Source organism: Mycobacterium sp. Marseille-P9652 (assembly GCF_902652685.1).
Taxonomy (GTDB): domain Bacteria; phylum Actinomycetota; class Actinomycetes; order Mycobacteriales; family Mycobacteriaceae; genus Mycobacterium.
In genome coordinates this window covers 1-57,003 of the sequence record NZ_CACRUY010000035.1, presented here as the reverse complement: position 1 = coordinate 57,003, position 57,003 = coordinate 1, and the positions used below count along the sequence as shown (strand labels likewise).

At 68.1% G+C, this 57,003-nt stretch carries 54 protein-coding genes, 1 other RNA gene and 2 pseudogenes (1 of these 57 only partly in view); 27 read left to right on the top strand and 30 right to left on the bottom strand.

Going from position 1 to position 57,003, the window contains the following annotated elements; all coding sequences use genetic code 11:
• The 11 genes from GPY60_RS17915 to GPY60_RS17865 form a co-directional block, all read right to left on the bottom strand.
• Positions 1–442 carry the 5' portion of a hypothetical protein gene (locus tag GPY60_RS17915; RefSeq protein WP_197283721.1) on the bottom strand. The gene continues 293 nt to the left of window position 1, outside the view, so the window shows 442 of its 735 coding nt (coding positions 1–442); its start codon is at positions 440–442; its stop codon lies off the left edge, out of view.
• A 43-nt stretch (positions 443–485) separates the two neighbouring features.
• Positions 486–1,190 (bottom strand): hypothetical protein, encoded by a 705-nt coding sequence (locus GPY60_RS17910; protein WP_156689033.1) that lies wholly within the window; start codon positions 1,188–1,190, stop codon positions 486–488.
• Between the two features lie 25 nt (positions 1,191–1,215).
• Positions 1,216–2,181, bottom strand: coding sequence for an MlaD family protein (locus GPY60_RS17905; protein WP_156689032.1), 966 nt, complete (start codon positions 2,179–2,181; stop codon positions 1,216–1,218).
• Positions 2,178–3,230 (bottom strand): MlaD family protein, encoded by a 1,053-nt coding sequence (locus GPY60_RS17900; RefSeq protein WP_156689031.1) that lies wholly within the window; start codon positions 3,228–3,230, stop codon positions 2,178–2,180. Before GPY60_RS17900 ends, GPY60_RS17905 begins: the two co-directional genes overlap by 4 nt.
• Complete coding sequence (locus GPY60_RS17895) at positions 3,227–4,393, bottom strand: MlaD family protein (RefSeq protein WP_156689030.1); 1,167 nt, start codon at positions 4,391–4,393, stop codon at positions 3,227–3,229. The genes GPY60_RS17900 and GPY60_RS17895 overlap by 4 nt, the downstream gene beginning before the upstream one ends.
• A gap of 1 nt (position 4,394) precedes the next feature.
• The gene (locus tag GPY60_RS17890) at positions 4,395–5,408 is read right to left on the bottom strand and encodes an MlaD family protein (RefSeq protein WP_156689040.1); all 1,014 of its coding nucleotides are present in this window, start codon (positions 5,406–5,408) and stop codon (positions 4,395–4,397) included.
• Between the two features lie 23 nt (positions 5,409–5,431).
• Positions 5,432–6,442 (bottom strand): MlaD family protein, encoded by a 1,011-nt coding sequence (locus tag GPY60_RS17885; protein WP_156689029.1) that lies wholly within the window; start codon positions 6,440–6,442, stop codon positions 5,432–5,434.
• Positions 6,439–7,509, bottom strand: a complete 1,071-nt coding sequence (locus tag GPY60_RS17880) for an MlaD family protein (protein ID WP_156689028.1) — start codon at positions 7,507–7,509, stop codon at positions 6,439–6,441. Before GPY60_RS17880 ends, GPY60_RS17885 begins: the two co-directional genes overlap by 4 nt.
• A gap of 3 nt (positions 7,510–7,512) precedes the next feature.
• Positions 7,513–8,385 carry an MlaE family ABC transporter permease gene (locus GPY60_RS17875; RefSeq protein WP_156689027.1) on the bottom strand — a complete coding sequence of 291 codons (873 nt, stop codon included), beginning with the start codon at positions 8,383–8,385 and terminating at the stop codon, positions 7,513–7,515.
• Positions 8,385–9,179, bottom strand: coding sequence for an MlaE family ABC transporter permease (locus GPY60_RS17870; protein WP_370462750.1), 795 nt, complete (start codon positions 9,177–9,179; stop codon positions 8,385–8,387). The genes GPY60_RS17875 and GPY60_RS17870 overlap by 1 nt, the downstream gene beginning before the upstream one ends.
• 381 nt (positions 9,180–9,560) lie before the next feature.
• Positions 9,561–11,591, bottom strand: a complete 2,031-nt coding sequence (locus tag GPY60_RS17865) for a M13 family metallopeptidase (RefSeq protein ID WP_156689025.1) — start codon at positions 11,589–11,591, stop codon at positions 9,561–9,563.
• A 212-nt stretch (positions 11,592–11,803) separates the two neighbouring features.
• Between GPY60_RS17865 and GPY60_RS17860 the strand changes: the two genes are divergently transcribed.
• The 6 genes from GPY60_RS17860 to GPY60_RS17840 all read left to right on the top strand — a co-directional run bounded on the left by GPY60_RS17860 (position 11,804) and on the right by GPY60_RS17840 (position 18,885).
• Entirely contained in the window at positions 11,804–12,034 is a 231-nt protein-coding gene (locus GPY60_RS17860) for a hypothetical protein (RefSeq protein WP_156689024.1), read from the top strand.
• A gap of 141 nt (positions 12,035–12,175) precedes the next feature.
• On the top strand, positions 12,176–13,075 hold the full coding sequence (locus tag GPY60_RS17855; protein ID WP_156689023.1) for a universal stress protein: 900 nt from the start codon (positions 12,176–12,178) through the stop codon (positions 13,073–13,075).
• 109 nt (positions 13,076–13,184) lie between these two features.
• Positions 13,185–14,978 (top strand): serine/threonine-protein kinase, encoded by a 1,794-nt coding sequence (locus GPY60_RS17850; protein WP_156689022.1) that lies wholly within the window; start codon positions 13,185–13,187, stop codon positions 14,976–14,978.
• A gap of 66 nt (positions 14,979–15,044) precedes the next feature.
• Entirely contained in the window at positions 15,045–15,203 is a 159-nt protein-coding gene (locus tag GPY60_RS26675) for a hypothetical protein (RefSeq protein ID WP_197283719.1), read from the top strand.
• Between the two features lie 197 nt (positions 15,204–15,400).
• Complete coding sequence (locus GPY60_RS17845; RefSeq protein ID WP_156689021.1) at positions 15,401–15,958, top strand: MmpS family transport accessory protein; 558 nt, start codon at positions 15,401–15,403, stop codon at positions 15,956–15,958.
• The gene (locus GPY60_RS17840; protein ID WP_156689020.1) at positions 15,955–18,885 is read left to right on the top strand and encodes an MMPL/RND family transporter; all 2,931 of its coding nucleotides are present in this window, start codon (positions 15,955–15,957) and stop codon (positions 18,883–18,885) included. The genes GPY60_RS17845 and GPY60_RS17840 overlap by 4 nt, the downstream gene beginning before the upstream one ends.
• Positions 18,886–19,513: 628 nt before the next feature.
• Here the strand turns inward: GPY60_RS17840 and GPY60_RS17835 are convergent.
• From GPY60_RS17835 to GPY60_RS17830, 3 genes and pseudogenes are all read right to left on the bottom strand, one after another.
• Entirely contained in the window at positions 19,514–20,398 is an 885-nt protein-coding gene (locus GPY60_RS17835; protein ID WP_370462749.1) for an alpha/beta hydrolase, read from the bottom strand.
• A 42-nt stretch (positions 20,399–20,440) separates the two neighbouring features.
• Positions 20,441–20,710: pseudogene (locus GPY60_RS27755) on the bottom strand (PE family protein); the annotation flags it as partial.
• 142 nt (positions 20,711–20,852) lie between these two features.
• Positions 20,853–21,656 carry a crotonase/enoyl-CoA hydratase family protein gene (locus GPY60_RS17830; RefSeq protein WP_156689018.1) on the bottom strand — a complete coding sequence of 268 codons (804 nt, stop codon included), beginning with the start codon at positions 21,654–21,656 and terminating at the stop codon, positions 20,853–20,855.
• Between the two features lie 160 nt (positions 21,657–21,816).
• Here GPY60_RS17830 and GPY60_RS17825 point away from each other — a divergent pair, with 160 nt between their 5' ends.
• The gene (locus GPY60_RS17825) at positions 21,817–22,902 is read left to right on the top strand and encodes an SDR family oxidoreductase (RefSeq protein WP_197283718.1); all 1,086 of its coding nucleotides are present in this window, start codon (positions 21,817–21,819) and stop codon (positions 22,900–22,902) included.
• A 106-nt stretch (positions 22,903–23,008) separates the two neighbouring features.
• On the opposite strand, the gene GPY60_RS17820 is transcribed toward GPY60_RS17825, so the two are convergent.
• Complete coding sequence (locus tag GPY60_RS17820) at positions 23,009–24,208, bottom strand: cytochrome P450 (RefSeq protein ID WP_156689017.1); 1,200 nt, start codon at positions 24,206–24,208, stop codon at positions 23,009–23,011.
• A 301-nt stretch (positions 24,209–24,509) separates the two neighbouring features.
• Between GPY60_RS17820 and GPY60_RS17815 the strand changes: the two genes are divergently transcribed.
• Complete coding sequence (locus GPY60_RS17815; RefSeq protein WP_156689016.1) at positions 24,510–25,193, top strand: TetR family transcriptional regulator; 684 nt, start codon at positions 24,510–24,512, stop codon at positions 25,191–25,193.
• A gap of 113 nt (positions 25,194–25,306) precedes the next feature.
• On the opposite strand, the gene ssrA is transcribed toward GPY60_RS17815, so the two are convergent.
• The 11 genes and pseudogenes from ssrA to prfB all read right to left on the bottom strand — a co-directional run bounded on the left by ssrA (position 25,307) and on the right by prfB (position 34,180).
• Positions 25,307–25,674: a transfer-messenger RNA gene (gene ssrA, locus GPY60_RS17810) on the bottom strand.
• 178 nt (positions 25,675–25,852) lie between these two features.
• Positions 25,853–26,815 (bottom strand): ferritin-like domain-containing protein, encoded by a 963-nt coding sequence (locus GPY60_RS17805; protein ID WP_156689015.1) that lies wholly within the window; start codon positions 26,813–26,815, stop codon positions 25,853–25,855.
• Between the two features lie 146 nt (positions 26,816–26,961).
• The gene (locus GPY60_RS17800) at positions 26,962–27,999 is read right to left on the bottom strand and encodes a tetratricopeptide repeat protein (RefSeq protein ID WP_156689014.1); all 1,038 of its coding nucleotides are present in this window, start codon (positions 27,997–27,999) and stop codon (positions 26,962–26,964) included.
• A gap of 6 nt (positions 28,000–28,005) precedes the next feature.
• Positions 28,006–29,235 carry an AAA family ATPase gene (locus GPY60_RS17795; RefSeq protein ID WP_156689013.1) on the bottom strand — a complete coding sequence of 410 codons (1,230 nt, stop codon included), beginning with the start codon at positions 29,233–29,235 and terminating at the stop codon, positions 28,006–28,008.
• Between the two features lie 57 nt (positions 29,236–29,292).
• Positions 29,293–29,406 (bottom strand): annotated as a pseudogene (locus tag GPY60_RS17790) (EamA family transporter); the annotation flags it as partial.
• 67 nt (positions 29,407–29,473) lie between these two features.
• Complete coding sequence (gene smpB / locus GPY60_RS17785) at positions 29,474–29,983, bottom strand: SsrA-binding protein SmpB (RefSeq protein ID WP_156689012.1); 510 nt, start codon at positions 29,981–29,983, stop codon at positions 29,474–29,476.
• A 2-nt stretch (positions 29,984–29,985) separates the two neighbouring features.
• A complete protein-coding gene (gene ftsX / locus GPY60_RS17780; protein WP_156689011.1) occupies positions 29,986–30,879 on the bottom strand; it encodes a permease-like cell division protein FtsX in 894 nt (297 codons plus the stop codon).
• A complete protein-coding gene (gene ftsE, locus GPY60_RS17775) occupies positions 30,880–31,569 on the bottom strand; it encodes a cell division ATP-binding protein FtsE (protein WP_156689038.1) in 690 nt (229 codons plus the stop codon). It lies immediately after the preceding gene.
• 43 nt (positions 31,570–31,612) lie between these two features.
• The gene (locus tag GPY60_RS17770) at positions 31,613–32,095 is read right to left on the bottom strand and encodes a hypothetical protein (RefSeq protein WP_156689010.1); all 483 of its coding nucleotides are present in this window, start codon (positions 32,093–32,095) and stop codon (positions 31,613–31,615) included.
• Positions 32,092–33,084: a mechanosensitive ion channel family protein gene (locus GPY60_RS17765; RefSeq protein WP_156689009.1), complete on the bottom strand. Its 993-nt coding sequence runs from the start codon at positions 33,082–33,084 to the stop codon at positions 32,092–32,094. Before GPY60_RS17765 ends, GPY60_RS17770 begins: the two co-directional genes overlap by 4 nt.
• Entirely contained in the window at positions 33,071–34,180 is a 1,110-nt protein-coding gene (gene prfB, locus GPY60_RS17760; RefSeq protein ID WP_156689037.1) for a peptide chain release factor 2, read from the bottom strand. Before prfB ends, GPY60_RS17765 begins: the two co-directional genes overlap by 14 nt.
• Before the next feature lie 161 nt (positions 34,181–34,341).
• Between prfB and GPY60_RS17755 the strand changes: the two genes are divergently transcribed.
• Entirely contained in the window at positions 34,342–35,706 is a 1,365-nt protein-coding gene (locus tag GPY60_RS17755) for an FAD-dependent oxidoreductase (protein ID WP_156689008.1), read from the top strand.
• A gap of 14 nt (positions 35,707–35,720) precedes the next feature.
• Here GPY60_RS17755 and GPY60_RS17750 read toward each other — a convergent pair whose 3' ends face one another.
• Together GPY60_RS17750 and GPY60_RS17745 are read right to left on the bottom strand one after the other, a co-directional pair.
• A complete protein-coding gene (locus GPY60_RS17750) occupies positions 35,721–35,924 on the bottom strand; it encodes a hypothetical protein (protein ID WP_156689007.1) in 204 nt (67 codons plus the stop codon).
• Positions 35,925–35,955: 31 nt separating this feature from the next.
• Positions 35,956–37,662 (bottom strand): sensor histidine kinase, encoded by a 1,707-nt coding sequence (locus GPY60_RS17745; protein WP_156689006.1) that lies wholly within the window; start codon positions 37,660–37,662, stop codon positions 35,956–35,958.
• A 631-nt stretch (positions 37,663–38,293) separates the two neighbouring features.
• Here GPY60_RS17745 and GPY60_RS17740 point away from each other — a divergent pair.
• Positions 38,294–39,451, top strand: a complete 1,158-nt coding sequence (locus GPY60_RS17740; RefSeq protein ID WP_156689005.1) for a PPE family protein — start codon at positions 38,294–38,296, stop codon at positions 39,449–39,451.
• A 6-nt stretch (positions 39,452–39,457) separates the two neighbouring features.
• Here the strand turns inward: GPY60_RS17740 and GPY60_RS17735 are convergent, their stop codons facing one another.
• Positions 39,458–39,787 (bottom strand): hypothetical protein, encoded by a 330-nt coding sequence (locus tag GPY60_RS17735; protein WP_156689004.1) that lies wholly within the window; start codon positions 39,785–39,787, stop codon positions 39,458–39,460.
• A gap of 92 nt (positions 39,788–39,879) precedes the next feature.
• Between GPY60_RS17735 and hisN the strand changes: the two genes are divergently transcribed.
• The 3 genes from hisN (at position 39,880) to GPY60_RS17720 (ending at position 43,392) form a co-directional block, all read left to right on the top strand.
• Positions 39,880–40,659, top strand: a complete 780-nt coding sequence (gene hisN, locus GPY60_RS17730; protein ID WP_156689003.1) for a histidinol-phosphatase — start codon at positions 39,880–39,882, stop codon at positions 40,657–40,659.
• Positions 40,660–40,741: 82 nt separating this feature from the next.
• Entirely contained in the window at positions 40,742–42,145 is a 1,404-nt protein-coding gene (locus GPY60_RS17725) for an acyl-CoA dehydrogenase family protein (RefSeq protein WP_156689002.1), read from the top strand.
• A gap of 41 nt (positions 42,146–42,186) precedes the next feature.
• Positions 42,187–43,392: an acyl-CoA dehydrogenase family protein gene (locus GPY60_RS17720; RefSeq protein WP_156689001.1), complete on the top strand. Its 1,206-nt coding sequence runs from the start codon at positions 42,187–42,189 to the stop codon at positions 43,390–43,392.
• Between the two features lie 82 nt (positions 43,393–43,474).
• Here GPY60_RS17720 and GPY60_RS17715 read toward each other — a convergent pair whose 3' ends face one another.
• Positions 43,475–44,332 carry an oxidoreductase gene (locus GPY60_RS17715; RefSeq protein WP_156689000.1) on the bottom strand — a complete coding sequence of 286 codons (858 nt, stop codon included), beginning with the start codon at positions 44,330–44,332 and terminating at the stop codon, positions 43,475–43,477.
• 22 nt (positions 44,333–44,354) lie between these two features.
• On the opposite strand from GPY60_RS17715, the gene GPY60_RS17710 reads away from it, so the two are divergent.
• From GPY60_RS17710 to GPY60_RS26670, 14 genes are all read left to right on the top strand, one after another.
• On the top strand, positions 44,355–45,353 hold the full coding sequence (locus tag GPY60_RS17710; protein WP_156688999.1) for an acrylyl-CoA reductase family protein: 999 nt from the start codon (positions 44,355–44,357) through the stop codon (positions 45,351–45,353).
• Between the two features lie 22 nt (positions 45,354–45,375).
• Positions 45,376–46,347, top strand: coding sequence for an NADPH:quinone oxidoreductase family protein (locus tag GPY60_RS17705; protein ID WP_156688998.1), 972 nt, complete (start codon positions 45,376–45,378; stop codon positions 46,345–46,347).
• 191 nt (positions 46,348–46,538) lie between these two features.
• On the top strand, positions 46,539–47,633 hold the full coding sequence (locus GPY60_RS17700) for a homogentisate 1,2-dioxygenase (protein WP_156688997.1): 1,095 nt from the start codon (positions 46,539–46,541) through the stop codon (positions 47,631–47,633).
• A complete protein-coding gene (locus GPY60_RS17695; RefSeq protein ID WP_156688996.1) occupies positions 47,630–48,799 on the top strand; it encodes an alpha/beta fold hydrolase in 1,170 nt (389 codons plus the stop codon). Before GPY60_RS17700 ends, GPY60_RS17695 begins: the two co-directional genes overlap by 4 nt.
• Entirely contained in the window at positions 48,799–49,998 is a 1,200-nt protein-coding gene (locus GPY60_RS17690) for a CaiB/BaiF CoA transferase family protein (RefSeq protein ID WP_156688995.1), read from the top strand. Before GPY60_RS17695 ends, GPY60_RS17690 begins: the two co-directional genes overlap by 1 nt.
• The gene (locus GPY60_RS17685; RefSeq protein ID WP_156688994.1) at positions 49,995–50,888 is read left to right on the top strand and encodes a hydroxymethylglutaryl-CoA lyase; all 894 of its coding nucleotides are present in this window, start codon (positions 49,995–49,997) and stop codon (positions 50,886–50,888) included. The genes GPY60_RS17690 and GPY60_RS17685 overlap by 4 nt, the downstream gene beginning before the upstream one ends.
• Positions 50,888–51,499 carry a TetR/AcrR family transcriptional regulator gene (locus GPY60_RS17680; RefSeq protein WP_156688993.1) on the top strand — a complete coding sequence of 204 codons (612 nt, stop codon included), beginning with the start codon at positions 50,888–50,890 and terminating at the stop codon, positions 51,497–51,499. Before GPY60_RS17685 ends, GPY60_RS17680 begins: the two co-directional genes overlap by 1 nt.
• A 19-nt stretch (positions 51,500–51,518) precedes the next feature.
• Positions 51,519–52,757: an acyl-CoA dehydrogenase family protein gene (locus GPY60_RS17675; RefSeq protein WP_156688992.1), complete on the top strand. Its 1,239-nt coding sequence runs from the start codon at positions 51,519–51,521 to the stop codon at positions 52,755–52,757.
• Entirely contained in the window at positions 52,754–53,746 is a 993-nt protein-coding gene (locus GPY60_RS17670) for a phosphotransferase family protein (protein ID WP_156688991.1), read from the top strand. The genes GPY60_RS17675 and GPY60_RS17670 overlap by 4 nt, the downstream gene beginning before the upstream one ends.
• Positions 53,743–54,090, top strand: a complete 348-nt coding sequence (locus tag GPY60_RS17665; protein WP_156688990.1) for a DUF6285 domain-containing protein — start codon at positions 53,743–53,745, stop codon at positions 54,088–54,090. Before GPY60_RS17670 ends, GPY60_RS17665 begins: the two co-directional genes overlap by 4 nt.
• A gap of 12 nt (positions 54,091–54,102) precedes the next feature.
• Positions 54,103–54,492: a nuclear transport factor 2 family protein gene (locus GPY60_RS17660; RefSeq protein WP_156688989.1), complete on the top strand. Its 390-nt coding sequence runs from the start codon at positions 54,103–54,105 to the stop codon at positions 54,490–54,492.
• A gap of 33 nt (positions 54,493–54,525) precedes the next feature.
• Positions 54,526–55,062 (top strand): YceI family protein, encoded by a 537-nt coding sequence (locus GPY60_RS17655; RefSeq protein ID WP_197283717.1) that lies wholly within the window; start codon positions 54,526–54,528, stop codon positions 55,060–55,062.
• Positions 55,063–55,092: 30 nt separating this feature from the next.
• Complete coding sequence (locus GPY60_RS17650; RefSeq protein ID WP_156688988.1) at positions 55,093–55,506, top strand: Rv3143 family two-component system response regulator; 414 nt, start codon at positions 55,093–55,095, stop codon at positions 55,504–55,506.
• A 318-nt stretch (positions 55,507–55,824) separates the two neighbouring features.
• On the top strand, positions 55,825–57,003 hold a 1,179-nt coding region (locus GPY60_RS26670), incomplete at its 3' end, for a PE family protein (protein ID WP_197283716.1).

Below are 57,003 nucleotides of genomic sequence, written 5' to 3'. Positions count from 1 at the left end.
CGTCGCCGCTGGGGTACACGGCCTGCCCGACCATCTGGGTGCGTTCGTAGTGGAGGCGGTCACCCGGCGCGCGCCACACCGAGAACCGCGTGTTGGGGCTGCCGTTGAACAGGTTCTGCGCGATCGGGATGATCAGCTCCTCGCGGCCGTCGCCGTCGACGTCCTCCAAACCCACGCCCCCAGGGCTGGACGGCTCCAACAGCTCGTCGATGGTTTGCACCACCGCGCCCGACGCATCGGTGACGGTCACCTTCACCGCCCTGGGCCGGGGCAGCTCGGGAACGCTCCAATACGTGACGGCGAAGTCGAGGCCGCCGGAGTGCAGGCGGCAATCCACCTGGGGCGACGTGGTTTTCGGGCTGATCAGTGCGCCCCGCTGCGGGCACGGCGGCAACGCCGTGTCGGCGGCCGCGACGGGGCACCCCAGGGTCGCGGCCCCCATGGCCAGGACGGTCAGCAGGGCGAGCCGCTTCACGGCGGAGCGGCTAACGCTTGGGTGCCGGCTTGCCGGGCGCGGGCAGGGGCTCTGGCGGCGGGAGTTGCTCCTCGACGGGAGGATGCGCACCGGCCTTCGGGCCGATGTCGGAAACCTGCCAGGCGTTGCCGGCCCGGTTCACGGTGATCTGCAGCAGGATGATCGACACCTTGGGCGTCGGGTTCTGCAGGTTGCGGGTGGTCTGATGGGCCGACACCACCACCTGGTAGGCCCCGCCGGGCTGGGCGACCGGATCGGTTGCCAGCACCTCCCCGCTCGAGGTGACCTGTGCCTGCAGCATGATGCTCTTGAGCACGTCGGTGGCGTTGACGTACTTGTCCTTGAGTTGTTGCGACACACCGTCTTCCACCGACCTGAAGAAGGCGTCCGGGTCTTCGAAGGTGTACGTCAGCGACTTCAGCGCGTAGTCCCTGGCGAGCTGCGCCACGGCCTCCCGGTCGGCGCGGTCCTGCCGCAGCGCGGCGAGCTGGGTGGTCACCTGGTGGTACTTGATGTACCCGAACGCGCCGGCGCCGAGCACCGCCGCCGCGACAGCGGCCGCAACCCAGCGCATCGGGTTCTGGGGCTTCCTGAATCGCCGCTTGGCGGACTCGCCGGGACGCGCCCCGTCGTCATCGTCGTCCGGGGCCGCTTCGGCGGCTTCTGGCTCTGCGTCGCTTACTTTTTCGTCATCGGTGATCGCCGAGTTCGTCATGTTCTTTCCCTTTTCTCGTTGCCGGTCACTGGTGCCACTCGGGCACGTTGAGCTGCACCCGCACGCCGCCGGTGTCGTTGAAGGTCGATTCCCAGAAGTCGAGCCAATGCCCCGCGTCCACCTTGATGGGGCGCAGCGGTGCGGTCGCGGGTTGCAGGACGGTCGCGAACGTGCTCAACGGGCCGGCGAGTTCATCCACGTATTCGCTCAGCTTGTCCATCAGGACCCCGGCAGGGTCGCCGGGCCCCACGACGCCGACGCCGCTGTGCGACAGGATCTCGATCTCGTGGATCAACTTGAGGAACGCGGGCACCGTGCGCGGCAGCTCCCTTCCGGTGTCGCTGATGATGTCGGCGGCGTGGAGATCGCCCAGGTTGGTGGTCAGCGTGGCGACGTTGCCGAACAGGGTGGCCATCAGCTGCTTGTCGTCGCGGATCACCTTGGCGGTCAACGCAGCCGTCGTGGCCAGGGAGTCCAGGGTGCCGTCGTTGCCGGCGAGCGCCCCCGAGATGTTGGTGACGACGGTGTGTGCGTAGTCGGGGTTGAGCGCCGAGATCAGAGCATTGGCCTTGGTGAACAGCTCGGCGCCGGTCACCATCGGTGCGACCCGATCCGCGGGAATCACCGCACCGTCGGTAAGATACGGCGGCGCAATGAGTTTCGGCTTGAAGTCGATGTATTGTTCGCCGGCCGCCGAGAGGTTCTCCACGCTGATCGGACTGTTCGCGGGGATCGGGTGCGCGCGGTCGACATCGATCGAGACCGCCAGTCCCGTTGTGGTGGTGTGTATTCCGGTCACCCGGCCGATCTTGATCCCGCGCATCGTCACCTCGGACGTGGGCAGCAGGCCACCGGAAGTGTTGAGCAGCAGGGTGAGCCGGGTGACCTGTCTGGTCGGGCTCATGTCGAGCACACCGACCGCCATGTAGACCGCGCCGAGCAGCGTCAACACCGTCAGGATGACCAGGGTGATGCGGGCGTTGAACTTCATGGCAGCAGTCCCATCGACCGCATCGCCGACACCGCCTGGTCGGCCTTGTCGGCGGGGTCGACACCTTCGTGGTCGGTCGGCAGATGGAGTTCGGAGACCGAGTATTTCGGTCCTCCCTTGCGGAAGAACGGGATGAGCTTCGTGCGGATCAACGCGTTGAGCTTGTCGGCGACCACCGGGATGGTGGTGTCCACCGTTGACAGGGTTCCTACCCACGGCGTCATGTAGGAGATCATCTGCATCCAGTCGCCGGCGACCGGGAGTATGGCCTTGGCGCTGAGGTCGTTCAGCTCTTTAGAGTCCGCGACGACCGTGACGATGGAAAGCGTGACCACCGAGAGCCCTTCGAGCTTTTCCGGCCCCTCACTGACCAGCCGGTTGAACACCTCGGTGTTGCCAGCCAGGTTGGTGCTGATGTTCTGCATGCTGGCCAAGATGCCGTTGATGGTCTGCTGATTGGCCGCCAGGTCGTTGAGGACACCGGCGATGGTCTGCTGCGTCCTGGTCAGTTCGGCGGGGTCTTTCGGAAACGCCTTGTTGGCGTTGACGACTGTGTCGCGCAGCGTGCCGATCGCGCCGCCGGCCATCAGGTTGGACACCGATCGCAGGACGTCTTCAACGTTGGCGGCGGGAACGGTGTTGCGCAACGGGATGGTGTCGCCGTCGCGCAATGCCGGGGCATCGCCCGACGACGTGTCCGGCGGGAGCAGCGCGATGTAGATGTCGCCCAGGGGCGTGGCCTGGCGTAGTTCGGCGCGCGTGTTATCGGGCAGGGCGGCGTCGCCGGACATGTCGACGTAGGCGACGGCGGTGGCGCCGTCGAGTGCGACGTGGTCGAGCACGCCGACCTGGATTCCGCCGGAGTCGACCTTGGCCCGCGCGGGCAGGTTGAGCACGCTGGAGAACTCGATTTTGATGCGGTACGGGTGGTGCGGGGCGTAGGCACCCGGAACCGGGAGCCGCGTCGGATCCAGCGAGCAAGCCGCCGTCAGGCCGACCGCGAACGCGCACAGCAGAATTCGTCTGAGGCGTAGGAAGATTCGGGTCATGACAGCGCGGCCCCCAGAATCAGGTCGGTCAGCCCGAGGGTGACCGGGTCCGACGCGGTCTCGGACGCGCACGCCGCCGCGGCGCCCGGGGTGTGGCGCTTGCGCAGCACCTCGCAGATGGCGCCGGCCTGTGTCGGGGAGATGGCCACCTGCGGTGGGATGTAGGTGACGTTGTGGGTGCCCCACGCCGGCTCGTAGATGTCGGACAGCCAATGGCTGAACTGCGGCCACGAGTTGATCATGGCGAGGATGGCCGGGGTGTGGCGGTTCAGGAAGTCGCGTATCCCCGGGATCAATTTGTCGCCGATGTTGTGATAAATCCGCGGCGCGAACCGGTCCAGGGCCTCGATCAGGATCGGCAGCAGGTGCGACAGATGGCTCAGTCCGTCCGCGAAGTTGTCCGACAGGCCTTCGATCACCTGAGTGGTCTGCGGAAGCGTCCCGATCACCGAGGCGAAGGTGTCCCAGTGCTTGAGGAAGCCCGAGGTGAACAGTTCACCGTTTTCGAACACCTGCCGGTACTCGGCGTCGGCCTGATACGGGTCGGCGAGCATGGTGACCAGGTTGCGCAGGGTTTGGTTGAGTCCGGGTCCGGTGCCGTCCAGCGAGCGGCTGGCCGCGCGCAGGCTGTCGTTGATGGCCTGCACGCCCGGGGCCCGGGACGGGTCCTGGCCGGGCTGGGGCCCGAGGATCGCGTCGGCGAGTCTGCCGATGGCCGAGAAGGTTTCGCTGACGCTGATCGGAGTCTTGGTGGACGCCAGCTTGATGCAGCCCGGCCCCGTGAATTTCGGGCCGGACGTGTAGGGCTTCGTGAGCTCGAGATGGCGGTCGGTGACGATCGACTGCGAGTAGGTGACCGCACCGACGTCGGCCGGCAGGTCGAGGTCGGAGGGAACGGTGAAGTCGACCTCGACGTGGTCGGGCTTGTTGACGATCGCGGTCGTGGAGCCGATTTCGACGCCCATCAGCGCCACCTTGTTCCCCGGGTACAGTCCGACCGCGTCCGTCAGTTCGGCGCACATCGCGCGCGTGTGGCTGATCCTGGGCAGCAGGATTCTGGCGCCGAACACGGCCGCGGCCGCCACCGCGGCGACGACGGCCACCACCGTCGCCACCCCCAGCGGGGAGCGCAGCCTGGTGGCGAAGCCCGGAATCGTCGCCATGTCAACAGTTCTTCATGATGTTCGGCAGGCACAGGTCCTGTCCCGGCACGAGCCGGTTGTGTTCGTCGAAGACCACGCCGTTGCCACTGAGCATGGGGCCCACGATTCGGAGGGTCTGTCCGAGTTCCTCGGCCGCCTTGCCCAGACGGTCGGGATGGGCGACCAGCGTGTCGATGATGTCGTCGATGCCGTTGACGATCGGTTCGACCTCCCGGCCGTAGAACGTCACGGCCCGGTCCATGATGCGAGCCAACTCCTTGAGCAGGGTGAAGTACTCGACGATGTCGACCGTCTTCGACGTGTACGCCTTACCCAGGACGTCGGCCTGCTCGAACAGCGTGACGAGCTGCCTTCGCCCGGAGACCATGGCCCGCAACCCGTTGCCGACGAACTCCAGGCTGCGGTGGAACTCGGCGGTGGTCGTCCCCAGCGACGCCGTCAGCGCGTCGGCCGACCGGAGCAGGTCGCGCACCGCGTTCGGATAATGGTCGGCGGCGTTGGCGACCTCGGTGAAGGTGTCGTGGATGACCTGGCCGTCGACCTCCTTGATCACCGGGGTGGCGGCCTGGATCATGTCGTTGACCTCGAACGGCAGGGTGACGCGTTGCGGCGGAATCACGTTGTGCCCCAACGGCAGCGCGCCCTTGGGGTCGAGCGCGACGTAGTGGCCGCCCAGGGGCGTGAGCAGCTTGATGTCCAACGTGGACTCCGAACCGACCACCACGGACTGCTTGACGTCGAACGTCATCTCGACGACGGCGCCCGCGAGCCGGATGCCGGTGACCTTCCCGACCGGGATGCCGGCGATGCGGACCTGGTCACCCGCGCGCACACCCGCGGCGCTGGGCAGGTGCGCGGTGTAACCCGCCTGGCCGGAGGGGTTCAGGTACGCCAGTCCCGTGGCCGCCAGCGCCGCAACGATGACGAGGAGACCGATGATCCCGTGGCGGCGACTGCGGACGGCGGCGGCGCGCTCGTCGAGCACGGCGCGCCCGGACTGCCTGCTGCCCAACATGGCGAGTCGGTTGCCGAAGGTCTTCACCGGCACACCACCAGGTTCTGCTCCGCGAAGGACACCTCGCCGATTCCCGGCAGGGTGACCTGGCCGTGGGAGCAGGAAAACGTTGGCGTAGCGGGCTTGTCGTCGACCAGCGAGTCGCGGATCCCCTGGATCAACGACGGCACGAGCGAGAGGCCGGCGATGATCGTCGGCGTCTGTGGCCACATCCTGCTGCTCAGGTCGTAGAGCGGAACGGTGCTCCCGTCGAAGCTGTGCTCGATGTACTGCAGGAGGTGGGTGCTGGTGCGCAGCACGGGCAGCCCGGTGTCCAGCGAGTGACGGAAATCCTCGGCGCTCGCGTTGAATCCGGTCAGCACGTCGTTGAGCGTGGCGATGAGATGGAACAGCTGCTGCGACCTGCCGCCCAGGTCCTGCGAGATCGCACTGAGATTGCGGATCACCGCGGTGATGACGGCCTGGCGGTCCACGGCCAGCTTGGAGATGACGTCGAGGTCGTGCAGGAAGGGGCCGATGCCGGATTCGTCCCCCTGGATCAGGCGCAGCAGGTTCTCCCCCAGCAGGTTGAACTGGGCCGGGTCGAGGGTCTGGAAGATCGGCCGAAACCCGTTGAACAGCTTGGCCACATCGAACGAGGGGATCGTCTGTCCCAGCCCGAGAACGCCCCCGGGCGCCAGCCGCGCACCCGGTTTGGCCGGCTGCACGAGCTCCACGTAGCGCTGGCCGAGCAGGGTCTGATAGCGCACCGCGGCGACGGTGTTCGCGAACACCGGGTGATCGTCCTGCGCAGTGAAATCCACCTTGGCGATGCGGCCGTCGAGCCGGATCGCTTGCACCTTGCCGACACCCACACCGGAGATGCGAACGTCGTCACCGGCGTAGAGCCCCGAGACGTCGGAGAACGCCGCGGTGTAGCGGGACACCGCACCGGTCACCGGGCTGCGCAGGGCGGTGAGGACCACGAGCGCGCAGACCACCGCGATCGCGGTGAAGATCGTCAGCCACACAACGGATCTGGTGACGCTCCTCATCGGGGGCCCCCCTGCGGTGGCGGCGCGCCCGGGGCCGGCGGTGGCTTGGGTGGCTGCGGTGTCAGGGCCGCCGGCAGCCCCGGCATCGCCTCGAGCGCCACCTCGACGTTCATGCGCACCTTGCCGTCGATCACCGGGAAGGCGGCGCTGGTGCGGTCCAGCAGGCCCGAGAGCCGGTCGTAGGCGGGCGCCAGGCTGCCCAGGGTGAACATCTGCGGCAGCATGAAGTCGGTCAGCGAGGAGATGATCGGGACGACCCACGACATGTTCCTGGTGAACACGTCCTCGCTCTTGAACAGCAGCTTGGCGGTCTGATCCAGGATCAGGTTGGTGCGCTCCACCCCGTCGCGCTGCGCCAGGAACGCCATCCCGTTGAGCAGGTCGTAGGCCAGCTTGATCAGCGGAATGGCGTCGCTGGACCCGTTCACCACGGAGGCGAACACGGACAGCGACTGGGAGAACGGGGTCTTCTGCGAGTCGACGAGCATCTTGGCCAGGTCGAAATACGCCCGGGTCACCGGCTCGGTCAGGTCGGCGTGGCGCCGCATCACCTCGATGATGTGGCCGACGTCGGGAGAGTCCACGATCTTGCCGAGCTTCTCGCCCTGCCGCAGCAGTCCGGTGATGGACGTCGACTGCACGCCGCCGCCGATCAACAGTGTCTGGTTGGGTCTCAACCGCGGACCGGCACCGCTGCTGATCAGTTCGACCGCCGCGAGCCCGAAGGTGTTCGACGACATGAACCTGGCGGTGGTGTCGGCGGCCAGGGCTTTCGCCTGCCCCGGGTCGAGTTCGACCGTCATCTTCTGCTTGTTGTAGCCGAACGAGTCGAGCGTCTTGACCGTGCCGATCGTGAGGCCGCGGAACTTCACCTCCGCGCCCGGCGTCAGCCCCTCGCCGATCGTGTCGGCCACCACGGTCAGCTTGTAGGTGTCGGCGTAGCCGCCGGTGCCCAACTGGTACAGCACGACTCCCGCGCTGCCGAGCGCCACCGCTGCGATGAGGCCGCGGATCCGCAGCGAACGCGAACTCGGCGCCCGCACCCCCTGGTCGGCGAAGACGGGCATCGCCTACCCCGAGATCCGAACGCCGGGACCGTTGCCCCAGAACAGCAGCGTCAGCACCATGTCGGCGGCGACCACGGTGACGATGCTGGCCCGGATGGCCCGGCCGGATGCGCGTCCGACACCTTCGGGACCGCCGCTCGCGTAGTAGCCCTGATAGCCGTGAATCGCGATGATCAGCGTCACGAAGACCGCCGCCTTGAGCACGGAGAGCACCACGTCGGAGGGCTGGATGAACGAGTCGAAGTAGTGGTAGTAGGTGCCGGACGACTGCCCGTGCAGCACGTTGACCACCAGCACGCACGACACATAGCTCAACGCCAGCGTCACCACGTACAGCGGGACGATGGTGATCAACCCGGCGATCACCCGCGTCGTGACGACGAACGGAATGGATTGAATGCCAAGGGCTTCCAGCGCGTCGATCTCCTCGGAGATCCGCATGGCGCCGAGCTCGGCGGTCATTCGGCACCCGGCCTGGGCCGCGAAGCCGATCCCGGCGATCATCGGCGCCATCTCCCGGGTGTTGGCGTAGGCGGAGACGAACCCGGTCAGCGGGCCCATGCCGACCATGTCCAGGGCGCCGTACCCCTCGATTCCCACCGAGCCGCCCACCGCCGCGCCCATGAACACCAGCACGCCGATGGTGCCGCCGCCGACGATCAAAGACCCGTTGCCCCAGATCATGTCGACCAGCAGCACCCCGGTCTGGTGCCGGTAGCGCTTGAGGGTGTGGGGAATGGCCGCGAGCACCTGGTACCCGAAGGTGATCTGGTGCCCCAGCCGCTGGATGAGCGAGTCGCCCCGCTGCGCCACCCACCAGGGACCCCGCAGGGCGGTGACCAGTCCGCGCGGAACGTGCCGCGAAGGTGCCGCCATCAGCCGAGCCTCAGCGGCATTGACATCGACAAGCCCTGGGTGATCACCAGGTTGAGCCCGAACACGGCGACCACACCGATGACCACGGACGCGTTGACCGCGTCGGCAACCCCGCGTGCCCCGCCCTTGGTCTCCAGGCCGCGCTGGCAGGCGACGAGGATGACCACCACGCCGAAGAGCCAGGTCTTCAGCACGGCGACCACCACGTCGCTGACGCTGGCGAAGGACGCGAACGACGCGATGTAGCTGCCGGGGGTCCCCGACTGGAATCCGACGTTGATGGCGTAGCCCGCCGCCAGCCCCATGAACACGATGAAGGAGCACAGCACGGGCGCGACGAAGAGGATCGCGGCCAACCGGGGGGTGACGAGTCGCTGCACCGGGTTGACGCCCATGACGCGCAGGGCGTCGACCTCTTCGCGAATGGTGCGGGCACCCAGGTCGGTGGCCACGGCCGAACCGGCCGCACCGCCCAGCAGCAGGGCGGCCACGATCGGCGCGCCCTGCCGGATGACGCCGAGGCCGCCGGCCGCGCCCGAGATCGACGAGGCGCCGACCTGCTGGATGAAGTTGCCGACCTGCACCGCCACGATGACCCCGAAGGGGATGGACACCAGCAACGCCGGTATCGCCGTGACGCTGATGATGAACCAGGCCTGGTTGAGGGTGTCCCGCCAGGGGTGCCGCAACCGGACCACGTCGGCGATCAGGTAGGCGAAGGACTGTGCGGCCAAGTCGAAGAAGCGGCCCAGGGTCTGCAGCGAGGAATCCGTCTGGCCGAGGGCGTACCGCATCGGCCTGGTCAGCAGAGCGGCGACGGGGCGGCCGACCGGAGCCGCCGCGTCCGGGAGTTCGTCCGGGGCAGGGGACGTGATCGCGGAGTGATCTCCGTCCGCGTCCGCGCCCGCAGCCGGCGCGTCACACGGGAGGCTGATCAACTGTTCTTCGGTCGCCGGTTCGGCCGCTGTCGCGTCATGGACACCTGCGGTCAACGACGGATTCCTCACTACTCGCGGTCACAGCTCGTCCGCCAGCAAAGATGTGAAATTAGTTTGTCGCGTGTCTACTAGCGGGACCGGTAGGTGCGTTCTACCAGCGGCGACGCGCCCCTGTTCGCAGAAGCAGGTGAGTGTGACGTACGTCACACCACAGGATCCGCGGAGATCGCGGCCGGTTCACCAGACGCGCACGCGGTCCTCGGGCTTGAGGAAGAGCGAGTCCCCCGGCCGGACGTCGAAAGCGGCGTACCACTCGTCAATGTTGCGGACGATCCCGTTGACCCTGAACTTGGCGGGGCTGTGGACGTCGGTCAGCAATTGGTCGCGCTCGGCTTCGGGACGGCAGATCTCTTTCCAACTCGCCGCGAAGGCGATGAAGAACCGCTGGTCGCCGCTCAGGCCGTCGATGACGGGCGCGGGCTTGCCGCCCAGCGACAGTTTGTAGGCGTCGTAGGCGATGCGCAGCCCCGCGAGGTCGGCGATGTTCTCGCCGAGCGTCAGCTTGCCGTTGATGTGGTTGCCCGGCAGCGGCTCATAGGAGTTGAACTGCTCGACCAGCTTGTCCGACTCGCGCACGTAGCGCTGGGCGTCGGCCGGTGTCCACCAATCGCGCTGCAGGCCGGTCCCGTCGCTCTTGCGGCCCTGGTCGTCGAACGCGTGGCTCATCTCGTGGCCGATGGTTGCCCCGATCGCCCCGTAGTTGGCGGCCGGATCGGCCGCGGGATCGAAGTTCGGCGGCTGCAGGATGGCGGCGGGAAAGACGATGTCGTTGAGTCGCGGAGAGTAATAGGCATTGTTGGTCTGCGGCGTCATGCTCCACTCGGCTCGGTCGATGGGCTTTCCCAACTTGCTGACGTCGTCGTTCCACGACCACACCGCGAGGTTGTTCTGGTTGCCGACGAGGTCGCCGGAGTCGATCTTGACGGTCGCGTACGACTTCCACTTGTCGGGGTAGCCGATCTTGGCGACCAGCGCCGCCAGCTTGGCCTGCGCTTCCTTCTTGGTTTCGGGCGCCATCCACGAGGCGCCGGCGATGCGCTTGCTGTACGCCGTGCGGAGATTCTCGACCAGCGCCCGCGCCCGGTCCCGCGTCTGCTGGCCGAAGTGCGCGTCGACGTAGAGCTCGCCGACCGGGTCACCGAGGCCGTCGCTCACCATGGAGACCCCGCGCTTGTCCCGCGGGGTGCGCTCCTGGGCGCCCCGCACCGTCCGGCCGAAGAAGTCGAACAGCTCGTCGGCGAACGGCGTGGAGAGGTCGCCGCCGTACGCGCGCAGAACCTGGTAGCGCAGGTACGCCTTCCACGCGTCCAACGGCTCGGTGGCGAAAAGCTGTGCGGTCTTCTGCAACACCTCGGGCATGCCGACCTGGAAGTCGATCACGGGCGGCAGTTTCAGCTCGTCGAAGAGCTGCCGCAGTGGCGCGCCCTGCCCGAGCTGCTCGACCTGCGCGCGCGGCATGATGTTGTTCGTCTTTTCGACGTCGCGCGCTTCCTCCATGGGCAGCTGCACGGCCGCCAGCTTGGTTTCGAGTGCGAGCAGTTGCTCGGCCTGCTGCCGCGCGTCCGCGTAACCGGCGAGGCCGATCAGCTTGGCCGCATGGGCGACGTACTTGTCGCGCAGCTGCACCGACTGCGGGTCGTCGTTCACGTAATACCCGCGGTCACCGAGCGAGAGGCCGCCCTGGGAGATGTCGGGTATGTACCGGGTCGGATTGTTCGGGTCGATGTCCACCGAAACCGGGAAGGGGTCCTCCACCTCCGTCTTGCCGTTGAACGACACGAGAACCCGGTCCAGGCCCGGCCTGTCGTTGACCGCGTCGATCGACGCCAGGAGCGGCCGCACCGGCTCGGCGCCCTTCTGGTTCAGCAACGCCTCGTTCATGTACGACGCGTAGAGGTCGCCGATCTGCTGCGAAACGTCCCCGGCGGCGGCGTGTTTGGCGGCCGCGCCCGCGACGATCGCCTTCAGGTCGGCGTTGAGCTGATTCTGGATGTCGAGGTTGACGCCGGCGCACACCTTGTCCGGCGGGATCTTCGCGTTTTTGACCCACGTCCCGAGGACGTAGTCGAAGAAGTCGTTGCCGGGGCGGACGGCCTTGTCCATGTCGGCCAGGTCGACGCCCCACGAGCCGACCTTCGGTTTGGCCGGGTGCTCGGCCGGGCCGTGACACCCGACAAGCACCAAGCCGGCGGCCACGGACAAGGCCATCGACAAAGCCACCGTTCCAACGAGCACGCGCACCGCAGACCTCCAGTCGCCGGGCCAACGGGCAGCTTAGCCACGCCTGCCCGCGCTCGCGCGACGGCGTCGGGCGCAGGTTTGCCGTCACCGCATGCCGGGAATGTCATTCGACATACGTGGAACAGGGCGCTGAACGTCGCGTTTGCGGCAGACGTCTTTCTCCGACGAAAGGGGCCAGCGTGTCGGTCACCAATCTCACCGGTTTCGCCGCCGCCTGTCAGGAGTCCGTGAGGGCGATCCTGCACGCCATGACAACGCGCGGCGATGAGCGCCGGGAACACCTGTCGGACGCCAAGCTGGCGGTCGACAAGGCCCTGCACCATGCCCAGAGCGGCGAGGAGTGGTACCTCGCTCAGCACCTGCGCCAGGGAATCAAGGACGTCGAGACCCGCCTGCGCGACGCCTCCTGACCGCCGCCGCGTCACCCCGGAGCCACCGGCCGTCGCGACGGTGTCTTTGGTCCTTCGGCTTGGGTCTTTTCGACCCTCACAGCCGCCGCGTTCGTCCGTGATTCTTCCGGTGGGGACCCGCCGATCAGAAGAGAACTGCAGATGTGGCAACCACCACGTGGCGCGATCTTGGTAGGTGTTGACGGTTCGGCAGCGGCGCTGAGCGCCGTGCGGTGGGCGGCCCGCAACGCCGCGACGCGCAAGGCGCCGTTGGCTGTCGTGCACGTCGCCGACGGCGCCTTACCCGAGTGGTTCGACGTCGCCGCCCCGGCCGGCGCCGGCAAAAAGCGTAAACACGAGCCCGGCCTCCTCATCGAGTCGGCGATCAAGGTCGCCGAGGAGACCACCCTTGACGGCCATCGAGTGCCGTTGAGCAGGAACGTGTTTCACTCGGCCACCGTCCCCACGCTGGTCGGCCTCTCGAGCGAGGTGGAGATGGTCGCGGTGGGCCGTGGCGGACGTGGCGGCGCCCTGGCCCGCACCTTCCTGGGCTCCGTGAGCTCGGCCCTGGTCCACCACGCGCGTTGCCCCGTGGCCGTGATCCACGACGAGAAGGCCGTGACCGGCGATCACTCGCGGGCACCGGTGCTGGTGGGCATCGACGGGTCACCGGCATCGGAGTTGGCCACTGCCATCGCGTTCGAGGAGGCCTCGCGGCGAGGTGTGCGCCTGAAGGCGATGCACGTCTGGGCTGATCCGCGGGTCTCCGGCTCCCGGGCGGGATTCCAAGACTCCAGGTGGGACGCGAAGCTGTCCGAAGAGGAGGAGACGCTCGCCGAACGGCTGGCGGGGTGGCACGAACGCTATCCCGAGGTGGGGGTGAGCCGCACCGTCGAGGTCGGCGATCCGGCACGCCGGCTGGTCGACGCGTCCGAGCAGGCGCAACTGGTGGTGGTCGGCAGCCACGGTCTCGGACGGTTCGGACGCACGTTGCTGGGCTCGGTCGGGGCGGCCGTGGTGAAGAGGGCCAAGGTCCCGGTGATCGTGGCGCGTCAGCCCTGACGGCCCGTCCGTCGCGGAAATCGCGATCCGCATTGCCCTCTGTGGCGTGCGCACGCCCGTGACCGGCGGTTTTCGGTAGCCGGGGACGCCGGTTTGTAGGCTTTCCTCCATGCCATTCGAAACCGGAGAGGTCTTCGCTGGCTATGTCCTGGAGCGCTTGCTCGGCACCGGCGGCATGGGCGAGGTCTACCTCGCCCAGCATCCGCGGCTGCCTCGTCACGACGCGCTGAAGATCTTGTCGCTGTCCGCCACGGGCGACGAGGAGTTCCGGGCGCGATTCATCCGCGAAGCCGAGCTGGCGGCGCAGCTGTGGCATCCGCACATCGTGAGCGTCCTCGACCGGGGCGAGTCCGACGGACGGCTGTGGATCTCGATGGAGTATGTCGACGGCACCGACGCGGGCCGCTTGGTCCGCGAACGCTACCCGAAAGGCATGCCGGAACAAGATGTCGTGGACATCGTGACCGCGGTGGCCGATGCGCTGGACTTCGGTCACGACCGCCGTCTGCTCCACCGGGACGTCAAGCCGGAGAACATCCTCGTGACGGCGGCCGACGGCCACCGCCGCAGGGTGCTGCTGACCGACTTCGGCATAGCCCGGAAGATCGACGACGTCAGCCACCTCACCGAGGCCAACGTCGCCGTCGGCACCATCAGTTACGTTGCTCCAGAACAACTTCTGGGGAAGCCGCTCGACGGACGGGCGGATCAATACGCGCTGGCGGCCACCGCCTTCTACCTACTGACCGGCGCGCCCCCTTTCGACGACTCGAACCGTGCCGTCGTTCTCAGCAAGCACCTCAATGCGCCGCCCCCGCGGGTCTCGGAGCGCCGCCCCGATTGCGCGCACCTTGATGCCGTGATCGCCCGGGCGCTGGCCAAGGACCCCGGCAAGCGGTACCCCACCTGCACCGACTTCGCCCGCGCCCTCACGCAAGCGCAATCCGCATCACAGCCGTCCGGCTCGTGTCCCGCCATCCCCGTCGAACCGGGCGAACGGCCGCCCACGCAGCGCCTCGAGCGGCGGGTGGTCAACGGCACGGCACGCGACGTGCGGCGAACCGCGGCCGGTGCGCACGACGAGCCCGGAACGTGGTCGTTGCGGGTGATCCCCTACGAGCCACTCGACGACCTGCCCGCTCTCATCTCGGTCGAGATCGAAAGCGAACTCGCGGCGGGTCAGCTCGCCGACGGTGACGAGATCGAGGTCTCCGGCGTCTGGGACGGCGACATCCTGGATGCCGACCAACTCATCAACTTCTCGACCGGAGCGGCGCCCGAGCAGAGGCGGCCGCAGGCCGCGGCCGAACCGGTGGCCGACCAAGCGCCAAAAACATCCAGCAGGCGGAAGTTTCGCCTCGCCGCCCTGGTCGCCGTCGCCGCTGTGATCGTGTTGGCGGCCGCCGGGGTCGTGTGGTTCACCCACGGCTTCGGCCGTTCGTCGCGTCCCGGACCCATCGTCAAGCCGGTGAGCGCCACCGTGTTCTCCCCCGACGGCGCGCCGGACAACCCGCAGGACGCCGGGTTGGCGATCGACGGCAACCCGAACACCGCGTGGTCCACCGTCACCTATATGGACGCCGTGCCCTTCCCGAAGTTCATCTCGGGCATGGGTCTGTTGCTGCACTTGCCCGAACCGACTGCGCTGAGCGCCGTGACGCTCGACGTGTCGAGCACCGGAAGCCAGGTGCAGATCCGCTCGTCGCCCACCGAGCATCCCGCCAGATTGGCCGATACCAAGGCATTGACCCCGACCACATCACTGCAGCCGGGGCACAACCGGATCACCGTGCACGACCAGACGAAGACATCCGATGCGCTGGTGTGGATCTCCACCCTGGGAATCACGAACGGCCAGAGCCGGATGGCGATCTCGGAGATCACGCTGCAGGCGGCCGCGTGAGGTCGTCGAGCTCCCGGCGACCATTGCCCGGCCCGGCGTTTCCCGCGGGCCTGAGATGATTGCGGCGTGCCGACCGAACCCCGTCCGCCAAGACCGGCCGCGGCAAAGCCCCCGCCGGTCGACGTCAAGCCCGAGGACTGGGAGAGGTTCGGCGACGAGGACCAAGCGCGCGCGGCGTGGGACGAGGGCCGACTTTACGACGAGCGACCGCCGCATCACGGCTAGCTTGACCCCGGCCCAGGCTTGCCCAGCGGCAACGGGACTGCAGAAAAGACAGCGCACTCCTAAAGCGCCAGGGGCCGGTGCGATGACGGTCTTGTAATGTTTTGATCGCGCGCAGCCGCCTTGAAGGTTAGAGTAGCTAAGCTGACACACACGCTCAATTAGTTGAGCATTTCTCGTCACCGGTTGGGGAAGCGCATTTGACGACGACTGAGCCAAGGACCGAACCCTTGACGACACCGCGCACTGCCGGCAAAGAGGGCGCGACGGCATCCGGCAAGCCAGCCAAGCGCAAATTCCTCGCGGGCCTGTTCACCCGGTTCTGGTTAGTCCTCACCATTGTGGCCGTCGTCGCGGTGTCCGGATTCGTTGTCTACCGACTGCACGGCATCTTCGGCGTTCACAAGGGTTCGTTCGGCGGCGGCACCTCGGGCGAGGTCCTCGACCAGTTCAACGCCAAGACGATCACGCTCGAGGTCTGGGGCTCGCCGGGCAGCACGGCAACCATCAACTACCTGGACGAAAACTCCCATCCGCAGCAGGCTCTCAACGTGCCCTTGCCCTGGAGCAAAGTATTGAGCTCAACGAAGCCCGGCATCCCGGCAAACCTCGTCGCGCAAGGCGACGGCAGTTGGATCGCCTGCCAATTCGTCGTGAACAACCACGACGGGCGCGGTGACGTCATCAAGGCTCCGAATCGCTCGGATCCCAACGAAACCGTGAACGCCTTCGTCTACTGCCTGGACAAGTCCGCATGAGCCAGCCGGGCGAGGCTCCGCCGCGCGTCGATCAGCCGCTCATCCCGCCGTTCCTGCCGCGGATGATTCACCGGCTCGCGCTGCCGATCGTCCTGGTGTGGTTGGGCATCGTCTTCGTCACCAACACCGCGGCGCCTCAGCTGGAAGCCGTCTCCAAGAGCCACTCGGTGTCGATGAGTCCGACGGACGCGGCATCCTTTCAGTCGACGATGAAGGTCGGCTCGACGTTCAAGGAGTTCAACTCCGACAACTCGGCCATGATCTTGCTGGAGGGTGACAAGCCCCTCGGGGCCGAAGCCCACCAGTACTACGACGAGATCGTCCGGCGCGTCGAGCAAGACAAGAAGCACGTTCAGCACGTCCAGGACTTCTGGAGCGATCCGCTGACCGCGGCGGGTTCCCAGAGCCACGACCAGAAGGCCGCGTACGTCCAGGTCTACCTCTCCGGCAACATGGGCGGCGGGCAGGCCAGCGAGTCTGCCCTGGCCCTCCGCAAGATCGTGGATTCGGTGCCCGCGCCGCCTGGAATCAAGGCCTACGTCACCGGCGCGGGTCCGCTGTTCGCCGATCAGTCCCACGCGGGCGAGAAGGGCGTCGCGCTGGTCACTCTTGTCACTTTCGTGGTGATCGTGGTGATGCTGCTGATCGTCTATCGTTCGTTCACCACGATGCTGATCATGCTGGCGATGGTGTTCATTGAGTTGGCAGCGGCTCGAGGCGTCGTTGCGTTGCTGGCCAACAACGAGATCATCGGACTCTCCACGTTCGCCAACAACCTGTTGGTGCTGATGGCGATCGCCGCCGGGACGGACTACGCGATCTTTGTTGTCGGGCGCTATCACGAGGCCCGCGGTCTGGGCGAGACCCGCGAACAAGCCTTCTACACCATGTTCCACAGCACCGCGCACGTCGTGCTCGGGTCGGGCCTGACCATCGCCGGCGCGATGTACTGCCTGAGCTTCTGCCGGTTGCCGTATTTCCAGTCACTGGGCGCACCGTGCGCCATCGGCATGTTGGTCGCGGTGCTCGCGGCGTTGACTCTGGGCCCCGCGGTGCTGACCGTGGCGTCGTTCTTCAAGCTCATGGATCCGAAGCGAAAGCTCCAGACTCGGGGCTGGCGCCGAATCGGCACGGCGATCGTCCGCTGGCCCGCGCCGGTTCTCGCGGTGACCATCGCGGTCGCCCTGATCGGTCTGCTCGCCCTGCCCGGCTACAAGACGGACTACGACAACCGCCACTTCCTGCCGGCGGACACCCCGGCCAACGTCGGTTATGCCGCCGCGGACCGGCACTTCGACCAGGCTCGGCTCAACCCCGAGTTGTTGATGATCGAGACCGACCACGACCTGCGCAACCCGGCCGACTTCCTGGTCCTGGACAAGGTCGCCAAGGCGGTCTTCCACATCCCCGGCATCGGCCGGGTCCAGACCATCACCCGGCCGTTGGGCACGCCGCTGGACCACAGCACGCTGGGCTTCCAGATGGGCGCACAGGCCGCGGGACGGATCCAGACCCAGCACTATCAAGACGAGCAGGCGGCCAACCTGCTCAAGCAGGCCGACGAGCTGCGCAAGACGATGGCGACGCTGCACGAGCAGATGCGGGTAACCCAGGATCTCAGCAACACCACGCACGAGACCACCAGGCTCACCAAAGAGACGGTGCAGATCACCGAGGCGTTGCGCGACGACATCGCCAACTTCGACGACTTCTTCCGGCCGATCCGCAGCTACTTCTACTGGGAGAGGCACTGCTACGACATCCCCGCCTGCTGGGCGATCCGGTCGATCTTCAACGCGCTCGACGGCATCGACCAGGTGGCCCAGAACATCGTGAACCTCAGCGCGAACCTCGACAAGCTGGATCGGATCCAGCCGCAGCTGGTGGCGCTCATACCGCCGCAGATCGAAAGCCAGCAGCACAACCTCGACACGATCATGTCGAACTACGCGACCACCATGGGTCTCAACGAACAGGCCAGAGCGCAGTCCGACAATGCCACCGCCCAGGGTGACGCCTTCGACAAGGCGAAGAACGACGACACGTTCTACCTTCCGCCGGAGGCGTTCAAGAGCCCGGATTTCGCACGGGGCCTCAAACAGTTCATCTCGCCGGACGGGCGCGCGGTCCGGTTGATCATCTCCCACGAAGGGGACCCCGCTACTCCTGAGGGCATCGCCCATATCGAACCGATCAAGCAGGCCGTGCACGAGGCGATCAAGGGCACCCCATGGGAGGGCGCCAAGGTCTACCTCGGCGGCACGGCCGCGACGTACAAGGACATGCACGACGGCTCCAACATCGACCTGATGATCGCCGGAATCGCCGCGGCCACACTGATTTTCATCATCATGCTGGTGATCACCCGAAGCGTCGTGGCGGCTTTCGTGATCGTCGGTACGGTGTTGCTGTCGCTGGGCGCCTCGTTCGGGCTCTCCGTGCTTCTATGGCAGTACATCCTGGGCATGAAGTTGCACTGGATGGTGCTGGCGATGGCGATCATCCTGCTGCTGGCGGTCGGCTCGGACTACAACCTGCTGTTGATATCGCGGTTCAAGGAGGAAATCCACGCCGGGCTCAAGACGGGGACGATCCGCGCGATGGCCGGTTCCGGCTCGGTGGTGACCTCCGCCGGTCTGGTGTTCGCCGCGACCATGGCCACGTTCATGTTCAGCCCGCTGCTGGTGATGGCCCAGGTGGGTACGACGATCGCGCTGGGCCTGTTGTTCGACACCTTGATCGTGCGGTCGTTCATGACACCGTCGCTGGCCACCTTGCTCGGGCGCTGGTTCTGGTGGCCGCAGCACGTGCGGCCACGGCCGGCCAGCACCATGCTGCGACCGTACGGACCGCGCCCCGCCGTGCGTGAGCTGATCTACAGCGGCGTCGACGAGCAGCCACCGGGCGGAGTGGTCAAGAAACGCTGACCGCTGCGGCTGGTGCGCAGGACGGGCTACCCGGCCCGCCGACTCGCAGGGCCGGACATTTCGGGTGACAACCCATCACCCGGCCGGAGCCGCGGAGCTCGTGGTGGTGGTTGGGGTCGCCGAACTCGTCGGGCTCGCAGAACTTGTCGGCCGCCCCGGGCTCGTCGGGCTGGTGGGGCTCGTCGAGGTCGTCGGCCTACCAGGGCTCGTCGGGGTTGTAGGAGTCGTAGGAGTTGTCGGAGTCGGCGTGGGCGTGGCGCTGGCAAGGCCCGGCCCGTCACCACACCATTCCGCGACGTCTTTGGGGTACTGCTCGAGCGGCGGAGGGCAACGCTGGCCGGGCGGAAAGTTGGCGCCGGCGTTGAGAAGATCGCAGGGCACGTAGACCTGCCTGCCCTTGGGCGTATTCGTCAGGCACTTTGTCAGCGGCTCGGAAGAGGCTGGGACGGGAATGCCGGCCGCCACGGCGACCACGCCGAGCACCCAGGCAAGACGACGAAAGGTCATAACGGTTCCTTACCCTAACTTCGCACGTCCATACACCTGGCGGCGGGTGACCAGCGCGCGCAACGCTCCCCTGGCCGCCGGACGACGTGACGGGCGCGTCGTCGACCTTGAATGATCCGAATCAGGCCGCGATGCCGAGTTGCTGGTCGATCAGCGGCCAGGAGAGCGGGCCGACGGGTGTGAGCAGCACCCAGTCGTGAATGCCGCCGTAGGCGAACTCGAAACTCATCGGGACCTGTTGGGCTGCGGCCAGTTGCTGGAGGGCCAACGCCGATGCTTCGAGTGGATCCAGCGAGCCGGAGTAAACATACGTCGGGGGAAGCCCGCTCAGCGACCCGTACAGCGGGCTCACCTCGGGGTTGGTCAGCGAAAGACCGCCGGCCCACACTTTGCCGATCTGCCCCCCGGTCGAGGCCAGGTCAAGCCACGGAGAGACCAACACCATGGAATTCGGTACCGGGCCAAGCGCGGGATTCTGCACCATGTATTGGACGGCCGCCAGTGCGAGGTTGCCGCCCGCGGAGTCGCCCATCACGCTGACGTGTGAGGCACCGTGCTGAGCGATTTGTGACGAGATGAGACCGGCCATCTGCGGTACGACCGTGCCGGCGGTACCTCCCTGCTGCACCAACGGGTAGATCGGCACTTCGAAGGTCGCACCGGTCTGATAGGCCGTCACCGTGTATTGCAGCCAGTGAAAGATCGAGGGCGGAAAGATGAACGCGCCTCCGTGAATGGCGACCACGTAATCGCCGGTTGGGTGCGCCGGCGTGATTTGCACAACGCTCATTCCGTTATAGGTGGTGTACTGGACCGTCTCTCCGAGGAGCTGCGGCAACAATGGTGGCGGGCCGTTGCTGATGCCTATCCCGAGCAGCGGATTCTCTCCGGTGAACAGCGCCAAGAGCGGCGAACCCGGTTCGGAGGTGAGGAAATTGAGTTCATTGGTGACGCCGGTGGCCCACGTCGTGGGGAATTGCTGAATGTCCTGTCCGACACTGACCAACGCCTGCTCGAGGGTCGCCAACGGCGAAGCGTTCGTCGCCTCTGCAGCGGTATATGCACCGACGGCGCCCGCCAGCGCCTGCACGAACTGCCCGTGAAAAGCCGCCGCCTGTGCGCTGAGAGCTTGATAGGCCCGGCCGTGTGCGGAAAACAGTGCCGCGATCGCCGCGGACACCTCGTCCTCAGCCGCCGCCAATACTCCGGTGGTGGCACCCGCCATGTCCCGGTGTGCCGCCGCGACCTCCGCTCCAATCGAAGCCACGTCCGCGGCCGCGGCGGACATCGTGTCCGGCAACGCAACAAGATAGGACACCGCGCCACTCCCGCCGACTCAGGGCAACCTTTCAGTTGCCCGGCCACTAACCGATCGCCGCGTAGGCGGAGCTAGCCTATGCCCCCGCCTGGGAGTCTGGTAGCGGTTCCCGAAACTGTCTAACTGTCGCCGCACTCTCGCGCTAAGCGGGATTGGTGAACACCGGCCGCTCCCCCGACATTCCAGCGACCACGGCAGCAATCTGGTTGGGCGTGCCGATCAGCCCGGTTTGCAGAGCCGATTCGAGCGCAAGGGCCGCGGCGGGGTCGTTGCTCGTCCAGGTTTCGTTGTACAGGCGCTTCGCCGCACGGATGGCATCCGGTGACTTCAGCGCGATCTCGTCCGCAAGCGCCAGCGCCGCAGAGAGCGGATCCTCGGACGTCCGAGTGATCAAGCCGAGCTCGGAACCCTCGCCGCCGGAGACGATGCGGCCCGTGAAGGTCAACTCTTTCGCGACGTCGATCGGTAGGAGCCTCGGCAGCGTCTGGGTGATGCCCATGTCGGGAACGAGTCCCCACTTGATCTCCATGACGCTCAGCTTCGCGTCCGGCGCGGCGATCCGGATGTCAGCGCCGAGCGCGATCTGCAAACCACCACCGAAGCAGTTGCCGTGGATCGCGGCGATGACTGGCACCGGTACCAACGACCAGTCGTAGCTGACGCGCTGAGCGAGGTTCGCCGGCCGGTCGTCGGCTCGCGTCAACAGAACGCCCGTCCCGCCTTCGCCGCCCATGAAACTTGCCACGTCCAAACCGGAGCAGAAGCTCTTGCCCTCACCGTGCAGAACAACCGCGCGTACCGATGAGTCGCCCGCCAGCTGCTCTGCAGCTTTCACCAATCCTTCGAACATTGGTTGGTCGAGCGCATTGTGCTTGTCGGCGCGCACCATCGTCGCCGTTGCCACGCCGTTGTCGGCGATCCGCACACGGACTCTGTCTTCGCTCACGATGAGCAATCTATCGCGCCGCGGTCGAGGTCCGCGCGACCGCGCCGGCTCGGCAAACCCCGAGGCAATACGCTGTGGGGCGAGGAGAAAGCCCTGTGAAAGATGATCGCCCCCTCGCCGAATTGGTGACACCCTCGAGTCCACTGGATAGGACACCCACATGAACACACCATCGACGGTCATCGACCCCGAGGCGCCGGTGCTCGTCACGGGCGCCAGCGGCTACATCGGAAGTTGGATCGTCCGATTGCTCCTCGAAGCCGGACGCACCGTGCACGGCACGGTGCGCAACCCGCAGAAGCCTTCCGGCCTGGAGCATCTGCACAAGCTCTCCGACGATCACCCCGGCCGCCTCCGGCTGTTCAAGGCGGACCTGCTCGAACCGGGCAGCTTTGACGAGGCCATGAACGGATGCGAACTCGTCATGCACACCGCATCGCCGTTTCTCATCTCCGGGTTCAAGGATGCGCAGGAAGCGCTGGTGCGCCCGGCGCTGGAGGGGACCCGCAACGTGCTGGACTCGGTCAACCGCGTGCAAACCGTCAAGCGCGTCGTGCTGACCAGCAGCGTGGTCGCAATCTACGGCGATGCCCGCGAATCCGGTGATGTTCCCGGCGGCGTGTTCACCGAAGAACAGTGGAACACCACGAGCAGCGTTGACCACCAACCGTATCCGTACTCCAAGACGGTGGCCGAGCGAGAGGCATGGCGCTACGTCGAGGCGCAGGACCGCTGGGACATGGTCACCATCCACCCCGGCCTGGTGCTCGGCCCTGCGCTGACCACTGCCAGTGACTCGGCCAGCCTGAGCACAATGAAGCAATTCACGGACGGCACGCTGCTGGCCGGAGCTCCCGCACTGACCTTCGGTGTGGTGGACGTGCGTGACGTCGCCGATGCTCACCTGCGTGCCGGGTTCACTCCTGAGGCTCACGGCCGCTACATCGTCAACGCGGATTCGCTGACCATGCTGGAGATCGGCAAGATCCTGCGCCGCCGGTTCGGCCCGCTCTACCCGTTCCCGAGGATGACGGCACCCAAGGTGATCATCAAGGCCATCGCACCGGTAGCCGGGCTGACGCGAAAGTTCGTCGACCGCAACGTGGGTTACCCGCTGAGGTTCGACAACAGCCGCAGCCGCGACGAGCTCGGACTGACCTACCGGCCCGTCGAGCAGACGGTCACCGAGCACTTCCAACAGATGCTCGACGACGGCCTGGTCCGCCGCATGCCCGGTACACACTGACCGAGCGCATCGCGCTCCTGACGCATTCACTCGACAGACGAACCGAAATATCAAGCAAGGTACCCGTTTTCGCGGCCACGGCGACGCCCTGACGACTTGCGTGGCGCTAGACGAACGCGGGCATCGACTCCCAGCCCCGGACAGCCGACGCCGATGACAAGTGTGCGTTCTGGGTGTCGATGTCCCATTCGGGGAAGCGCTTGAAGATTTCCTCGAGCGCGATTCGGGCCTCCAGCCTGGCGAGTGCCGCCCCCAGGCAGAAGTGGGCTCCCACGCTGAACGCCAGGTGCTGACGCGGCTGGCGATGGATGTCGAATCGGTCTCCGTCAGGCGGGAATTGGCGATGGTCGCGGCAAGCCGATGCGATCAGCGGCATCATGACGCTGCCTTCCGGCACCGTGTGGCCGTACCACTCGGTATCACGGGTGACGTAGCGGGCGAGGTGCGGTACGGGGCATTCGTAGCGCAGCAGTTCCTCGATCGTCTGTGGAATCAACCGATGATTGGCCGCGATTTCGCGCCGCTGGTCGGGGTGGTCGGCGAGAACTTTTCCGGCCCAGCCCAGGAGTCGGGTGGTGGTCTCGTTGCCTGCGGAGGCGACGAGGCTGATGTAAAGCAGGATTTCGTCGCGGGTCAGGGTTCGGCGGACTCCTGTCTCGTCGTCGAATTCGACGTTGAGGAGTTCAGTTGTGATGTCGTCGGACGGGTTTTCGGCGCGCCAGTCGAGATAGGCGGCGAACACCTCGTCGTGGTGGACGCCTTCGGCGGCCAGGGTCATGGGTTCGCCGGCCTCGGTCAGCAAATACGCATTCGAGCGTTCCCGGACGTGTTCTTGGTCGTCCTCGGGAATGCCGACCAGCATTCCGATGACTCTCATCGGCATCTGAGCGCCGAGATCGGCGATGAAGTCGAAACGTCCAGTGCCGACGCGAGGGTCGAGACATTGTGCGCAAAACGCCCGAATCTTGTCCTCGAGTTCCGCGATCTTGCGGGGGGTGAACATCCGCGCGAGCAATTTGCGATGGATGTCATGAACCGGCGGGTCCTCGAAAACGATGATGCCGGGCGGTATCTCGATGTTGGCTTTGATCACTTCGAGGATCATTCCGCGGGCTGAACTGAACGTGCCGGTATCGACAAGCGCATGGCTCACGTCCTGGAAACGGCTGAGCGCATAGAAATCGTATTGCTCGTTGTAGTACAGCGGCGACTCCTCGCGCAGCCGCCGGAACGTTGGGTAGGGATCGGCCAGAAGTTCCACATCGTAGGGGTCGTACCGAATGTCGTTGACCTCAGCCACGGTCATGGTCGGTCCTCCCGGTGCAGTGGAACCCGCCGCGATTCCTTGATGTATCACAGCAGACCTGGCGCCAGCTGACAAGACACATCAGCGCAGAATGTCGCGTCGTCGTTGACTGCTGCGTATTCGCGTGGTGTGGTCACGAGGAGCCATTGCGCGTAGGAGCGCAGTCTTCATGAGGATTTTCATTCGAACTGGCGCGGGTGAAGCGACAAGATATCGTTGAACCCCGGCCCCCAGTCCGCAATACTTCTAGCTACAGGTTGTCACGTCATACCGAAGTGGAGCACGATGATGGGCCTTTCCCTTGCGTAGCCATGGCTGGTCGGGCCGCACGCCGGCCTCCGATGAGGAAGCCGTCAACAGGATTCTGGACGCGGTTGACTCGTTGGTTGCCGAAGGCGGATCGGCCATCCGCGTCAGCGACGTGGCCCGCGTTCTGGGAGTGAGCCGCCAGACCGTCTACCGTTACTTTCCCGGGGCTGAAGCGCTGATGGTCGGCAGCCAGATGCGTTCGGCCAACGGATTTCTCGATCGTTTAGCCGATCACCTGCGGGGGTGGACAAATCCGGCGGCTGCCGTCGTCGAGGGGGTCGCATTCGCCGCCGAGGAGTTCGCCGACGACCCGCTCATGGCCCGCGTCCTGGAGGCGCGGTTACCGGGTGGCACGTCGGCCTCGTTCACCGCCGGCGCGGCGTTTGGTCTGGGACGAGAGATGTTCCGGCGATATGACGTCGACTGGGCCGCCCATGGCTTCGACCGGGCAGCGATGGACGACCTCATCGAACTCGCTGTCCGCACACTCCAGTCGGTTCTGCTCGATCCTCCCGAACGGCCGCTCAACCCTGTGGCACTCCGCAGTCTCGTGGGCAGATGGCTCGGACCGGCCGTCATCTACCACCAACTGACCCGCGACATCGATGCACTCAGCGCTCTCACGCATGCCGGCCAACTGGCTTCCAGCGCTTGCGGATCAGTCAAAATGGCATGACCGGTGCGCATCCAGCCACCCACAGCTACCAAACTCCGTACCGCTACGCTGCCGCCGGTACCCACCAAAAGGGACAGGCCAGAGCGAAAATACACTCTGGCCTGCCAATTCACTTGTGGAGCTGCCGGGAATCGAACCCGGGTCCTACGGCATTCCCTCAAGACTTCTCCGTGCGCAGTCCGCTATGCCTCTGCTCGGATCTCCTGGTCACGCGAACAAGCCAGGATGACGATCCCAGTCGCTGTTGATGTCCCGATGAGTCCCGCGACCGGACTCACCGGTGGATCCCTCTAGCTGACGCCAGGCTCCGGGTCGAGGGCTTTCCCGGTCTGACGGACTAGCTGTCGCTTAGGCAGCGAGAGCGTAGTCGCGCTGATGTGAATCGGCGCTTATATGGTTGCAACGACGCTTACGGTGGTCTCTTGCCTGCACCGGCACGCTTCCCTTGATTCGATGCGCGAAGTCGAAACCGTTCAGCCCCTTGTCTTACTTCGAGCATCCCTGCCGACCTTCGGCAGGACATCCAATGGTACTCGGTTATCAACACCCGGCCACGGATTTATCTTCCCGCTGGGAGCCGGCATTGCACGAGCCGAGTGCCCCCGGGTCTGCTGACGGCCGGGGGCACTCGGTGACGGGAGCAACGCTGGCTCGGATCGCTACTTGATCCCGACGACGTCCTTCGCGATGGCGGCGACGTGGGTCTGCGCCGCCGATACGATGCGCTGCCGATTCTTGTGCGCCTCTTCGTAGGCAATGATGGCGCGAACGTCAGCGGGGTCCGTCAACTTCTTGATCGCCGCCACCGCGTCGTTCACGCTCAGGTCGTCGTACTTGCGGATGGGTAGCTCCCTGGCGTCCAGGACGCCGGCCGCTGTGCGACCCGAGTGCAGGGCGTCAGCGGTACGGTCCGCGCCCTCCGAGCGGGTGACGCGCTCCGCGGCGCGCAGGGCGGCGCTCTGCGACGCGGACAGCGCCTTGGCCGCGATCTCGCCGGCGTTGCCGCCGCGCTTAATCAGGTCGTTGAACGCGGGCCCCGCCGAGCGCAGCGCCTCGACGGTGCGGTCAACGCCGCGCGCCGACCACTCGACCGGCAGGTTGACAAACTTCACCGCGGTGCCGGCGGCCGCCTGCAACGGCGTACGGCGCAGCGCGGCCGGGCCGCCCAGCGCGTCCTCGGCGAGCACGGTCGTCAGCCAGTCCACGGTGGCCGAGTGCGCGGTGATCAGGCGCTCGGTCAGGTTCTCGATGTCCTGCCGCTTCGCGGCGACGGCAAGCGCCTTCGCGTAGCGGGCGCGGTCCAGCAACTGGTCCTCGAGAGCGAGGTCGCCCAGCAGCGCCTCGTCGAAGGGTTGGGCCTGCTCGGTGAGCGCCTTGACGGTCGCGGCCGCGCGGCCCAGGAAGGGCCCAATGACGTCGGGGTAGCCCCCCAGTTTGCGGATTGCGGACTCCAGGGAGTCGGCCCGCTTGCGGGCGTTGTCGGCGTTCTGGGTGAGCTCGCGGCGCACGGCCTCGGTGCGCGCCTGCATGATCCGGGTCTCGGCGACCTGGATCTCGGTGTGGGTCAGGTCCAGCAGCGTGCGCAATTGCGCGAGCAGACGTGTCGTGTCCGGTGCAGTCATGAAGAATCGACCTCCTGGGCTTGTTGGCTTTGGTCGGCGCGATCGCGCCCGTAACTTTCGTCTACCCATGTCCCCCGTGAGCCCAATCTCGTGGGCTGAAATGTGACGCAGGTCGCATCCTCGACGACGCCGGGGCCGCCGGGAGCTTACTTGCCGGTGAACAGGCCCAGCCGGAACACGATGAACCCGCTGACGGCGAGGACCACGCCAATGGCGACCAAAGGTTGCGGACCGGGGTACACCACCACCCACAGCCCGGCCACCACGGCCGTCACCGCGTGCAGCAGACGCACCGCCGCGAAATACCTTTGCCGCAGAACGGAAGCCAGCACGTTGCGCGGGATGGTGCGGGCAATCCAGGCCAGTACCACTGCGATCGCCGCGGTGAGCACGCCGCAGATGCCGCGAAGCGCCCCGGTCGGCCGCCCTTCGCCGTGCAGAACGGCCGCGAAGGCGACCAGGAATCCGAGCACCGCCGCGACGATGGTCACCACCATGAGCACCTTGCGCAGCACCACACCGATGTTGCTGCGGGCCAGCTCCCCGAGCGCGGGGTCGCTCCCAGCGGCGCCGAGAAATCCCCGCAGGGCCCGGCTTAACCTGCCGCGCTGCAGCCGGTTGACGGCCAGATTGTTGAGCGCCTCGGCGTTGCCGGGGTCGAGCTCCAACGCCGCGCGATAGCAGGCGTCGGACTCCGGGATCCGGTTCAGCTCGTGCAGGATCGAGCCGCGCAACACCAGCGCGTCGACGCTGACGGGGTTGAGCCGCAGGGCCTGGTCAATCTCTTGTAGGGCGAACTGCTGGTGGCGACCCGCGTGCAGCAGACGCGCATACGTCAGGTGCTGCAGCGGCTCATTGGGGTGAGCGAGCACTCCGCGCCACGCCATCCACAGCGCGTCCTTGGACCGGCCCAGCCCGGCGAGCGACCAGGCATAGAGCCGCATGGCGAACTCGTCCTGCGGTGACGCGCCCAGCGCGGCGTACGCGCTGTGCGCGGCGGCCTGATAGTTGCCGAGCGCGATTTCGGCCTGGGCGTGGCGCGCGAGCAGGGCCGGGTCGTTCGGATGTTGGGCCAACCCGCGGCGAATGACGTCGCGCGCCCGCTCGTAGTTCTTGGAGTCGAAGTACGCGCTAGCGAGCCGGAGGACGTCGTCGCCCTGGTCGACGCCGAGGCCGGACGTCACGGTGCGTCACCGAATCTTTCGGCGGCGCATGTACTTTGCCAGTTCGTCGTAGGTGCCGTCGTTGTTGGCGAAGTCGACGACGTTGCGCGCGATCTCGAACCACGGCCCGGTGCTGGGGCGCACCTGCGCGAGGGCGGCGTTGACGTCGGCCATCGTCACCGGGCGGACCTGCCCGGCCCGCATCGAGTCGGCCATCGCCAGTTGCGTTGCGCTGTCGCAGATGTGGGCGAGGTCGGCACCGGAGAACCCTTCGGTGCGGCCGGCGAGCGAGTGCAGGTCGATGCCCGCGACCGGTCGGTCCTTGAGGTGAAACCGCACGATCGCGGCCCGCGCTTCCGCGTCGGGCAGGCCGACGAAGATCATCCGGTCGAACCGCCCGGGCCGCCGCAACGCGGCGTCGACGTCCCACGGCGCGTTGGTCGCGCCCAGCACGTAGACGCCGTCGTTGCCGGAGGTGGCCGAGTCCATCTCCTCGAGCAGGGTGTTGACGACGGGCCGCAGCCCCGAGCTACCGCTCAGCGCCGACCGGCGGTGCCCCAGCGCGTCCACCTCGTCGAAGAACAGCACGCAGGGCGCATTGCGGCGCGCGCTGTCGAACACCGAACGGAGGCTGCGTTCACTCTCGCCGAAATAGCGGTGCAGCACGTCGGCGATGCCCACCTGGTAGAAACTCGCGCCCAGCTCACCGGCCACGGCCTTGGCGACGTGCGTCTTGCCGCAGCCCGGCGGTCCGTAGAGCAGCAGGCCGCCGCGCGCGGACACCTTGTACGCCTTCATCAGTTCGGGATTGCGCAGGGGTCCGAGCAGCGACATCTCGAGTTGCCGTTTTACGTCGGGCATTCCCGCGACGTCGTCGAGCCGCATCTGCACGCGTTGGATGGCCTCGAAGTCATTCTCGTCGAGGGCGTCGGCGCTCGCCTCGACGAAAGCCGGCTCGATGATGCCCTCGACTTCCCGTTCGGCGCTCGACCAGTCGAACCCGTCGTCCGCGGCGGGCTCGGGGGCCTGGGGATCGGGTGCCGCCAGCGCCGCGCTGCACCGCTGCACCAGCCGCAACGCGTCGGCGTTTCCGGCGTCCTGAGTCAGCGCCGTGCTGCAGTGGGCCAGCGCCTCGGCGTAGCGCCCCTTGTCCGCGAGCAGCCCGGCGAGGTGCAACCGCAACTCGACCACGCCGGGGCTGCGTTCCACCGCGGCGGACAGCTCCCGCACGACGGGGTCCTCGTCAACCGCGCCCAACTTGATCTCCCCACCGGCTCGATAGTCCCGGCTCAATAGTAAGGGGGGTCGCGGCCCTCAGCTTGCGGCGATCATCGCCACCGAACCCATGGCCAGCACCATGCCCACCCCTTGGCAGCGGCTCACCCGCTCACGCAGGACCACCATCGCCAGCACCACGGTGGCCGCCGGGCCACGCCGCCGACGAAATCGCTGACGCCGTAGGTGACCGCGGAGAGTTGGGCGTAGGCCGCCCCGATCAGCTCATGCCCTTGGCGCGCCGGCCCATCTCTCGGACCACTTCGCGGTTTGCGTCGCGGCGGGCCATGTCCTGACGCTTGTCGTAGGCCCGCTTGCCGCGCCCCAGCGCAAGCTCGACCTTGACCTTTCCTTCGGTGAAATACAACGACATTGGCACCAGCGCGAGGTTACCATCGCGTATCTTGCCGACCAGTCTGTCGATTTGTTGCCTATGTAACAACAACTTTCGGTTGCGGCGTGGCTCATGGTTGGTCCAGCTACCGTGCTGGTACTCCGGAATGTACATGTTGCGCAACCACACCTCGCCGTCGTCGACGGTTGCGAACGCGTCCGCCAGCGAGGCCTGGCCCTCGCGCAGGCTTTTCACCTCGGTGCCCTGCAACGACACCCCGGCCTCGTAGACCTCTTCGATCGAATAGTTGTGCCGCGCTTTGCGATTGGTGGCGATGATCTGTTTGCTGCCCCGCTTGCCGGCCGCCGCTTTGCGCCGCGCGGGATTGTCGGCCACAGCTACCGCCGGATGTAGAGCCGCAGGGTCGCGTAAGCGGTGAGTCCGGCCATCGACACGCCGAGCAGGAACAAAATCGGGGATACGTAGAGGATGTCCGCATAGTCGACTTTGGCGATCAGGTGGGCTTGGTAGAACTGGCTCAGGGCGTTGTCCAGGAACATCGCGCGCACGAAGATCAGGCCGACGATCGCGATGGCCACACCGAGCGACGCGGCGAACATGGCCTCCACCAAGAACGGCAGCTGCGTGTACCAGCGGCTGGCTCCCACCAGGCGCATGATGTTGATCTCGGTGCGCCGCGTGTAGGCCGCGACCTGAACCATGTTGGCAATGAGCAGGATTGCCCCGACGGCCTGCACCAGCGCGATGGCGAACGCCGCGTTGCGCAACCCGTTCAGCACGGCGAAGAGCCGGTCGATCAGCTCCTTTTCGTTGAGGATGCTGCGCACGCCGGGCTGACCCTGCATCGCGGCGTCGAACTCGGAATGCTGCTCGGGGTTGTTGAGCTTGACGACGAACGACGCGGGGAACGAATCCTTGCCGGCGACGTCCTTGAACTCCGGGAACTTCCGGATCGCGTCGTTGTACGCGGCCTCCCGGTTGACGTACCGCACCGACTTGACGTCCTGGCGTGACTCGATCTTGCCGCGCAATTCCTTGCACGGCGCCGACGCGCATGTGGCGTCGTTGGCCGAGATGTCGTCGGTGAGGAAGATCTGCGTCTCGACGCGATCGAGGTAGATCTCCTTGGAGTTGTCCGCCAGGCGGACGACCAGCAGGCCGCCGCCGAACAGGCCGATGGAGATCGCGGTCGTGAGAATCATCGCGACCGTCATGGTGATGTTGCGGCGAAGCCCGGTCAGGACCTCGTTGATCAGGAAGCCAAAGCGCACTTAGCGGTCCATCCCGTAGACGCCGCGCTGCTCGTCGCGGACGAGCCGGCCCAGGGAGAGCTCGAGAACCCGCTGCCGCATCGAGTCGACGATGTGGTGGTCGTGGGTGGCCATGAGCACCGTCGTACCGGTGCGGTTGATCCGCTCCAACAAATCCATGATGTCCTTACTGGTGTCCGGGTCCAGGTTGCCGGTGGGTTCATCGGCCAGCAGCACCAGGGGCCGGTTCACGTACGCGCGGGCGATCGCCACCCGCTGCTGCTCACCACCCGACAGCTCGTGCGGCAGCCGGTTGGCCTTGCCCGACAGCCCGACGGTCTCGAGCACGTCCGGCACCGTCCGGTTGATGGCGTCGGCACGCTTGCCGATCACCTCGAGCGCGAATGCGACGTTCTCGTAGACCGTCTTCTGCTGCAGCAGCCGGAAGTCCTGGAACACGCACCCGATCACCTGACGCAGCTTCGGCACGTGCCGGCCGGGCAGCTTGTTGACGTGGAACTTCGAGACGCGCACATCGCCGTTGTTCGGCGACTCCTCGGCGAGCAGCAGCCGCATGAACGTCGACTTGCCCGAGCCCGACGGGCCGATGAGGAAGACGAATTCACCCTTGTCGATCTTGACGTTGACGTCGTCGAGTGCGGGACGCGCCGACGCTTTGTACTTCTTGCTGACATGGTCCAGGGTGATCATCACGGCACGCCAGTGTAGCCGTGAATTTCGCTGGCGAATGTCGTCAACCGACCGGCGGCGGCGTCGAAGGGGCCGGACCGGGACCCGGCTGGGGTAGCTGGGAGGGTGTCGGCGCTGGGCTTGCGCTGGGCGGGCACAAGGGCGCCGGCAGCAGGCACGGGGGCGGCGGCAGCCCGAACGGCGGGGGCGACGTCGTGGTCGTCGTGGTGGTGATCGGGACGGTGGTCGTCGGCGTCGGCACGACCGTGCTGGTCGGCGTCGGCGTGAACGTGGCCGGCGGCTGCTGCACCCGGCTGCGGGGCACCCAGGTGTAGTTCGGGTCCGGGACGAACCCCGGTGGCACCACCTCCGGGGCCGTCGGCTTGTCTGCCGGTTGCGGGCGGTACGTGTCGTAGACCCACCACACCGCCATGAACGCCACGATCAGGACGACCGTCGACGTCCGGACCCGACCGCCGAACAGGTGGCTCCAGGGTTTGCGCGGGGCGTCTTTGCGCTTCTCGAAGACGTTCAGCGTGAACTTCACCGCACCGCATCCTGGACTTCGCCCTGGGCTTTCTCTTCGGCGGCCTTGGCGGCCGGGACGGCGGGATCTTCGACGAGCCCCACCGTCGCGTCGGCGGCCGTGACGATGCCGGCCAGCGCGAGGGCCCGGATGACGAGCACCCGCAACTGGCGGCCGGCCTCGAACTGCTTGCCGGGCAGGGTGCGCGCGACGAGCCGCAGGGTGACGGTGTCGACTTCGATGCTCTCGACGCCCATCACTGTGGGGGCGTCGAGCAGCAGGTCGCCCAGGACCGGATCGTCGAGGGCGTGCTCGCACTGCTCGTGCAATACCTCGTTCACCCGGTTCAGGTCGGCGCTCGTCGAGACGGGGATGTCGACCACCGCCCGCGCCCAGTCCTTGGACAGGTTGACCGATTTCACGATCTGCCCGTTGGGCACGGTGAACACCTCGCCGTCGGGCGAACGCAGCTTGGTCACCCGCAGGGTGACGTTCTCCACGGTCCCCGACGCGTCGGTGTTCGAGCCCGAGATGGTGAGCCGCACCAGGTCACCGAAGCCGTATTGCTTCTCGACGAGGATGAAGAAACCGGAGAGCAGGTCCCTCACCAACTGCTGGGCGCCGAAGCCCAGCGCCGCCCCGAGCACGGTGGCCGGCGCCACCAGGCCCGTCACCGAGAAGCGCAGGATGTCGGCGATCTGCAGCATCACCCAGATGCCGATGAGGACGACGGAGACCCAGGAGATCACCGACGCGACGGCCTGGCGGTGCTTGGTGGCCTCCGAGCGCACCAGCGCGTCGCTCTCGGCGAAGCCCTCGTCGAGCTGCCGGGTCACCTGCTGGGCGACCCAGTTCACGAACCGGGCCGCGAGCACCGCCGCGATCAGCACCATGACGATCCGCAGGCCGCGCGTGATGATCCATTGACCGAAGTCGCCGCGCCAGAACTCGTGCCAGCCCAGCGACGTCAGCGTGTGCGTCGAAGCAAGAACAGTGTTAGTCGTCGTCATCTTTCCGGTTACGCCACCGGATTCCCGCTTCCAGGAACCCGTCGATGTCTCCGTCCAGCACGGCCGCGGGATTGCCCACCTCGTAGTCGGTTCGCAGATCCTTGACCATCTGGTACGGGTGCAGTACGTACGAACGCATCTGGTTGCCCCAGGAGCTGCCGCCCTCGCCTTTCAGCGCGTCCAGCTCAGCGCGTTCCTCTAAGCGCTTGCGTTCCAACAACTTTGCCTGAAGAACCCGCATCGCGGAAACCTTGTTCTGCAATTGCGATTTTTCGTTCTGGCAAGTGACCACGATACCCGTCGGGATGTGGGTTAAACGAACCGCCGAGTCGGTGGTGTTCACCGATTGGCCGCCGGGGCCGCTGGAGCGGTAAACGTCAACGCGCACATCGCCTTCCGGGATGTCGATGTGATCGGTGGTCTCCACCACCGGCAACACCTCGACTTCGGCGAACGACGTCTGGCGCCGGCTCTGGTTGTCGAAGGGGCTGATTCGCACCAGCCGGTGGGTGCCCTGCTCGACCGACAAAGTGCCGTATGCGAACGGGGCGTGCACCGCGAACGTCGCGCTTTTGATGCCGGCCTCTTCGGCGTAGGACGTGTCGAACACCTCGACCGGGTACTTGTGTTGCTCGGCCCACCGGATGTACATGCGCATCAGCATCTCGGCCCAGTCCGCGGCGTCCACGCCGCCCGCGCCGGAGCGGATGGTGACCAGCGCCTCGCGTTCGTCGTACTCGCCCGACAGCAGCGTGCGCACCTCGGTGGCCTCGATGTCGGCGCGCAGCGCCTTGAGTTCGGCGTCGGCCTCGGCCAGGGAGTCCGTACCGCCCTCCTCGGCCGCCAACTCGTAGAGGACCGGCAGGTCGTCGAGGCGCTGCCGCAACTCCTGGATGCGGCGCAACTCCCCCTGCGCGTGCGACAGCTCGCTGGTGACGCGCTGCGCCCGGGCCTGGTCGTCCCAGAGGTGGGGGTCGGACGCCTCGTGTTCGAGCTTCTCGATGCGCCCGCGCAGACCGTCCACATCGAGCACCCGCTCCACCGTGGTCAGGGTGGAGTCGAGGGCTGCTATGTCGGCTTGACGGTCGGGTTCCACAGCGCACCACGTTACCGGCGCCGCGCCCGGCGTCGAATGCTCAGGTGGCGGCCGCGGGGCACCGTTTAGCATCGAGTCACACTGCTGTGCGCCCGCGCCGCGCGCCGGCGGCCTGTTCAAGCCTCCCCGCTCGCGGCCCGGCACGAAACGAAGGCTTTGCTATGCGCCCTTACCATGTCGCGATCGTCGGGTCCGGCCCGTCGGGATTCTTCGCCGCGGCGTCGTTGCTGAAAGCCGCCGACGGCACCGACGACTTCGACGTCGTCGTCGACGTCCTGGAGATGCTGCCGACACCGTGGGGCCTGGTGCGCTCGGGCGTGGCGCCCGACCACCCGAAGATCAAGTCGATCAGCAAGCAGTTCGAGAAGATCGCGGAGGACCCCCGATTCCGCTTCTTCGGCAACGTGGTGGTGGGCGAACACGTGCAGGTCGGGGAGCTGGCCGAGCGCTACGACGCCGTCGTCTACGCGATCGGGGCGCAATCCGACAAGTCGTTGCAGATCCCCGGCGAGGACCTGCCGGGCAGCATGGCCGCGGTCGAGTTCGTGGGCTGGTACAACGCGCACCCGCATTTCCAGGAGGCGTCGCCGGACCTGTCCGGCGCCCGCGCCGCCGTGGTGGGCAACGGCAACGTCGCCCTCGACGTCGCCCGCATCCTGGTGACCGACCCCGAGGAGCTGGCCCGCACCGACATCGCCGACCACGCCCTGGACTCGCTGCGGCCGTGTGGTGTGGAGGAAGTGGTGGTCATCGGCCGGCGCGGTCCGCTGCAAACGGCGTTCACCACGCTCGAGCTGCGCGAGCTGGCCGACCTCGAGGGCGTCGACGTGATCGTCGACCCGGCGCAGCTCGAGGGCATCACCGACGAGGACGCCGCCGCGGTCGGCAAGACCACCAAGCAGAACCTCAAGGTGTTGCGCGATTACGCGGCGAAAGCGCCCCGCGAGGGCCACCGGCGCATCGTGTTCCGGTTCCTGACCTCGCCGATCGAGATCAAGGGCGACGGCAAGGTGGAGCAGATCGTGCTGGGGCGCAACGAGCTGGTCACCGACGAGAGCGGACGGGTGGCCGCGAAGGACACCGGTGAGCGCGACGTGTTGCCGGTCCAGCTGGTCGTGCGCTCGGTCGGTTACCGCGGGCTGCCGACGCCGGGGCTGCCGTTCGACGAGAGGTCGGCGACGATCCCCAACACCGACGGCAAGGTCGAGGGCAGCCGCAACGAATACGTCGTCGGGTGGATCAAGCGCGGACCGACCGGGGTGATCGGCACCAATAAGAAGGACTCGCAGGACACCGTCGACACCCTGCTGGCCGACCTGGCCCGCGCGGGCGACGGGCTCGCGGACTTCCCGCCGGACCACGCCGACCAACTGGCGGCCTGGCTGGCCTCACGCCAGCCGAAGCTGGTCACCTCGGAGCACTGGGAGATCATCGACCGCCACGAACGTGCCGCGGGCGAGCCGCACGGGCGTCCCCGGGTCAAGCTGCCGAACCTGGCCGAGCTGTTGCGCATCAGCCACGGCTGATCCGCGCTCCCGGCTCAGCGTCTGAAGACGACGAACGCCCCGCCGGCCAGCAGCAGCGCGATCGCGGCGACGATGGCCCAGCCGGCGCCGGCGAGCCACCAGATGGCGCCGAGCACCCCCAGCGCCGGCGACACGGCGAAGAGCACCAGAACCGGGTGCTGCCTGATCACCTCGAGCGCGCTGGTCGCCCGCATCCGCTCGATGTCTTTGCCCGCCACGCCCTCAAGGATGCCAGCTGCAGATCGCCGATCAAAGCAGCGGCGCCGACCACCGCAGCACGGTGCCATCCGTGCTCTCGACCGTCAGCTCGCCGCCGGACTCCGCCGCGCGCCGGCGCAGGTCCGGCCAGTCGTCGGTGCCGGACGGATCGCCGCCACCGTCGTCGCTGACCTCGATGTGGAGGTCGTCGGCGGCGGTGACCCGAACCGTCACCGTCGTGACCCCCGGGCGCCCGGACGCGTTGCGCAGCGCCGCCCGGACGACCGCTTCGGCCTGATCGGCGAGCGCGCCTTCGACCACCGACAGCGGCCCGACGTATTGAACGGTGGTGCGCAACCGCGTGCCGACGAGGTCGGCGATCGCCTCGTCCACCCGCTGCCGCAGCCCGGAGGCGCCCTGGGGCGCGCCGTGCAGGTCGAAGATCGTGGTCTGTATCTCCTGGATGACGGCCTGCAGATCGTCGACGGCTTGGGACAGCCGGTGCTGGACGTCCGTGTCGCGGGCCCGCGACATCGCGCCCTGCAGCGTGAGGCCGACGGCGAACAGCCGCTGGATCACGTGGTCGTGCAGCTCGCGCGCGATGCGATCCCGCTCGGTCACGACGTCGAGTTGGCGCGTCTCGCGCTGTGACGAGGCCAGCTGCCAGGCCAGCGTGGCCTGGTCGGCGAACGCGGCCATCATCTCCAGATGCTCGTCGCTGAACGTCACCGCGCTGTCCGCGTGCAGCACCACGACGACCCCGGCGATGGTGTCGCTGGCCCGCAGCGGCAGCGCCAGGGCGGACTGTGCGTCGATTCCGTCGACGGCGATCGCGTGCACCCGCCGCGGCGCACTCCTCGCGAACACCTCGGCGAGCGACGTGCCCGCCACCGGCAGGGTTCGCCCGATGGCGTGGGCTGCCAGCCTTCCGACGGTCTCGATGACGAGGAGCTCGGTGGCGTCGGCGGCCGGCGTGTTCTCGTCCACCGGGATCGCCACCAGTGCGCCGTCGGCCCCGGTCAGCTTGACCGCCTCCTCCGCGACGAGCCGGAACACGCTCGCCGGTTCGGTGCCGGCCAGCAACTCCGTGGCGATGTCCCGGGTGGCCTCGATCCAGGACTGGCGGGCCTTGGCCTTCTCGTAGAGCCGGGCGTTGGCGATCGCGATGCCCGCGGCGGCCGCCAGCGCCTGGACCAGCACCTCGTCGTCGACGCTGAACGGCTTCCCGTTCGTCTTGTCGGCCAGGTACAGCGTGCCGAAGGATTCTTCGCGCACGCGCACCGGCACCCCGAGGAAGCTGCGCATCGGGGGGTGGTGAGCCGGGAAGCCGATCGACGCGGGGTGCTGCGAAATGTCCTCGAGGCGCAGGGCTTTGGGTTCATGGATCAGCAGGCCGATGATCCCGTGCCCCTGCGGCAATCCGCCGATGCGTCGCACGGTGTCGTCGTCCATGCCCTCCTGCACGAACTGCAGCACGCGACCGTCCTGGCCGTGCACCTCCAGGGCGCCGTAGCGGGCGTCGACGAGGGCGGTCGCCGAGTGCACGATCGACCGCAGGGTGGCGTCCAATTCGAGGCCCGAGGTGACGACCAACATCGCCTCGACCAGGCCGTCGAGGCGGTCACGACCCTCGACGATGAGCTCGACCCGGTCCTGCACCTCTGCGAGGAGTTCGCGCAGGCGCAGCTGGGACAACGTCTGACGCACCGGGCCGATGGCGGCGTCGGGCCGGTCGCCGGTCGGCGGGACCGCGGTCATCGGCGGTCGATCCGGGGGTTCACGGGTTCCTCGACCGCACCGCCGCCGGCGGACGTCTCGCGTGGTGCGCGCTGCACAGGCCGACACAGACCGTCGGGGCTGAGTGCTTCATCGCGGTCTCCTGCGGTGCTCGGGACGGCTCCCCGCGCCAACGTTATGAAGTGCAGCCCGCGGAACCCCAGAGACATTGGTCTACATATCCGTGCCATTGGTCCCTATGCGCGGACCGAAATCGCCGGTGCCGCTCCACAAGACGCGCTTGGCTACGGCGTCGGGCGGGCGGCGGTCCGGGGAGCCGTCGACTCAGATGCGGAGCAGAAGCAGCCGGTGTTCGCGTGCGGGGTTGAGCGCGATTCCTCGGCGATTTCATTGACCGGCGGTCATCGTCATGCCCCGCGCGGCGCGTCGTCGGCCACAGCAGCCGTCGCGGCTCGGTGTCCATCATTGCCATCGATGAAAAGCGTTGAGCACAAATGTTTTCAGTTAAATGGCGACGCGTTTCTGCGGCCGATATCCCCTGAGGTTGCGGAATTTGCGCCTACATTTCTATGACCGTCGCCGACGCGGCGGCGGATTGAATGCCGAATCGGGCGCGGCACGATTGACACGGATCAAACAGGGAGATCTGACAATGGATTACGCCTTTTTCCCGCCCGAATTCAATTCCGTCCGGATGTACACCGGCCCCGGTTCGGGCTCGCTGCTGGCGGCCGCAGGAAGCTGGGATTCGTTGTCGGCCGAATTGGCGACGACCGCCGAGACCTACGATTCGGTGTTGTCGGTCCTCACCGGCCTGCACTGGCGCGGTCCCGCATCGCAGTCGATGACCGCGGCCGCCGCCCCCTACGTGGAGTGGCTGACCCGCACGGCCCAGCAGACCAAGCAGACCGCCATGCAGGCCAGGGCGGCGGCGGCGGCTTTCGACCACGCCTTCGCCATGACGGTCCCCCCGCCGGTGGTCGCCGCCAACCGCGCCCAGCTGCTGGCGCTGATCGCGACGAACCTCCTGGGCCAGAACACCGCCGCGATCGCGGCCACCGAGGCGCACTACGCCGAGATGTGGGCCCAGGACGCGACGGCGATGAACGGCTACGCGGCCAGTTCGGCGGCGACCACCCGGCTGACGCCGTTCCCGTCCCCGCAGCAGAACACCGATCCGAACGGCGCGGCCGAACAGAACGCCGCGGCCGCCCGGGCCGCCAGCGACCCGGTCTCCACCGTCTACGACACATTGAGGGGGTTCAGCGATCAGATCTGGAATCAGCTGGACAGCCTGCTCTCGCTGAGTCCCATCCCGATCGGGCCCAACGGCAACAACAGCCTCAACATTCTGGACTCGATTCAGCTCGTGAACACCGCCCTCTCCGGAACCGGGACCATGGCCGGCATCCCCGCCTCGCTCACCGGCGCCCAGGCCAACCTGACCTATCTCGCGGGGGTGGCGGGGCCCGCGCCGGCGCTCGGGCCCATCGGCCTCGGCAAGCTCACGGGCGCGGCGGCGGAGCCCGGGCTCGGTGGGCTGCCCAACGCGGTCACGGTCGGCATGGGCCGGGCCAACGCGATCGGGCCGATGTCGGTACCGGCGGGCTGGTCGGCGCCGTCGACCAGTCGGGTGGCGGCGCTCGAACCCGCCGGGCTGACCACCCTGCCGGGCACCGAAGAGCTGGCCGGCTCGGGATACCCGGGCGTTCCCGGGATGCCGGCCGGAACGCTGGCGCGCGGCTCGGGCGTCCTGCCGCGATACGGGACCCGGCTGACGGTGATGACGCGCCCGCCCGCCGGGGGGTGAGAGCTGCTAGGCCGCAGGGGGTACGGCCGGGGCGAGACTCCACTTGTCCGGGTTCTTCGGGGAGTACACCACCGGCAGCAGCTGGCCCACGCTCGGCCATTGGTCGACGTCGACCGCCATGCGCGCGTACACCTCGTGCTCGCTGACACTGGGCCCGTTGATGACGCCGGCGATGGTGACGAACTGCTCGCCGGTGGCCTCGGGGCGGGGGCTGACGCCGGTCACCAGCAGCGTCCCGTTCAGCACCTCACCCCGCGGTCCGTGCGGCCCGAAACGCTGGATGAGGAGCACCACGAGGACACCCGCCAACAGGATCAGCACACCGAATTCCCACACCCGGCCATAGTAGGGCGCGCGAGCGGCAGTGGTAGGACTGCTCACATGAGCCGCGCCCCCGACGATGCAGTGCTTTACCAGGGTCAGCGCCCATGACGCCGGACGATCTGACGCTGGTCCTGACGCTCGCCGACCGGGCCGACACGCTGACCTCGGCCCGCTTCGGGGCGCTCGACCTGCGCGTCGACACCAAACCCGACCTGACGCCGGTGACCGACGCCGACCGCGCGGTCGAAACCGACCTGCGCGAGACGCTCGCCCGCGAACGTCCGGACGACGCCGTCGTCGGCGAGGAGTTCGGCGGCACCACCACGTTCTCGGGGCGGCAGTGGGTGATCGACCCGATCGACGGCACCAAGAACTTTGTTCGCGGGGTGCCGGTGTGGGCCAGCCTGATCGCGCTGCTCGAAGACGGCGTCCCGACCGTCGGTGCGGTGAGCGCGCCGGCGCTGCAACGCCGGTGGTGGGCGGCGCGCGGGCGCGGCGCGTTCGTCGCGGTGGCCGGGGCGCCGCCGCGACGGCTGTCGGTGTCCTCGGTGTCCGAACTGGGTTCGGCCAGCCTGTCGTTTTCCAGCCTCTCCGGATGGGCGCAGCGGGGCCTGCGGGAACGCTTCATCGCGCTCACCGACGCGGTGTGGCGGGTGCGCGCGTTCGGCGACTTCCTCTCCTATTGCCTCCTCGCCGAGGGGGCGGTCGACATCGCCGCCGAGCCGGAGGTCTCGGTGTGGGACCTCGCGGCGCTGGACGTCCTGGTGCGCGAGGCGGGCGGCGTGCTGACCGGGCTGGACGGCACCGCCGGGCCGCACCGCGGGAGCGCGGTCGCCACGAACGGCGTGCTGCAGCGCCGGGTGCTCGACAGCTTGGCGTTGTGAATTAGTTAACAACGTGGTCCTACTATCTTACTCCGGAGTAAGATAGACTTATCGCATCGCCCCAACGACCGAGGCTGCACACATGACCGAAACTCTTTCCGGTTCGAACAAGCAAGCAAAATCCTCCCGCCCCACACGGCGCGGCGCCGAAAACGGCGTCGGCCTGCAACGGCACAGGCGGACAGCCGTCGACATCGCGATCGCGCTGCTCACCCCGCTGGTCGGGCAGGAATTCCTGGACAAATACCACCTGCGCGATCCCCTCAACCGGGGCCTGCGCTACGGCACCAAGACGGTCTTTTCGACTGCGGCGGCGACGTCGCGTCAGTTCAAGCGGGTGCAGAGCCTGCGCGGGGGGCCGACCCGGCTGAAGTCGAGCGGCAGGGACTACTTCGACCTGACCCCCGACGACGACCAGAAGATGATCGTCGAGACCGTCGACGAGTTCGCCGAGGAAATCCTGCGACCGGCCGCGGCCGGGGCCGACGAAGCGGCGAGCTATCCCCGCGACCTGATCGCCAAGGCGGCGGAACTGGGCATCACCGCGGTCAACATCCCCGAGGACTTCGACGGCATCGCCGAACACCGCTCCAGCGTGACCAACGTGCTGGTGGCCGAGGCACTCGCCTACGGCGACATGGGGCTGGCGCTGCCGATCCTGGCGCCCGGCGGCGTCGCGTCCGCGCTGACGCACTGGGGCAGCGCCGACCAGCAGGCGACCTACCTCCACGAGTTCGCCGGCGAGAACGTTCCCCAGGCGTGCGTGGCCATCGCCGAACCGCAACCGCTGTTCGACCCGACCCACCTCAAGACGACGGCCGTGCGCACCCCGAGCGGTTACCGCCTCGAGGGGGTGAAGTCGCTGGTTCCCGCGGCCGCCGACGCCGAGTTGTTCATCGTCGGCGCGCAATTGGACGGCAAGCCGGCGCTGTTCATCGTCGAGTCGTCCACCAAGGGCGTGACCGTGAAGCCGGACCCGAGCATGGGGATCCGCGCCGCGGCGCTGGGTCAGGTCGAACTCTCCGGGGTGTCGGTGCCGCTGAGCGCGCGCCTGGGCGAGGACGAGGCATCGGATGCCGACTACTCCGAGGCGATCGCGCTGTCCCGGCTGGGTTGGGCGGCGCTCGCCGTCGGCACCTCGCACGCGGTGCTCGACTACGTCGTCCCCTACGTCAAGGAGCGGGAGGCCTTCGGCGAGCCGATCGCCCGCCGCCAGGCGGTGGCGTTCATGTGCGCCAACATCGCGATCGAGCTCGACGGCCTGCGGCTGATCACCTGGCGCGGCGCCGCGCGGGCCGAGCAGGGGCTGCCCTTCATCCGGGAAGCCGCGCTGGCCAAGCGCCTCGGCGCCGACAAGGGCATGCAGATCGGCCTCGACGGCGTGCAGCTGCTCGGCGGCCACGGCTTCACCAAGGAACACCCGGTCGAACGCTGGTACCGCGACCTGCGGGCCATCGGCGTCGCCGAGGGCGTCGTAGTCATCTAAGTCGTCATCTGAATCTTCTCCCCCGAGCCGAAAGACCAATCATGGCAATCAATCTGGAACTGCCCCGCAAGTTGCAGGCGGTGATGACCAAGACCCATCAGGGCGCCGCCGAGCTGATGCGGCCGATCGCGCGCAAGTACGACCTGGCGGAGCACGCCTACCCCGTCGAGCTGGACACCCTGTACAACCTGTTCGCGGGCGCCTCGGAATCCTTCGAATTCGCCGGGGCCGACGCGCTGCGCGCCGAGGACGACGACAAGGGCGCCAACCGCAACGGCGCCAACATGGCCGCGCTGCTGCAGACGCTGGAGGCCAGCTGGGGCGACGTCGCGATGATGCTGTCGGTTCCGTACCAGGGCCTCGGCAACGCGGCCATCTCCGCCGTGGCGACGGACGAGCAACTGGAGCGCCTGGGCCAGGTGTGGGCGGCGATGGCGATCACCGAGCCGGGCTTCGGGTCGGACTCGGCGGCCGTGTCCACCACCGCGAAGCTCGACGGCGACGAGTACGTCATCAACGGCGAGAAGATCTACGTCACCGCCGGGTCGCGCGCCACCCACATCGTGGTGTGGGCGACGCTGGACAAGTCGAAGGGCCGCGCGGCCATCAAGTCGTTCATCGTCCCGCGCGAGCACCCCGGCGTCACGGTCGAGCGGCTCGAGCGCAAGCTCGGCATCAAGGGCTCCGACACGGCGGCGATCCGGTTCGACAACGTCCGCATCCCGAAGGAGAACCTGCTCGGCAACCCGGAAGTCGAAGAGGGCAAGGGATTTTCGGGGGTCCTGGAGACCTTCGACAACACCCGGCCGATCGTGGCCGCCATGGCCATCGGGGTCGGGCGCGCCGCGCTGGAGGAGATCCGCCGAATCCTCACCGAGGCGGGGGTGGAGATCTCCTACGACAAGCCGTCACACGTGCAGAGCGCCGCGGCGGCCGAGTTCCTGCGGATGGAGGCCGACTGGGAGGCCGCCTACCTGCTGGCGCTGCGCGCCGCCTGGCAGGCCGACAACAAGATCCCCAACTCCAAGGAAGCGTCGATGAGCAAGGCCAAGGCCGGCCGGATGGCCAGCGACGTCACGCTCAAGACCGTCGAATTGTCCGGAACCGCAGGCTATTCCGAGCAGTCCTTGCTGGAGAAATGGGCGCGCGACTCCAAGATCCTCGACATCTTCGAGGGCACCCAGCAGATCCAGCAGCTGGTGGTGGCCCGCCGCCTGTTGGGCCTGTCGTCGGCCGAGCTCAAGTAGCGGGCGCGTTCGGGCGTCGCGCCGAACGTGCACTGGCGGCGGAGATTCGGGCGTTTTTTCGCCGTCAGTGCACGCTCGGCGATCAATCCGCGAGCGCGTTCAACTGCTCCAGCGTCGCCGAGTCCAGGTCGATGGACGCGACGTCCATGTTCTCCTCGAGGTGCCCGATCGACGAGGTGCCCGGGATCAGCAGGACGTTGGGCGCGACGCTCAGCGTCCACGCCAGGGCGACCTGCGGCGGTGTGCGCCCGATCCGCTCGGCGACCTGCCGGATCAGCGGGTGGCTCAGCACCGGGTTCGGCCTGACGAAGGCCGCGCCCAACGGGAAGAACGGGACGAAGGCGATCCCGCGCCTCGCGCACTCCTCCAGCACGGGTTGCGACGATCGGTCCAGGACGTTGAAAGCGTTTTGCACGCAGACGATCTCGTTGCGCTCGAGGGCGTGCACGAGGTGCTTGCCGGTGATGTTGCTCAGCCCGATGCCGCCGATCAGCCCGTCATCGCGGGCGGCGATCATGACCGAAAGTTGTTCGTCGAACAACTCGTCCGGCTCTTCGCTTTCGAACACGCGCAGGTTCACGGCGGCCAGCTGGTCGGTGCCGAGCGTGCGCAAATTCTGCTCGAGGTCACGGCGCAGGTCGGTCGGCTCGTCGACGGGGAGCCAGGCGCCGGCATCGTCGCGGCGTCCACCGACCTTGCTCACCAGCGCCAGGTTCTCCGGGTAGGGATGCAGCGCCTCCCGGATGAGCTCGTTGGCCACGTCGGGCCCGTAGAACTGCGCGGTGTCAATGTGGTTGACACCGAGTTCGACCGCCCGCCGGAGCACCGCCAGCGCCTCGTCGCGGTCCCGCGGCGGCCCGAACACGTTCGGGCCCGGCAGTTGCATCGCGCCGTAGCCGATGCGCGCGACCGAGAAGCGACCGAGTGGAAAGGGATCCATGTCCTGAGGCTAGCGTCAAGGGATGGACACGTTTCAAGCGCTCGTCGCGCGCCAGGACGGTGACCGGATCACGGCTTCGGTCGAGGCCCTGACCCCCGACGATCTTCCACCCGGCGAGGTGACGATCCGGGTGCTGTATTCGAGCGTCAACTTCAAGGACGCGCTCGCGTTGACGCCGAACGGCGGCGTGGTCCGCAGCTATCCGGTGGTGCCGGGCATCGACCTGACGGGCGAGGTCGTCGACTCCCAATCCCCCGAGTTCGCCGTCGGCGACAAGGTGCTGGCGCACGGCTATCAGATCGGCACCGGCCACCACGGCGGCTACGCCGAATATGCCCGGCTGCCCGACGACCAGGTGGTGTCCCTCGGATCGTTGAGCCCCCGCGAGGGCGCCGCCATCGGGACCGCCGGCTTCACCGCCGCGATGAGCGTTCAGGCGCTCATTGATTGGGGGGTCGAGCCGGGGGCGGGTTCGGTCGTGGTCACCGGCGCCTCGGGGGGTGTCGGGTCGGTGAGCGTCGATCTGCTGGCGGCCGCCGGCTACCGGGTGGTGGCCTCGACCGGCAAGGAGAAGGCGGCCGGGCTTTTGAAAGAGCTTGGCGCCGCGGAGGTTATCGGCCGGTTGCCCGCCGACCCCGACGCGAAGCCGCGTCCGCTGGCGAAGGCGCGCTGGGCGGCCGCCGTCGACTGCGTGGGCGGGGCGACGCTGGCCGACGTGCTGAGCACCGTCGACTACGGCGGCGCCGTCGCCTGCAGCGGCCTCACCGGTGGCGCGGCGCTGCACACGACGGTGATGCCGTTCATCCTGCGCGGCATCGCACTGCTCGGGATGGATTCGGTGCAACTGCCCATCGACAAGCGGCGCAAGCTGTGGGCGCTGCTCGGCGATTCGTTGCGCCCCCGGCATCTCGACGCCCTCACCAGCGAGGTCGACGTCAAGGACGTCGTCGGCGTGCTGGACCAGCTGCGCGACGGGGCGTTCACCGGCCGGGCCGTGGTGCGGGTCGCGGGCGGGTTCTGAGCCGACAGTAGGCTCTGCGGTCATGCGCGCGGCACGGGTGACTCGGCTGGACGGTCCGGAAGCAATCGAAGTGTCGGAGGTGGACGAACCCAACGGTGACGGCGTGGTCGTGGAGGTGCACGCGGCCGGTGTGGCGTTTCCCGATGCGCTGCTGACGCGCGGGCTGTATCAATACCGCCCGGACCCGCCGTTCGTGCTCGGCGCCGAGATCGCGGGCGTCGTGCGGTCCGCGCCCGAGGGGGCGGGGGTGGGTCCCGGCGACCGGGTGGTGGGCCTGACCATGCTCACCGGCGGCATGGCGGAGGTCGCGGTGCTGTCCCCCGACCGGGCCTTCAAGCTGCCCGACAACGTGAGCTTCGAGGCGGGCGCCGGCCTGCTGTTCAACGACCTGACCGTCTACTTCGCGCTGACCGTGCGCGGCCGCCTGGCCCACGGCGAGAGCGTGCTGGTGCACGGGGCGGCCGGCGGAATTGGAACGTCGGCGCTGAGGCTGGCGTCGGTGCTCGGCGCGTCGCGCGTCATCGCGGTGGTCAGCACGCCGGACAAGGGCGAGGTGGCCACCGCCGCGGGCGCAACGGATGTGGTGCTGGCCGAGGGGTTCAAGGACGCGGTGAAGGAGCTGACGAACGGGCGCGGCGTCGACATCGTCGTCGACCCGGTCGGCGGCGACCGGTTCACCGATTCCCTACGCTCGCTCGCGCCCGGTGGGCGCCTGCTGGTGATCGGCTTCACGGGGGGCGAGATCCCCACGGTCAAGGTAAACCGGTTGCTGCTCAACAACATCGACGTCGTCGGCGTCGGCTGGGGCGCGTGGGCCGCGACGCACCCGGGCGCGCTGACCGAGCAGTGGGCCGGCCTCGAGCGCCTGCTCAGCACCGGCGAGCTGCCCCCGCCCGAGCCGGTGGTCCACCCGCTCGACGAGGCCGCCGCCGCGGTGGCGTCCCTGGAAAACCGCACGGCCAAGGGCAAAGTCGTGCTGCGCGTGCGCGACTGACGACCCAGGCCCTCTCCACGACACGTCAACGTCCGCGACGACGCGCCGAGACGCATCGCGCTGAGTTACGTCTCGCGAACAGGTCGACGAGCCGAAGACACTGACTCCGCCCTTGTGCCACCTCAGAAAGAAAAGTAACGTCACTTTCAGTTCTAGTCGGCGTCGTTACCGGATCAAGCCTGGGAGCTTCCATGGAATCCTTCGTCCACCTGCGCAAAGGCCGCACCCCGCGGCGCCTGCACGCCGACCTCGCCGGCCTCAAGGACGACGAACTGGGGCGCGGCGGGTTCACCGGCCGGACCGCCAACATGTATCGGCGCCACGACCCCACCGCCTACCGGGCCGTCGGCCCGCTGCGGCCCGTCGATGTCCTGTCCAGCGAGCTCAAGCCGAGCGACGCGACCGATGCCGACGGCGGACCGCTGCTGCTGTTCAGCAACGAGGACTGCCGGATCTTCTTGAGCCGCCGCCACGAGGCGATGCCGTACTACGCGCGCCATGTCGACGGCGACCTCCTGTGGTTCGTCCACCGCGGCAGCGGCGTGGCCGAGACCGAGTTCGGGCCGCTGCCCTACCGCGAGGGCGACTGGGTGTACATCCCCAAGGCGTGCACCTGGCGGCAGGTGCCCGACGGCGAGACAACGCTGCTGATGGTGGAGACCACCGACGAACTGCGGGTCCCGCCGCCCGGCACGCTGGGCCGGCATTTTCCCTTCGACCCGTCGCAGGCGACCATCCCCGAACCCGCCCCGTCCGACGATGACGGCCGCGACGAGTACGAGGTGCGGCTCTTTCACGAGGGCGGCCCGACAACGCTGTACTACCAACACAATCCGCTGGACGTGGAGGGCTGGCGCGGGGACAACTTCCCGTTCACCTTCAACATCGCCGACTACAACGTCGTCACGTCCGACAGCGTGCACCTGCCGCCGACGGTGCACCTGTTCATGCAAGCCACGGGCGTGTACGTGATGAACTTCCTGCCCAAGCCCGCCGAGGGCGTGCCCGGCACGGAACGTACCCCGTGGTATCACCGCAACGTCGACTTCGACGAGATCGCGTTCTTCCACGGCGGTTCGCTGTATGGCATCCCGATGCCGCCGGGCCTGATCACCCATGCGCCCCAGGGGGTTCACCACGGCGCCCCGGAGAAGGCGCGCGAACGGGCGCGCCGCAAGTTCGACGAGTACGACCGCGTCGACTGGCAGGTGATCGCCGTCGACACCCGCCGCCGGCTGACCCCGTCGGCCGAGGTGCTGGCCCACGACCTGGGGCAGCACTCGTGAAGCACGAGTACGAGCGCATCCCGTATCTCGTTGCCTTTCAGAATGATTCGGGTGTCCGCGACGTCTACGGCGGGTTGGCTGAGATCACCGTGCTGGAGAGCTACTTGCTCAAGCCCGACAGGCCGTCGGACACGGTGCTGGTGTTCATGCATCCGATCGGCGGCGGGGCTTATCTGCCGATGATCAACGCGCTGGCCCGCGCCGGTCACCATGTCATCTACTGCAACAGCCGATTCCGCGGCACCGACTCGGCGCTGCTGATGGAGAAGGTGGTCGAGGACCTCGGCGAGTGCATCAAGGACGCGAAGAAGCGGCTGGGCTACTCCCAAGTCGTGCTGGCGGGGTGGAGCGGCGGCGGCTCGCTGTCGCTGTTATACCAGCAGCAGGCACAGCACCCGACCATCACATCGAGCCCGTCCGGCGACGGCCCCGACCTGACCAAGCTGGAGCTGCCCGCCGCCGACGGCATCATGCTGCTGGCCGCCCACATCAGCCGCCACGGCACGCTCACCGAATGGCTGGACGCGTCCATCCTCGACGAATCCGACCCCACCAAGCGCGACCCCGAGCTCGACCTCTACAACCCCGACAACCCCAACCAGCCGCCCTACACCGAGGCGTTTCTGGGCCGTTACCGGGCGGCGCAGGTCGAGCGGAACCGGCGCATCACGTCGTGGGTCAAGGACCAGCTGGCCGCCCTGAAGTCTGCGGGCCGCCCGGACGACGAGTTCTGCTTCGTCGTGCACGGCACCATGGCCGACCCCCGCTGGCTGGATCCGGCCGTCGATCCCAACGAACGCACCCCGGGAACCTGCTATCTGGGTGATCCCCGCGTGGTGAACATGGGTCCCGTCGGGCTGGCACGCTTCTGCACGCTGCGCAGCTGGCTCTCCCAGTGGAGCTACGACGACGCCCGCGGCGACGGGGTGGCCTGCGGGCGCGACATTGCCGTCCCGGCGCTGGTGATCGGTAACCTTGCCGACGACGCCTGCACACCCAGCCACACCCGACGGCTCTTCGAGGCGATCGGGCATCATGACAAGGAGATGCACGAAATCCCCGGCGCGACACATTATTACGCTGGCCCCGACCAGCGGGACAAGCTGCGCGCGGCGGTCGGCGTGGTCACCGACTGGCTGGTCCGGCACGACTTCGCGGAGGCTTGATGAGCGGACCGCTCGACGGCGTCCGGGTGCTGGAGCTCGGCACCCTGATCGCCGGACCCTTCGCCGGCCGGCTCCTCGGCGACATGGGCGCCGACGTCATCAAGGTGGAACCGCCCGGCGCCCCGGACCCGTTGCGCACCTGGGGCCAGGCCGAACTCGACGGGCACCGCGTCTTCTGGACGGTGCACGCGCGCAACAAGAGGGCGGTGACGCTCGACCTGCGCAAGCCGCGCGGCCGCGAGCTGTTCCTCGAGCTCGTCGAGCGATCCGACATCGTCGTCGAGAACTTCCGCCCGGGCACGCTGGAGAAGTGGAACCTCGGCTACGACGTGCTCAGCGAACGCAATCCGCGCATCATCCTCGTGCGGGTGTCCGGCTACGGGCAGACGGGGCCCGACGCGCACAAGGCCGGGTACGCCTCGGTGGCCGAGGCCGCGAGCGGGCTGCGGCACCTCAACGGCTTCCCCGGCGGGCCGCGGCCCCGGCTTGCGCTGTCGCTCGGCGACAGCCTGGCCGGCATGTTCGGCGCGCAGGGCGCACTGGCCGCGCTGTACCGGCGCAGCGTCACCGGGCGCGGGCAGGTGGTCGACGTCGCACTCACCGAATCGTGCCTGGCCGTTCAGGAGTCGACGATCCCGGACTACGACGTCGGCGGCGTGGTGCGCGGGCCGTCGGGCACCCGGCTGGAGGGCATTGCGCCGTCGAACATCTACCGCAGCGCCGACGGCTCCTGGGTGGTGATCGCCGCCAATCAGGACACGGTGTTCGCGCGCCTGTGCAAGGCGATGGGACGCCCGGAGCTGGCGACCGATGACCGGTTCGCCACGCACGGCGTCCGGGGCCGCAACCAGGACGAGCTCGACGAGATCATCGGCGCCTGGGCGGCCGAACGGCAGCCCGGCGACATCATCGAGACGCTCAGCGCCGCGGGCGTGATCGCGGGCCCCATCAACACCGTCGCCGAGGTGGTCGAGGACCCGCAGTTGCGGGCGCGCGGCATGCTCGTCGAGCACTACGACGAGCGCATCGGGCGCGACGTGCTCGGGCCGGGCGTCGTGCCCGTGCTCTCGGAGTCCCCGGGCCGGGTGCGCAACGCCGGACCCGCGCGGCCGGGCCAGCACAACGACGACGTCTACATCGGCCTGCTCGGCAAGACGCCGGACGAACTGAAGGATTTGAGGGCGGAGGAGGTCGTATGACGCACGTCCGGATCCGCGAGGTCGCGCTGCGCGACGGCCTGCAGATCGAGGCGCCGATCCCGTTGTCCGCCAAGCTGGAACTGCTGGCCGCCATCGCGGCGACCGGCGTGCGGGAGGTGGAGGCCACCGCCTTCGTCTCGCCGTCGAAGGTCCCGTCGATGGCCGACGCCGCCGAACTGGCCGCGCACCTGCGCGACTACCCGGACATCGAATTCTCCGCGCTCGTCGCCAGTCCAAACGGCGCCAGGCGCGCGGTCGCTGCCGGCCTGCGATCCATCGAATACGTGGTGGCGGCCAGTGACGCGTTCAGCCGGGCCAACGTCGGGCGGTCCGCCGCCGAGGCCACCGAGCAGATCCGGGACATCGTCGCGATCGCGCACGACGCCGGCGTCACCGTCGAGGTCATCGTGGCCACCGCGTGGGACTGCCCGTTCGACGGGCCGACGCCACCCGAGCGCGTCCTCGACATCGCCGTGGCCGCCCGCGAGCGCGGCGCCGACCGGTTCTCGATCGCCGACACCATCGGCACCACCACGCCGGGGCGCGTCAGTTCGCTGGTCGCCCAACTGCGTCCGTTGCTCGGTGACATGCCACTGGGCGGGCACTTCCACAACACGCGCGGCGCCGGCCTGGCGAGCGCCTACGCGGCGGTGAGCGCCGGGGTCACCCGGCTCGACGCATCCGTCGGCGGGCTGGGCGGCTGTCCGTTCGCCCCGGGCGCCACCGGCAACATCGCCACCGAGGACCTGGTGTACCTGCTGCGCGACAGCGGCTTCGGCGTGGACCTCGACCTCGACGCCACGATCGCGGCCGCGCGTGTCGCCAAATCGGCTGTTGGGCATGACCTTCCGGGCGCACTGTTGCGCGCGGGCGACCGGATCCGGGCCTGATGCCCGCCGGCACGCTGACCCCCAAGGGCCGCCAGACCCGGCAGGCCATCGAGCAGGCCGCCCGGAAGCTGTTCGCCGAGCGCGGCTTTCACGGCACCACGCTCGCCGACATCACGTCGGCCGCCGGCAGATCGCCGGCGGCCTTCTACCGCTACTACGCCGACAAGGAAGACCTGCTGGCCGCGCTCGCGGAGTCCTTCCTGCACGACGTCGTGGAGCCGTCCGGGCTGAGCCTGCGGCTGCCCGAATCGCCCGACGACGACGCGTTTTTCACCGCGGTAGTGACCGGATACTGGAACATGTTCAAGCAGAACATCGGCATCATGATCGCCGTCGCGCAGCTCGCCGCCACCCAGCAGCGCTTCGCGGCCGTGCAGAACGAGTTCCGGAGATTCGGCATGGACATCGTGGCGGCCTCGGTGGCCCGCGCCCAGGAGCAGGGCTACGGTGCCGAACTCGACGCGCGACACATCGCGGCGGCGATCGCGCTGCTGTTCGAGAACTTCACGACCGTCTTCGTCGGCGCGTCCGGCCTGGACTTGGAGATCAGCGACACCGATGCCATCACGACGCTGGCGACGGTGTGGAAGAAGACTTTGTACGGCGCGTAGAGGAGTCAGAGGAGTCAACGTGGATTTCACCCTGCCCGAACACCTTCCGGGCCTGCTCGCGGAGATGGACGACTTCATCGAGGCCGAGATCAAGCCGCTGGAGCGCGAGAACATCCAGTATTTCGACAAACGCCGCGAACACGCCCGCACCGACTGGGACAACGACGGCATCCCGACGCGGGAGTGGGAGGACCTGCTTTCCGAGATGCGCCGGCGGGCCGACAAGGCGGGCTGGCTGCGCTACGGGCTGCCGGCATCGCTCGGCGGCCGCGACGGCAGCAACGTCGACATGGCCGTCATCCGGGAACACCTGGCGCACAAGGGCCTTGGCCTGCACAACGACCTGCAGAACGAGTCCTCGATCGTCGGCAACTTCCCGCAGGTGATCATGATGGAGCGCTTCGGCACCGACGAGCAACGGCGGGCGTGGTCTGAGGCGTTGATCACCGGCGAACGCTCGATGGCATTCGGCCTGTCCGAGCCGCTGCACGGCTCGGACGCGACGTGGCTGGAAACCCACGCCGAACCCGACGGTGACGAATGGGTGATCAACGGCGCCAAGCGGTGGAACACCGGCGTCCACCGCGCCACCCACGACCTGGTGTTCGCCCGCACCTCCGGGGAGCCCGGGCAGGCCCGCGGCATCACGGCGTTCCTGGTTCCCACCGATGCGCCCGGCTTCACCGTCCCGTATTTCTGGTGGACGTTCAACATGCCGACCGACCACGGCGAGGTGGTGCTCACCGACGTGCGGGTACCGGCCGACGCGGTGCTCGGCGAGGTGGACCGCGGCCTGGAGGTGGCGCAGACGTTCCTGCACGAGAACCGGATTCGGCAGGCAGCCAGCAGCCTGGGCGCCGCCCAGTACTGCATCGACCGGGCCGCCGAATACGCCGGCAACAGAACCGTTTTCGGCAAGCCCCTGTCGGTGAACCAGGCTGTCCAGTGGCCGCTGGCCGAGCTGCAGACCGAGGCCCAGATGGTCCGCCTGCTGGTGCATTACGCGGCCTGGCACGTGGACCGCAACCACCACATGGAGGTGTCGGACAAGGTGTCGATGGCGAACTACCGCGCGAACCGGCTGGTCTGCGACGCCGCCGACCGGGCCATGCAGATCTTCGGCGGCCTCGGCTACAGCCGGCACGAGCCGTTCGAGCACATCTACCGCCACCACCGCCGCTACCGCATCACCGAGGGCGCGGAGGAGATCCAGATCCGCCGGGTGGCCCAGCGACTGTTCAAGTTCGGCAAGCAGTGAGCGAACTGGCGCCCAAACTTGCCGACGTCCTCGAGCCGGTCCTCGGGGCCGGTGACGTGGCGATCGAGCATCTGCGCGCACTCACCGGCGGAGCCAGCCGGACCACGTGGGCCTTCGACGCGGTCACGGGAACGCGGCGCCGGTCGCTGATCCTGCGCATCGGCCCGCCCGACGACGTGCACGCCGGAATGGAGCTCGAAGCCCGGTCTCAGGCCGCGGCCGCCGCGGCCGGCGCACCGGTGCCGCACGTTCTGGTCGCCACGGATTCCCCGGCGGCGCTGGGCAATCCGTTCCTCATCTGCGACGCCATCGAGGGTGAGACCATCGTGCGGCGCATCCAGCGTCGGCTCGACGCCCCCGGCCGGGCCCGCCTGCTGCGTCAGTGCGCCGACGCGCTGGCGGCCATTCACCGCGCCGACGCGACCGATCGGGCGCTCACCGGCGAAGACCCACTCGAGCAGTGGCGCGCGCGCCTGGACGACATCGGCGACACCACCGCCACCTTCGAGTGGGCGTTCCGGTGGCTGCAGGCGCACCGGCCCCCCGCGCTGTCGGCCCGGGTCCTGGTGCACGGCGACTACCGCATGGGCAACCTGATCGTCGACGGCTCCGACCTTGCCGCCGTGCTGGACTGGGAGTTGGTGCACGTCGGGGCGGCCTACGAGGACCTGGCCTGGTTCTGCATCCGGGCCTGGCGGTTCGGCGCCCCCGCCAGCCTGGGCGCCGGCGGCCTCGGCAGCATCGAAAGCTTCCTGCGGGCCTACGAGGAGGCCGGCGGGACTACCGTCGACCGGGTGACGTTCCACTGGTGGCTGGTGCTGGCGACCCTGCGCTGGGGCGTCATCTGCCGCTACCAGGCCGAGCGGCACCTGAGCGGTCAGTTCCGATCGGTGGAGCTGGCGGCGATCGGGCGCCGCGTCTGCGAGACCGAATGGGACCTGCTCGAACTGCTGGAGATGCCCACCTTCGCAGAGGAGGTGCGCCCGTGATCGGCGCCTACGGCCGTCCCCTGGCGGCCGAACTCGTCGCCGCGGTCGCGGAATTCCTGGAGACCGACGTCCGGGCGGCGACCACCGGGCAGGTGAACTTCCACGCCCGGGTCGCCGCGAACGCGCTGCGCATCGTCGAGCGCGAACTGCTCGACGAGAGCGAGGAGGAGTCCCGGCTCGCCCTCGCCGACTTGGGGTTCAGCGACGAGGAGGAGCTGGCCGCCGCGATCAGGGCCGGCGAGCTGGACGGGCGCGACGACGAGGTCACGGCCTGCCTGCGCACGGTGGTGGGCCGCCGGTTGGCCGCGGCCCACCCCGGATACGACGTCGAACCAGCAGAGTAGGAGCCGGTACCGATGCCCACGACCAGCGCGCAAACCATCGCCGAGGTGGCCGACCGCCTCTTCCCCGCGATCGAGAGGGGCGATTTCGCCGCGGTCGACCGGATGTGGAGCGGCGACGTCGCGGTGTGGCGCACCGGCGCCAAGCGCGACGACGACAAGGGCCGCGCGCTGCGGGTGATCGACTGGTTCATCACCGCGACGACCGCACGCCGCTACGAGATCCTCGACCGGCAGTTCTTCGACGCCGGCTTCGTCCAGCAGCACGTCCTGCACGCGAACGGCCATGCGGGGCAATCGATCTCGATGCGGGTGTGCATCGTCATCAGGGTCGGCCCCGACGGCCTGATTACCCGGATCGACGAATACTTCGATCCCGCCCAGATCGCGCCGCTGCTGTCCTAGCGGCTACATTCGCCCGAATCGAAGGGAGTGACGGTGACGACCCTGGAAATCCTGCTGAACGACCCCGAGATGGCCGGCGCCTGGACGCTGGCCCCGGACCGCTCGACCATCACGTTCAAGGTCAGCAACATGTGGGGCCTGCTGAACGTCAAGGGCCACTTCACCGACTTCTCCGGCGAGGGCCAACTCACCGGCGACGGCGGCGTTTTCGGCCGCATCGACATCCGGGCCGCCTCGCTCGACACCGGGATCGGCCGTCGCGACAAGCATCTGCGCTCGGCCGACTTCTTCGACGTCGAGCGCTTCGCGGACATCGCCGTCGTCGTCAGCGCGGCCCACCCGACCAAGGGCAGGTCCGCCGACCTGCGGGCGGAGTTGACCATCAAGGGCGTCACCGCGCCGCTGACGCTGCCCGCCACGATCAGCGAGCAAGAGGACGGCTCCATCCGCGTGTGCGGGGAGACCAAGCTGGAGCGGGCCCCATTCGGCCTCGGCAAGAACATGCTCGGCATGATCGGGGCGAACGCCACGGCGGCCGCCGACGCCGTCTTCGTGCGGTCGCACGGGTGAGAACACCGCGGCAGCAGTACCATCTGCACCGTGCCTGAGTCGACCACCGAATCCAGCGCGGCCCTGAGGGTCCTCGTCTACAGCGATAACGCCAAGACCCGCGAACAGGTGATGCGGGCACTGGGCACCCAACTGCACCCCGACCTGCCCAAGCTGACCTACGTCGAGGTGGCGACCGGCCCGATGGTGGTCCGCACCATGGACGAGGGCGGCATCGACCTCGCCATCCTCGACGGCGAGGCCACGCCGACCGGCGGCATGGGCATCGCCAAGCAGCTCAAGGACGAACTCGACACCTGCCCGCCGATCCTCGTGCTCACCGGGCGCCCGGACGACGCCTGGCTGGCCAGCTGGTCGCGGGCCGAGGCCGCGGTGCCGCATCCCATCGACCCGATCGTGCTCGGACGCACGGTGATGGGCCTGCTGCGGACTCCGACGCGCTAGCCGTTCGCCGAACTGCGGCCGGCTAGGTGCGAGTACACGTGGCGACGAGATCGGCGTACCACATGTTCTCGACGCAGATTGCCAACTCGCACTAGATAATCGGCGGAGCACAAACTCGGCGGCGACGCAGACGGGCTCCGTCAGAACCACGCGTCACATGAGTTAAGGACCTTTGGCCCTACGTGGGTGCGGCTCCAAAGTCAATTCTGAAAACGGTCGATTTCAATACCCCCCCAGGTGTGGGGGTCGTTGTTCGGCGCGACGTGATTCAGCGATGACCAGCGGGGCTGACCTCGTTTGGGTACTGGGAGGTCGGCGATGTCGTTCGTGGTTGTCGCGCCGGACATGTTGCACGCGGCGGCGGAGGATATCGCCCGAATCGGTTCTTCCGTCAGCTCCGGCAACGCGGCGGCCGCCCTCTCGACGACTCAGGTGGCGGCGGCGGCCGGTGATGAGGTGTCAGCGGCCATTGCGGCGCTGTTCGGTACCCACGGCCAGGAGTTCCAGGCGCTGGCCGCGCAGGCGGCCGCGTATAACGAGGAATTTGTTCGCACGCTGAGCACGGCGGCGGAGTCGTATGTGGACACGGAATCCGGTCTCGCCGCTTTGCTGCAGGAGGCCCTGGGCGGAGCCACCGTGCCCACGGCTGCCGCGGCGTCACCGATTGCCAATGGGTTCCAGACTTTCATCTACGGCCCGATTCACACGCTCAGCCAAGCGTGGATCAACAGCGTGTTCGGTCAGGTGCTCGACCCGATCATCAACTTCCCCACCGATCTGCTCTTCGGTCGCGACCTGATCGGCAACGGCCTCCTGGGAACGGCTTCCAACCCCACCGGCGGGCCTGGCGGGTTGTGGTTCGGCGACGGTGGGGCGGGTTATTCGCCGACCGGTAGCACACCGATGGCCGGCGGTAACGGCGGCAGTGCCGGCTTGTTCGGCAATGGCGGTCCCGGCGGTGCCGGGGTCGCCGGCGGGGCCGGCGGCACTGGCGGCGCCGGCGGCTGGCTGATGGGCACCGGCGGCATGGGCGGCACGGGTGGCGCCGCCGTCACCCTGGGCGGTGTCGGGGGCACGGGCGGTGCGGGCGGACAGGCCTTGTTGTTCGGCGACGGCGGGTTCGGCGGGGTCGGCGGGGCCGGCTGGCACGGCACTCCCGGCGGCAACGGTGTCAACCCCGGCGACTCCGGAACCAGCGGCGGTCCCGGCGGCACGGGCGGACTCGGCGGCGCCGGTGGGCGTGGCGGGGTGGGCGGGGGGGGCGGCGGGGGCGGGGGGGTGGGGGGGCGCGGCGGGGGGGGGGGGGGGGGGGGGGGGGGGGGGGGCGGGGGCGGGGGGGGGGGGGGGGCGGGGGGCCGGGCGGCGACGGGGCCGGCCGGGGCGGGGAGCGGTGCCGGGGCCGCGGCGGCCGGCGCCTGGCCGCGCCGCTGCCGGGTCACCTGGCGCTCGTTGGTCCCCCTCGCGCGCCGCCACCCCCCCCGTCCGGCCACCGCCGCG

Bases quoted from the DNA above. Each gene is read 5' to 3' on its own strand.
- ftsE (WP_156689038.1), bottom strand. From the start codon at position 31,569: ATGATCACCCTGGACCATGTCAGCAAGAAGTACAAAGCGTCGGCGCGT.
- GPY60_RS17685 (WP_156688994.1), top strand. From the start codon at position 49,995: ATGACGCACGTCCGGATCCGCGAGGTCGCGCTGCGCGACGGCCTGCAG.
- GPY60_RS17720 (WP_156689001.1), top strand. From the start codon at position 42,187: ATGGCAATCAATCTGGAACTGCCCCGCAAGTTGCAGGCGGTGATGACC.
- GPY60_RS17740 (WP_156689005.1), top strand. From the start codon at position 38,294: ATGGATTACGCCTTTTTCCCGCCCGAATTCAATTCCGTCCGGATGTAC.
- GPY60_RS17900 (WP_156689031.1), bottom strand. From the start codon at position 3,230: ATGACCCGAATCTTCCTACGCCTCAGACGAATTCTGCTGTGCGCGTTC.
- GPY60_RS17895 (WP_156689030.1), bottom strand. From the start codon at position 4,393: ATGGCGACGATTCCGGGCTTCGCCACCAGGCTGCGCTCCCCGCTGGGG.
- hisN (WP_156689003.1), top strand. From the start codon at position 39,880: ATGACGCCGGACGATCTGACGCTGGTCCTGACGCTCGCCGACCGGGCC.
- GPY60_RS17910 (WP_156689033.1), bottom strand. From the start codon at position 1,190: ATGACGAACTCGGCGATCACCGATGACGAAAAAGTAAGCGACGCAGAG.
- GPY60_RS17850 (WP_156689022.1), top strand. From the start codon at position 13,185: ATGCCATTCGAAACCGGAGAGGTCTTCGCTGGCTATGTCCTGGAGCGC.
- GPY60_RS17875 (WP_156689027.1), bottom strand. From the start codon at position 8,385: ATGGCGGCACCTTCGCGGCACGTTCCGCGCGGACTGGTCACCGCCCTG.
- GPY60_RS17690 (WP_156688995.1), top strand. From the start codon at position 48,799: ATGAGCGGACCGCTCGACGGCGTCCGGGTGCTGGAGCTCGGCACCCTG.
- GPY60_RS17700 (WP_156688997.1), top strand. From the start codon at position 46,539: ATGGAATCCTTCGTCCACCTGCGCAAAGGCCGCACCCCGCGGCGCCTG.
- GPY60_RS17870 (WP_370462750.1), bottom strand. From the start codon at position 9,179: ATGCGGTACGCCCTCGGCCAGACGGATTCCTCGCTGCAGACCCTGGGC.
- GPY60_RS17705 (WP_156688998.1), top strand. From the start codon at position 45,376: ATGCGCGCGGCACGGGTGACTCGGCTGGACGGTCCGGAAGCAATCGAA.
- GPY60_RS17755 (WP_156689008.1), top strand. From the start codon at position 34,342: ATGCGCCCTTACCATGTCGCGATCGTCGGGTCCGGCCCGTCGGGATTC.
- GPY60_RS17725 (WP_156689002.1), top strand. From the start codon at position 40,742: ATGACCGAAACTCTTTCCGGTTCGAACAAGCAAGCAAAATCCTCCCGC.
- GPY60_RS17680 (WP_156688993.1), top strand. From the start codon at position 50,888: ATGCCCGCCGGCACGCTGACCCCCAAGGGCCGCCAGACCCGGCAGGCC.
- GPY60_RS17865 (WP_156689025.1), bottom strand. From the start codon at position 11,591: ATGGCCTTGTCCGTGGCCGCCGGCTTGGTGCTTGTCGGGTGTCACGGC.
- GPY60_RS17805 (WP_156689015.1), bottom strand. From the start codon at position 26,815: ATGACTGCACCGGACACGACACGTCTGCTCGCGCAATTGCGCACGCTG.
- GPY60_RS17820 (WP_156689017.1), bottom strand. From the start codon at position 24,208: ATGACCGTGGCTGAGGTCAACGACATTCGGTACGACCCCTACGATGTG.
- GPY60_RS17890 (WP_156689040.1), bottom strand. From the start codon at position 5,408: ATGTTGGGCAGCAGGCAGTCCGGGCGCGCCGTGCTCGACGAGCGCGCC.
- GPY60_RS17885 (WP_156689029.1), bottom strand. From the start codon at position 6,442: ATGAGGAGCGTCACCAGATCCGTTGTGTGGCTGACGATCTTCACCGCG.
- GPY60_RS17745 (WP_156689006.1), bottom strand. From the start codon at position 37,662: ATGACCGCGGTCCCGCCGACCGGCGACCGGCCCGACGCCGCCATCGGC.
- GPY60_RS17715 (WP_156689000.1), bottom strand. From the start codon at position 44,332: ATGGATCCCTTTCCACTCGGTCGCTTCTCGGTCGCGCGCATCGGCTAC.
- GPY60_RS17660 (WP_156688989.1), top strand. From the start codon at position 54,103: ATGCCCACGACCAGCGCGCAAACCATCGCCGAGGTGGCCGACCGCCTC.
- GPY60_RS17825 (WP_197283718.1), top strand. From the start codon at position 21,817: ATGAACACACCATCGACGGTCATCGACCCCGAGGCGCCGGTGCTCGTC.
- GPY60_RS17765 (WP_156689009.1), bottom strand. From the start codon at position 33,084: ATGACGACGACTAACACTGTTCTTGCTTCGACGCACACGCTGACGTCG.
- GPY60_RS17880 (WP_156689028.1), bottom strand. From the start codon at position 7,509: ATGCCCGTCTTCGCCGACCAGGGGGTGCGGGCGCCGAGTTCGCGTTCG.
- GPY60_RS17855 (WP_156689023.1), top strand. From the start codon at position 12,176: ATGTGGCAACCACCACGTGGCGCGATCTTGGTAGGTGTTGACGGTTCG.
- GPY60_RS17905 (WP_156689032.1), bottom strand. From the start codon at position 2,181: ATGAAGTTCAACGCCCGCATCACCCTGGTCATCCTGACGGTGTTGACG.
- GPY60_RS17710 (WP_156688999.1), top strand. From the start codon at position 44,355: ATGGACACGTTTCAAGCGCTCGTCGCGCGCCAGGACGGTGACCGGATC.
- GPY60_RS17840 (WP_156689020.1), top strand. From the start codon at position 15,955: ATGAGCCAGCCGGGCGAGGCTCCGCCGCGCGTCGATCAGCCGCTCATC.